At 72.0% G+C, this 56,598-nt stretch carries 55 protein-coding genes (1 of these 55 only partly in view); 43 read left to right on the forward strand and 12 right to left on the reverse strand.

All coding sequences use genetic code 11. The features are described from left to right. Nucleotides 1-183: 183 nt before the first annotated feature. Both ACWDD7_RS11930 and ACWDD7_RS11935 read right to left on the reverse strand, forming a co-directional pair. Entirely contained in the window at nt 184-855 is a 672-nt protein-coding gene (locus tag ACWDD7_RS11930; protein ID WP_285560525.1) for a response regulator, read from the reverse strand. Between the two features lie 14 nt (nt 856-869). Continuing rightward, nucleotides 870-1,928 (reverse strand): RecB family exonuclease, encoded by a 1,059-nt coding sequence (locus ACWDD7_RS11935; RefSeq protein ID WP_450457263.1) that lies wholly within the window; start codon nt 1,926-1,928, stop codon nt 870-872. 177 nt (nt 1,929-2,105) lie between these two features. On the opposite strand from ACWDD7_RS11935, the gene ACWDD7_RS11940 reads away from it, so the two are divergent. The 3 genes from ACWDD7_RS11940 to ACWDD7_RS11950 all read left to right on the forward strand — a co-directional run bounded on the left by ACWDD7_RS11940 (nt 2,106) and on the right by ACWDD7_RS11950 (nt 5,443). Next, the gene (locus tag ACWDD7_RS11940) at nt 2,106-3,656 is read left to right on the forward strand and encodes a site-2 protease family protein (protein ID WP_450457264.1); all 1,551 of its coding nucleotides are present in this window, start codon (nt 2,106-2,108) and stop codon (nt 3,654-3,656) included. Nucleotides 3,657-3,724: 68 nt separating this feature from the next. Continuing rightward, a complete protein-coding gene (locus tag ACWDD7_RS11945; RefSeq protein ID WP_351881253.1) occupies nt 3,725-4,627 on the forward strand; it encodes a tRNA (adenine-N1)-methyltransferase in 903 nt (300 codons plus the stop codon). Nucleotides 4,628-4,861: 234 nt separating this feature from the next. Continuing rightward, nucleotides 4,862-5,443, forward strand: a complete 582-nt coding sequence (locus ACWDD7_RS11950) for a hypothetical protein (RefSeq protein WP_351873734.1) — start codon at nt 4,862-4,864, stop codon at nt 5,441-5,443. A 25-nt stretch (nt 5,444-5,468) separates the two neighbouring features. Here the strand turns inward: ACWDD7_RS11950 and ACWDD7_RS11955 are convergent, their stop codons facing one another. After that, nucleotides 5,469-5,771 carry a ferredoxin gene (locus ACWDD7_RS11955; RefSeq protein ID WP_285560535.1) on the reverse strand — a complete coding sequence of 101 codons (303 nt, stop codon included), beginning with the start codon at nt 5,769-5,771 and terminating at the stop codon, nt 5,469-5,471. A 518-nt stretch (nt 5,772-6,289) separates the two neighbouring features. On the opposite strand from ACWDD7_RS11955, the gene arc reads away from it, so the two are divergent. The 6 genes from arc (at nt 6,290) to prcA (ending at nt 12,453) form a co-directional block, all read left to right on the forward strand. Further along, a complete protein-coding gene (gene arc / locus ACWDD7_RS11960; protein WP_450457265.1) occupies nt 6,290-8,056 on the forward strand; it encodes a proteasome ATPase in 1,767 nt (588 codons plus the stop codon). A gap of 232 nt (nt 8,057-8,288) precedes the next feature. Then, nucleotides 8,289-9,800 carry a depupylase/deamidase Dop gene (gene dop, locus ACWDD7_RS11965; RefSeq protein ID WP_392218178.1) on the forward strand — a complete coding sequence of 504 codons (1,512 nt, stop codon included), beginning with the start codon at nt 8,289-8,291 and terminating at the stop codon, nt 9,798-9,800. Between the two features lie 169 nt (nt 9,801-9,969). After that, nucleotides 9,970-10,188 (forward strand): ubiquitin-like protein Pup, encoded by a 219-nt coding sequence (locus tag ACWDD7_RS11970; protein ID WP_011027899.1) that lies wholly within the window; start codon nt 9,970-9,972, stop codon nt 10,186-10,188. Between the two features lie 49 nt (nt 10,189-10,237). Beyond that, nucleotides 10,238-10,843 (forward strand): endonuclease VII domain-containing protein, encoded by a 606-nt coding sequence (locus ACWDD7_RS11975; protein WP_450457267.1) that lies wholly within the window; start codon nt 10,238-10,240, stop codon nt 10,841-10,843. Further along, nucleotides 10,795-11,640 carry a proteasome subunit beta gene (gene prcB, locus ACWDD7_RS11980; protein WP_450457268.1) on the forward strand — a complete coding sequence of 282 codons (846 nt, stop codon included), beginning with the start codon at nt 10,795-10,797 and terminating at the stop codon, nt 11,638-11,640. The genes ACWDD7_RS11975 and prcB overlap by 49 nt, the downstream gene beginning before the upstream one ends. A 63-nt stretch (nt 11,641-11,703) precedes the next feature. Further along, nucleotides 11,704-12,453 (forward strand): proteasome subunit alpha, encoded by a 750-nt coding sequence (prcA, locus tag ACWDD7_RS11985; RefSeq protein WP_351873719.1) that lies wholly within the window; start codon nt 11,704-11,706, stop codon nt 12,451-12,453. Between the two features lie 61 nt (nt 12,454-12,514). Here the strand turns inward: prcA and ACWDD7_RS11990 are convergent, their stop codons facing one another. After that, entirely contained in the window at nt 12,515-13,543 is a 1,029-nt protein-coding gene (locus tag ACWDD7_RS11990; RefSeq protein ID WP_450457269.1) for a LacI family DNA-binding transcriptional regulator, read from the reverse strand. 121 nt (nt 13,544-13,664) lie between these two features. On the opposite strand from ACWDD7_RS11990, the gene ACWDD7_RS11995 reads away from it, so the two are divergent. The 16 genes from ACWDD7_RS11995 to ACWDD7_RS12070 all read left to right on the forward strand — a co-directional run bounded on the left by ACWDD7_RS11995 (nt 13,665) and on the right by ACWDD7_RS12070 (nt 30,318). Continuing rightward, nucleotides 13,665-14,924, forward strand: coding sequence for an MFS transporter (locus ACWDD7_RS11995; protein ID WP_450457271.1), 1,260 nt, complete (start codon nt 13,665-13,667; stop codon nt 14,922-14,924). A 9-nt stretch (nt 14,925-14,933) separates the two neighbouring features. Further along, complete coding sequence (gene pafA / locus ACWDD7_RS12000) at nt 14,934-16,295, forward strand: Pup--protein ligase (protein WP_351873710.1); 1,362 nt, start codon at nt 14,934-14,936, stop codon at nt 16,293-16,295. Between the two features lie 149 nt (nt 16,296-16,444). Beyond that, nucleotides 16,445-17,446, forward strand: a complete 1,002-nt coding sequence (locus tag ACWDD7_RS12005; RefSeq protein WP_450457272.1) for an FKBP-type peptidyl-prolyl cis-trans isomerase — start codon at nt 16,445-16,447, stop codon at nt 17,444-17,446. Nucleotides 17,447-17,531: 85 nt separating this feature from the next. Continuing rightward, nucleotides 17,532-17,903, forward strand: coding sequence for an FKBP-type peptidyl-prolyl cis-trans isomerase (locus ACWDD7_RS12010; protein ID WP_450457273.1), 372 nt, complete (start codon nt 17,532-17,534; stop codon nt 17,901-17,903). A 148-nt stretch (nt 17,904-18,051) separates the two neighbouring features. Next, the gene (locus tag ACWDD7_RS12015; RefSeq protein WP_450457274.1) at nt 18,052-19,122 is read left to right on the forward strand and encodes a helix-turn-helix transcriptional regulator; all 1,071 of its coding nucleotides are present in this window, start codon (nt 18,052-18,054) and stop codon (nt 19,120-19,122) included. A 14-nt stretch (nt 19,123-19,136) separates the two neighbouring features. After that, nucleotides 19,137-20,156, forward strand: a complete 1,020-nt coding sequence (locus ACWDD7_RS12020) for a helix-turn-helix transcriptional regulator (protein ID WP_450457276.1) — start codon at nt 19,137-19,139, stop codon at nt 20,154-20,156. A 154-nt stretch (nt 20,157-20,310) separates the two neighbouring features. Continuing rightward, complete coding sequence (locus ACWDD7_RS12025) at nt 20,311-20,571, forward strand: hypothetical protein (RefSeq protein ID WP_392218188.1); 261 nt, start codon at nt 20,311-20,313, stop codon at nt 20,569-20,571. Nucleotides 20,572-20,646: 75 nt separating this feature from the next. Continuing rightward, the gene (locus tag ACWDD7_RS12030; protein ID WP_046424376.1) at nt 20,647-20,841 is read left to right on the forward strand and encodes a hypothetical protein; all 195 of its coding nucleotides are present in this window, start codon (nt 20,647-20,649) and stop codon (nt 20,839-20,841) included. Nucleotides 20,842-21,073: 232 nt separating this feature from the next. Further along, the gene (gene tatA / locus ACWDD7_RS12035; RefSeq protein ID WP_351873694.1) at nt 21,074-21,361 is read left to right on the forward strand and encodes a Sec-independent protein translocase subunit TatA; all 288 of its coding nucleotides are present in this window, start codon (nt 21,074-21,076) and stop codon (nt 21,359-21,361) included. Nucleotides 21,362-21,406: 45 nt separating this feature from the next. Then, a complete protein-coding gene (gene tatC, locus ACWDD7_RS12040; RefSeq protein WP_351873691.1) occupies nt 21,407-22,348 on the forward strand; it encodes a twin-arginine translocase subunit TatC in 942 nt (313 codons plus the stop codon). A 95-nt stretch (nt 22,349-22,443) separates the two neighbouring features. Then, nucleotides 22,444-25,296: a DEAD/DEAH box helicase gene (locus ACWDD7_RS12045; protein ID WP_351873688.1), complete on the forward strand. Its 2,853-nt coding sequence runs from the start codon at nt 22,444-22,446 to the stop codon at nt 25,294-25,296. A 315-nt stretch (nt 25,297-25,611) separates the two neighbouring features. Then, the gene (locus tag ACWDD7_RS12050) at nt 25,612-27,270 is read left to right on the forward strand and encodes an ATP-binding protein (RefSeq protein ID WP_450457277.1); all 1,659 of its coding nucleotides are present in this window, start codon (nt 25,612-25,614) and stop codon (nt 27,268-27,270) included. Continuing rightward, entirely contained in the window at nt 27,267-27,671 is a 405-nt protein-coding gene (locus tag ACWDD7_RS12055) for a roadblock/LC7 domain-containing protein (protein ID WP_037651243.1), read from the forward strand. The genes ACWDD7_RS12050 and ACWDD7_RS12055 overlap by 4 nt, the downstream gene beginning before the upstream one ends. Continuing rightward, on the forward strand, nt 27,668-28,168 hold the full coding sequence (locus tag ACWDD7_RS12060; RefSeq protein ID WP_450457278.1) for a DUF742 domain-containing protein: 501 nt from the start codon (nt 27,668-27,670) through the stop codon (nt 28,166-28,168). The genes ACWDD7_RS12055 and ACWDD7_RS12060 overlap by 4 nt, the downstream gene beginning before the upstream one ends. Further along, on the forward strand, nt 28,149-28,769 hold the full coding sequence (locus ACWDD7_RS12065; RefSeq protein ID WP_450457279.1) for a GTP-binding protein: 621 nt from the start codon (nt 28,149-28,151) through the stop codon (nt 28,767-28,769). Before ACWDD7_RS12060 ends, ACWDD7_RS12065 begins: the two co-directional genes overlap by 20 nt. Nucleotides 28,770-28,806: 37 nt before the next feature. Continuing rightward, complete coding sequence (locus tag ACWDD7_RS12070) at nt 28,807-30,318, forward strand: cytochrome P450 (protein ID WP_450457280.1); 1,512 nt, start codon at nt 28,807-28,809, stop codon at nt 30,316-30,318. Nucleotides 30,319-30,328: 10 nt separating this feature from the next. Here the strand turns inward: ACWDD7_RS12070 and ACWDD7_RS12075 are convergent, their stop codons facing one another. Then, nucleotides 30,329-31,276, reverse strand: coding sequence for a pseudouridine synthase (locus ACWDD7_RS12075; protein WP_450457281.1), 948 nt, complete (start codon nt 31,274-31,276; stop codon nt 30,329-30,331). A gap of 201 nt (nt 31,277-31,477) precedes the next feature. Between ACWDD7_RS12075 and ACWDD7_RS12080 the strand changes: the two genes are divergently transcribed. Together ACWDD7_RS12080 and ACWDD7_RS12085 are read left to right on the forward strand one after the other, a co-directional pair. Next, on the forward strand, nt 31,478-32,059 hold the full coding sequence (locus ACWDD7_RS12080; protein WP_450457282.1) for a GNAT family N-acetyltransferase: 582 nt from the start codon (nt 31,478-31,480) through the stop codon (nt 32,057-32,059). 56 nt (nt 32,060-32,115) lie between these two features. After that, a complete protein-coding gene (locus ACWDD7_RS12085; protein ID WP_351873669.1) occupies nt 32,116-33,048 on the forward strand; it encodes a 5'-nucleotidase in 933 nt (310 codons plus the stop codon). A 25-nt stretch (nt 33,049-33,073) separates the two neighbouring features. Here the strand turns inward: ACWDD7_RS12085 and ACWDD7_RS12090 are convergent, their stop codons facing one another. After that, nucleotides 33,074-33,919, reverse strand: coding sequence for a siderophore-interacting protein (locus ACWDD7_RS12090; protein ID WP_450457283.1), 846 nt, complete (start codon nt 33,917-33,919; stop codon nt 33,074-33,076). 105 nt (nt 33,920-34,024) lie between these two features. Then, a complete protein-coding gene (locus tag ACWDD7_RS12095; protein WP_450457390.1) occupies nt 34,025-34,969 on the reverse strand; it encodes a 5'-3' exonuclease in 945 nt (314 codons plus the stop codon). 247 nt (nt 34,970-35,216) lie between these two features. Between ACWDD7_RS12095 and ACWDD7_RS12100 the strand changes: the two genes are divergently transcribed. From ACWDD7_RS12100 to ACWDD7_RS12115, 4 genes are all read left to right on the forward strand, one after another. Further along, on the forward strand, nt 35,217-36,302 hold the full coding sequence (locus ACWDD7_RS12100; RefSeq protein ID WP_450457284.1) for a quaternary amine ABC transporter ATP-binding protein: 1,086 nt from the start codon (nt 35,217-35,219) through the stop codon (nt 36,300-36,302). Beyond that, nucleotides 36,295-38,109: an ABC transporter permease/substrate binding protein gene (locus ACWDD7_RS12105; RefSeq protein WP_450457285.1), complete on the forward strand. Its 1,815-nt coding sequence runs from the start codon at nt 36,295-36,297 to the stop codon at nt 38,107-38,109. Before ACWDD7_RS12100 ends, ACWDD7_RS12105 begins: the two co-directional genes overlap by 8 nt. Before the next feature lie 408 nt (nt 38,110-38,517). Then, nucleotides 38,518-39,090: a helix-turn-helix domain-containing protein gene (locus ACWDD7_RS12110; protein ID WP_351873657.1), complete on the forward strand. Its 573-nt coding sequence runs from the start codon at nt 38,518-38,520 to the stop codon at nt 39,088-39,090. A gap of 129 nt (nt 39,091-39,219) precedes the next feature. Then, nucleotides 39,220-39,939, forward strand: a complete 720-nt coding sequence (locus ACWDD7_RS12115) for a helical backbone metal receptor (RefSeq protein ID WP_351873655.1) — start codon at nt 39,220-39,222, stop codon at nt 39,937-39,939. On the opposite strand, the gene ACWDD7_RS12120 is transcribed toward ACWDD7_RS12115, so the two are convergent. Next, nucleotides 39,851-41,020, reverse strand: coding sequence for a TDT family transporter (locus ACWDD7_RS12120; protein ID WP_450457286.1), 1,170 nt, complete (start codon nt 41,018-41,020; stop codon nt 39,851-39,853). The two genes, ACWDD7_RS12115 and ACWDD7_RS12120, sit on opposite strands and share 89 nt — an antisense overlap. Nucleotides 41,021-41,091: 71 nt before the next feature. Between ACWDD7_RS12120 and ACWDD7_RS12125 the strand changes: the two genes are divergently transcribed. Further along, the gene (locus ACWDD7_RS12125; protein ID WP_351873649.1) at nt 41,092-42,024 is read left to right on the forward strand and encodes a LysR family transcriptional regulator; all 933 of its coding nucleotides are present in this window, start codon (nt 41,092-41,094) and stop codon (nt 42,022-42,024) included. A gap of 275 nt (nt 42,025-42,299) precedes the next feature. Here ACWDD7_RS12125 and ACWDD7_RS12130 read toward each other — a convergent pair whose 3' ends face one another. Then, on the reverse strand, nt 42,300-42,986 hold the full coding sequence (locus ACWDD7_RS12130; protein WP_351877461.1) for a gamma-glutamyl-gamma-aminobutyrate hydrolase family protein: 687 nt from the start codon (nt 42,984-42,986) through the stop codon (nt 42,300-42,302). Nucleotides 42,987-43,056: 70 nt separating this feature from the next. After that, entirely contained in the window at nt 43,057-43,794 is a 738-nt protein-coding gene (locus ACWDD7_RS12135; RefSeq protein ID WP_351877463.1) for a FadR/GntR family transcriptional regulator, read from the reverse strand. A gap of 94 nt (nt 43,795-43,888) precedes the next feature. Here ACWDD7_RS12135 and ACWDD7_RS12140 point away from each other — a divergent pair, with 94 nt between their 5' ends. From ACWDD7_RS12140 to ACWDD7_RS12150, 3 genes are read left to right on the forward strand one after another with little or no spacing between them, the layout of a single operon-like run. Then, the gene (locus ACWDD7_RS12140; RefSeq protein WP_450457287.1) at nt 43,889-45,247 is read left to right on the forward strand and encodes a glutamine synthetase family protein; all 1,359 of its coding nucleotides are present in this window, start codon (nt 43,889-43,891) and stop codon (nt 45,245-45,247) included. A gap of 46 nt (nt 45,248-45,293) precedes the next feature. Next, nucleotides 45,294-46,667, forward strand: coding sequence for an aldehyde dehydrogenase family protein (locus tag ACWDD7_RS12145; protein ID WP_351877467.1), 1,374 nt, complete (start codon nt 45,294-45,296; stop codon nt 46,665-46,667). After that, nucleotides 46,664-47,446 carry a 3-oxoacyl-ACP reductase gene (locus ACWDD7_RS12150; RefSeq protein WP_351877469.1) on the forward strand — a complete coding sequence of 261 codons (783 nt, stop codon included), beginning with the start codon at nt 46,664-46,666 and terminating at the stop codon, nt 47,444-47,446. Before ACWDD7_RS12145 ends, ACWDD7_RS12150 begins: the two co-directional genes overlap by 4 nt. 45 nt (nt 47,447-47,491) lie before the next feature. Here the strand turns inward: ACWDD7_RS12150 and ACWDD7_RS12155 are convergent, their stop codons facing one another. After that, entirely contained in the window at nt 47,492-48,694 is a 1,203-nt protein-coding gene (locus ACWDD7_RS12155) for an amino acid deaminase/aldolase (protein ID WP_450457288.1), read from the reverse strand. Nucleotides 48,695-50,206: 1,512 nt separating this feature from the next. On the opposite strand from ACWDD7_RS12155, the gene ACWDD7_RS12160 reads away from it, so the two are divergent. From ACWDD7_RS12160 to ACWDD7_RS12170, 3 genes are all read left to right on the forward strand, one after another. Further along, on the forward strand, nt 50,207-50,989 hold the full coding sequence (locus ACWDD7_RS12160) for a hypothetical protein (RefSeq protein ID WP_351877473.1): 783 nt from the start codon (nt 50,207-50,209) through the stop codon (nt 50,987-50,989). Beyond that, nucleotides 50,986-52,146, forward strand: coding sequence for a type VII secretion-associated serine protease mycosin (mycP, locus tag ACWDD7_RS12165; RefSeq protein ID WP_351877475.1), 1,161 nt, complete (start codon nt 50,986-50,988; stop codon nt 52,144-52,146). Before ACWDD7_RS12160 ends, mycP begins: the two co-directional genes overlap by 4 nt. 72 nt (nt 52,147-52,218) lie before the next feature. Beyond that, a complete protein-coding gene (locus ACWDD7_RS12170; protein ID WP_450457289.1) occupies nt 52,219-52,950 on the forward strand; it encodes an SseB family protein in 732 nt (243 codons plus the stop codon). A gap of 1 nt (nt 52,951) precedes the next feature. Here ACWDD7_RS12170 and ACWDD7_RS12175 read toward each other — a convergent pair whose 3' ends face one another. Further along, nucleotides 52,952-53,308, reverse strand: coding sequence for a DUF1844 domain-containing protein (locus tag ACWDD7_RS12175; RefSeq protein WP_046423594.1), 357 nt, complete (start codon nt 53,306-53,308; stop codon nt 52,952-52,954). A gap of 382 nt (nt 53,309-53,690) precedes the next feature. Here ACWDD7_RS12175 and infC point away from each other — a divergent pair, with 382 nt between their 5' ends. The 5 genes from infC to ACWDD7_RS12200 form a co-directional block, all read left to right on the forward strand. Then, nucleotides 53,691-54,329 carry a translation initiation factor IF-3 gene (infC, locus tag ACWDD7_RS12180; RefSeq protein WP_106981816.1) on the forward strand — a complete coding sequence of 213 codons (639 nt, stop codon included), beginning with the start codon at nt 53,691-53,693 and terminating at the stop codon, nt 54,327-54,329. 114 nt (nt 54,330-54,443) lie between these two features. Continuing rightward, nucleotides 54,444-54,638, forward strand: coding sequence for a 50S ribosomal protein L35 (gene rpmI, locus ACWDD7_RS12185; RefSeq protein ID WP_004933563.1), 195 nt, complete (start codon nt 54,444-54,446; stop codon nt 54,636-54,638). A gap of 98 nt (nt 54,639-54,736) precedes the next feature. Then, complete coding sequence (gene rplT, locus ACWDD7_RS12190; protein WP_030381833.1) at nt 54,737-55,120, forward strand: 50S ribosomal protein L20; 384 nt, start codon at nt 54,737-54,739, stop codon at nt 55,118-55,120. A gap of 192 nt (nt 55,121-55,312) precedes the next feature. Beyond that, complete coding sequence (locus tag ACWDD7_RS12195; RefSeq protein WP_351877480.1) at nt 55,313-56,173, forward strand: TrmH family RNA methyltransferase; 861 nt, start codon at nt 55,313-55,315, stop codon at nt 56,171-56,173. 50 nt (nt 56,174-56,223) lie between these two features. Next, nucleotides 56,224-56,598 carry the 5' portion of a sensor histidine kinase gene (locus ACWDD7_RS12200; RefSeq protein ID WP_450457290.1) on the forward strand. 765 nt of this gene lie beyond the right edge of the window, so 375 of the gene's 1,140 nt are visible here — the first part of the coding sequence; its start codon is at nt 56,224-56,226; the stop codon falls past the right edge of the window.

Here is a 56,598-nt window from a genome sequence, read left to right on the forward strand (position 1 = left end):
CCAGCCGGGCACGCTGCACCCAGAACCAGGCGGCGCGCAGCGGGTCCGGCGCGTCCTCCAGCAGGCGCAGAGCCCGCTCGGTGATCGTCAGGGCCTCTCCCCGCGGGGAGAGGGGCGCCCCTCTGTGCGTCACCGTCGTACCGAAGCGGCTTCCACCCGACGGCCGGCGGCGCCTTTCGCGGCCTACTGCGCGCCGGGCCGCACCAGGCCGCTCTCGTACGCGTACACCGCCGCCTGCACCCGGTCCCGCAGACCCAGCTTGGTCAGCACATGCCCGACATGCGTCTTGACGGTCGTCTCGCTCACGAACAGATCCGCCGCGATCTCCGCGTTCGACAACCCCCGTGCCACCAGCTTCAGCACCTCCACCTCACGGTCCGTGAGCGTGTGCAGGGTGTCCGGAACCGGCTCCTCACCCGAGGGCAGATGCGTGGCGTACTTGTCCAGCAGCCGGCGCGTGATGCTCGGCGCCAGCATCGCCTCGCCGCCCGCCACCACCCGGATCGCCTGCACCAGCTCGTCCGCGGGCGCGTCCTTCAGCAGGAAACCGCTGGCGCCGGCACGCAGCGCCTCCACCACGTACTCGTCCAGATCGAAGGTCGTCAGCACCAGCACCTTCGCCGGACCGTCCCGGCCCGGACCGCTGATCTGCCGGGTCGCCTCGACGCCGTCCATCCGCGGCATACGGATGTCCATCAGCACGACGTCCGGCTGCAGGGCCCGCACCTGATCGAGGGCCTGGAGGCCGTCACCGGCCTCGCCCACGACCGCGAGATCCTGCTCGGCCTCCAGGATCATCCGGAAACCCGTACGCAGCAGGGGCTGGTCGTCGACCAGTAGGACGCGGATGGCCACGTGACACTCCTTCGCTAGTCCGCGCCCATTCTGCCCTGCGGCACACCACCCGACTCCCGCGCCCTGACCGGCAGCGGATACGGCGGGGGAGTGCCCCCGAACTCCGGGCAGTGCGCCTGGTGATCGCACCAGCCGCACAGCTTCGTCGGCCGCGGCCGCCACTCACCGCTCTCGGTGGCCTGCCGGATGGCGTCCCACAGCGCGCGCAGCCTGCGCTCCACCCGCTCCAGATCGGCGGGCGCCGGGTCGTACGTCAGCACGTCCCCGCTGCCCAGATACACCAGCTGGAGCCGGCGCGGCACGACGCCCTTGAGCCGCCACACCACCAGCGCGTAGAACTTCATCTGGAACAGCGCGCTCTCCGCGTACTCCGGCCGCGGCGCCTTGCCCGTCTTGTAGTCGACGATCCGCACCTCACCGGTCGGCGCCACGTCCACCCGGTCGATGATGCCGCGCAGCCGGAGCCCCGACTCCAGCTCGGCCTCCACGAACAGCTCCCGCTCGGCCGGCTCCAGCCGCGTCGGATCCTCCAGCGTGAACCAGCGCTCCACCAGCCGCTCGGCCTCACCCAGCCACCGCGCCAGCCGCTCCCCGTCCGCATCGTCCGCGAACAGCTCCGCCAGCTCCGGACGGTTCTCGCGCAGCCGGTCCCACTGACCCGGCACCAGCGACCTGGCCCGCGGCGCGGTCCGCTCCCCGGCGGGCGCGTCGAACAACCGCTCAAGCACCGCGTGCACCAGCGTGCCCCGCGTCGCCGCCTCGCTCGGCTTCTCGGGCAGCCGGTCGATCACCCGGAACCGGTACAGCAGCGGACACTGCATGAAGTCACCGGCGCGGGAGGGGGAGAGCGAGGTGGGCGCGACGGCCGGGCGCTCGGCGGCCTCGGCGGCTCCGGTGGCGGTGACGGCCCCGGCGGCGTCACCGGCTTCCCCGGCTTCGGTGACCGAGGGGTCCGGCGCGGGCGAGGGGCGCGGTACGGCGGCGGGGCTCGGCGCCTCCGCCGTCGCCGCGGGCGGGTCCGTCGGCTCGGGGCCGCCCGGCGCGGCTCCCGCCTCCTCGAAGCTGGTGTCCATGTCCACAGACCATACGGCCCACCACCGACAGTGACCCGTCACCGGCCCGTGCGGACGCCCGACCAAGGGGAAATACAAGGGGTGCCGGGGCGAAACGTGCCACCACGGCCGCATACCATCGATCAGAGACCCTTCCGCCCCAAGAGGCGCGGAAGACGCTTCGAACGAGGGGACACCGTGGACGTGAGCGGCGCGAGCGGGCAGCCGCGGTCCGGCGACGACCAGCCGACCGACCACCCCGCAGTCCCAACGCCCCCCAGCCCCCCGGCACCGCGGGAGGGCGGCCCCGACACGACCGCCCCGGCCGCCGGGTCCCCCGGGGCCGAGGCCGACGGCACCGACCGGCCGGACGTTCCGGAAGGCGCGGCCGCTCAGGATGACGACCGGGCCGACCGGGACGGCCGGGACGGCCGGGACGGCCGGGACGGCCGGGACGGCCAGGACGGCCAGGACGGCCAGGACGGCCGAAACGGCCTCGCACCCGCCGACGGCGCGGCCCCCCACCGCACCCTCGCCCACTCCGAACCCCCCGGCGGCCCCGGAATGGCCAAGGGCGAACCCCCGCGGCCCCCCAAGGAGCCCGGCGGCGGCATTCTCATGGGGCGGCCCTTCGGCGTGCCCGTGTACGTGGCCCCCAGCTGGTTCCTCGTCGCCGCGCTGATCACCTGGGTCTTCGGCGGACAGCTCGACCGCGTGCTCCCCGAGCTGGGGTACGCCCGCTACCTCGTGTCGCTGTTCTTCGCGGTCGCCTTCTACGCCTCCGTACTGGTCCACGAACTCGCCCACACCGTGGCCGCGATCCGCTTCAAACTCCCCGTCCGCCGCATCCAGCTCCAGTTCTTCGGCGGCGTCTCCGAGATCGAGAAAGAGGCCGAGACACCGGGCAGGGAGTTCGTGCTGGCCTTCGTCGGCCCCCTGCTCTCCCTCGTCCTCGCCGGCCTCTTCTACCTCGCCATGAAGCCCGTGCAAGCGGGCACCGTCCCCGGCGTCCTCCTCGCCGGCCTCATGGTCTCCAACCTCATCGTGGCCGCCTTCAACCTGCTGCCCGGCCTCCCCCTCGACGGCGGCCGCATGCTCCGCGCCGTCGTCTGGAAGATCACCGGCAAACCCATGAGCGGCACCGTGGCCGCCGCCTGGGTCGGCCGCGCCCTCGCCGTCGCCGTCCTCGTCGGACTGCCCCTGCTCAACTCCTCCGGCAGCTTCGGCGGCGGCACCGAGGACACCGGCGGCATGGACACCGTCACCGACGCCCTGCTCGCCGCCATCCTCGCCGCGATCATCTGGACCGGCGCCGGCAACAGCCTGCGCATGGCCAGGCTGCGCGAACACCTCCCCGACCTGCGCGCCCGCACCCTCACCCGCCGCGCCGTACCCGTCGAGACCGACACCCCCCTCTCCGAAGCCCTGCGCCGCGCCAACGCCGCCGGCGCCCGCGCCCTCGTCGTCGTCGACGCCGACGGCCGCCCCCTCTCCCTTGTCCGCGAGTCCGCCATCGTCGGCGTGCCCGAACACCGCCGCCCCTGGGTCTCCGTCAGCAGCCTCGCCCAGGACCTCACCGACGACATGCGCGTCTCCGCCGAACTCGCCGGCGAAGAACTCCTCGACGCCCTGCGCGCCGCTCCCGCCACCGAGTACCTCGTCGTCGAGACCACCGGCGAGATCTACGGCGTCCTGTCCGCCGCCGACGTGGAACGCGCCTTCGTCAGGGCCATGGCCCGACCCGTCTGACGGCCGGTGGCCCGCCCCCGCCCGTCACGCCGGTCAAGCCCCCGGCAGGGAACCGGTAGGCTGGTCACATGTCCGAACCGACCGGTGCCGCCCGCAGGCGCGGGCCCTTCAAGGTCGGGGACCAGGTACAGCTGACCGACCCCAAGGGCCGCCACTACACGTTCACGCTCGAAGCCGGAAAGAACTTCCACACCCACAAGGGTTCCTTCCCGCACGACGAACTGATCGGTGCTCCCGAGGGCAGCGTTGTCCGCACCACCGGCAACGTGGCCTACCTCGCGCTGCGCCCCCTGCTCCCCGACTACGTCCTGTCCATGCCCCGCGGGGCAGCCGTCGTCTACCCGAAGGACGCGGGGCAGATCCTCGCCTTCGCCGACATCTTCCCCGGCGCCCGCGTCGTCGAGGCAGGCGTCGGCTCCGGCTCCCTCAGCAGCTTCCTGCTGCGGGCCATCGGCGACCAGGGCATGCTGCACTCCTACGAGCGCCGCGACGACTTCGCCGAGATCGCCCGGCAGAACGTGGAACGCTACTTCGGCGGCCCCCACCCGGCCTGGCAGCTCACCGTCGGCGACCTCCAGGACAACCTGTCCGACACGGACGTCGACCGCGTCATCCTCGACATGCTCGCCCCCTGGGAATGCCTCGAAGCCGTCTCCAAGGCACTCGTCCCCGGCGGCATCGTGTGCTGCTACGTGGCCACCACCACCCAACTCGCGCGCACCGTGGAATCCATCCGCGAGATCGGCTGCTTCAACGAGCCGACCGCCTGGGAGACCATGATCCGCAACTGGCACATCGAGGGCCTCGCCGTCCGCCCCGACCACCGCATGATCGGCCACACCGGCTTCCTGCTCACCGCCCGCCGCCTCGCCGACGGCGTCGAGCCCCCCATGCGCCGCCGCCGCCCCGCCAAGGGCGCCTACGGCGAGGACTACGCCGGACCCAACGCCGACGGCGGCACCGGCCGCTGAGCCGTCCGCACCCGGCACAACACCAGGGCGCCGTGCCCCAGTTCCCCGCCACGCGCGGGAACTCGGGCACGGCGCCCACCCGTTGACAGGGCACCAGAACCCCGGACAACCGGCAAACCGCCCCCCTCGGCCCCGCCACCACCGGAAATCCCGACCCCGCCGTTCCCCCGCACCCTGACGTGTGGCACCATGCTGGCCACCCCCCCGGCACAGCCCTCACAGGAGACACTCCTAGTGCAGCAATCCGCCGTTCCGGAGCTCGCCCACACCCACACCCGTCCCATCCACTGGCTCGCCACAGCCACCGCCGTCGCGGGCGTCGTGGCCCTCTCCTCCCTCGTCCAACCCGGATCGGCCACCGCCGCCCAGCCCGCCAAGGGCACCAGAGCGGCCCCCGCCCCCACGGCCGCCGCGCCACCCGCCACCACCGGCGTCACCTTCCCCCTGTCCTGCGGACCCGAGAAGGCCGTCGTCGCCAAGAAGGCCACCGGCGACCTCGACGGCGACGGCCGTCCGGAGACCGCCGCCGTCGTCCACTGCGACACCGCCATGGGCACCCCACCCGACGGCGTCTACGTCCTCACCCGCGCCGCCGACGGCCACACCCCCCGCGTCGTCGCCACGCTCGTCGACCCCGAGGACCGGCTCACCGTCACCGACTTCGCGATACACACCGGCACCGTCACGGCCACCCTGCTCGGCTACTCCTCCGACGCCGTGCCCCGCTGCTGCCCCGACACGAAGACCCCGGCAGCGTGGCACTGGAACGGCAAAACCTTCCTGCGCACCACACCGGCCGGGGCCCACAGCGTCTGACGACACGGCGTCCGAAAAACGCGGCTCACTCCGCGTCGGGACCGTACACCTCCACCCTGTCCGAAACCCTGCGCACATGGATGCACTCGCCAGGACACTCCCTGGCCGAGTCCACCACGTCCGTGAGCAACGGCAGCGGCACCGGCGTCGTCGCCCCCGGGGCCTGGAGCAGCTCGTCGTCCGCGCCCTTCACATAGGCCAGACCGTCGATGTCCAGCTCGAACACCTCCGGGGCGTACTGGGCACAGATCCCGTCGCCGGTACACAGGTCCTGGTCGATCCAGACCTCCAGCGCCTCCCCGGCCGGGGCCTCCTGCTGCACGGTCACCTCTCCTGACATCGGTACGCCGCACCCCCGGCACAGCCCGTACCGGCCGGGACCACTCCAGCGGCAGTCGAACATGCCCGACCCTACCCCCGGCCCCCGAAACAGGCCGCCTCCGGTCACCCAGGGTTTCCACCCCCACCGGCTCGGGTACGAGCGCTCGACCAGGAACAGGACGTCCCGCCCGCCCGACGCACACTTCCAGCCAGGCCCATGACGACACCGTCAGGCCCGACCGTCGCTCTACGTGATGACCGTACGAGCGCCCTCCGGCCTGCCCGCACAACCGCCCACCCGGCCGGAGCCGACAACTCCGGCCACCCCTGAAGGGTTTCGACCGCGCCAACCATGGAACAAGCCGCTTCCCCATCACGTTGAGTGGGTATCCCCTCCGTGCGAGGGAGTGCGCACCGGGTGACCGACGACACACCTTGACAGTCATTGTGATCTAGGGGTTTCAATCGACACCCACCCAGGTAGGGTCTGGAAGCGTCCAGCTCCCCTTGGAGGAGGTGAGGACCGTGGCAGCCCACGACGACGACATGAACCGCGGCATCCGCCCGGGACGCGGGTCCGACGACCCGGCCGGGCAGATCGCCTACCTTGAGCAGGAGATCGCCGTCCTGCGACGCAAGCTCGCCGACTCTCCGCGACACACGAGGATTCTCGAAGAGCGGATCGTCGAGCTGCAGACCAACCTGGCCGGCGTGTCCGCCCAGAACGAGCGACTGGCCAACACCCTCCGCGAGGCCCGCGACCAGATCGTGGCCCTCAAGGAGGAAGTCGACCGGCTCGCCCAGCCGCCGGCCGGCTTCGGAGTCTTCCTGCAAGCCAACGAGGACGGCACCGCCGACATCTTCACCGGCGGCCGCAAGCTCCGCGTGAACGTCAGCCCGAGCGTCGACCTCGACGACCTGCGCCGCGGTCAGGAGGTCATGCTCAACGAGGCGCTCAACGTGGTCGAGGCCATGGAATTCGAGCGCGTCGGCGACATCGTCACCCTCAAGGAGATCCTTGAGGACGGCGAACGCGCCCTCGTCCTCGGACACACCGACGAGGAACGAGTGGTCCGTCTCGCCGAACCGCTCCTCGACGTCACCATCCGACCCGGCGACGCCCTCCTGCTCGAACCGCGCTCCGGATACGTCTACGAAGTCGTCCCCAAGAGCGAGGTCGAGGAACTCGTCCTCGAAGAGGTCCCCGACATCGGCTACGAGGCCATCGGCGGCCTCGGCAACCAGATCGAGGCCATCCGCGACGCCGTCGAACTGCCCTACCTCTACCCCGACCTCTTCAAGGAGCACGAGCTGCGCCCGCCCAAGGGCGTCCTGCTCTACGGCCCCCCCGGCTGCGGCAAGACCCTCATCGCCAAGGCCGTCGCCAACTCCCTCGCCAAGAAGGTCGCCGAAGTCACCGGCCAGGCCGCCGGCAAGAGCTTCTTCCTCAACATCAAGGGCCCCGAGCTCCTCAACAAGTACGTCGGCGAGACCGAACGCCAGATCCGCCTCGTCTTCCAGCGCGCCCGCGAGAAGGCCAGCGAGGGTACTCCCGTCATCGTCTTCTTCGACGAGATGGAGTCGCTCTTCCGTACCCGCGGCTCCGGCGTCAGCTCCGACGTCGAGAACACCATCGTCCCCCAGCTCCTCGCCGAGATCGACGGCGTCGAGGGCCTCCAGAACGTGGTCGTCATCGGCGCCTCCAACCGCGAGGACATGATTGACCCCGCCATCCTGCGCCCCGGCCGACTCGACGTGAAGATCAAGATCGAGCGTCCCGACGCCGAGGCCGCCAAGGACATCTTCGGCAAGTACCTCACCGAGCGCCTCCCGCTCCACACGGAGGACCTCACCGAACACAGCGGCAACAAGAACGCCACGGTCCAGGCCATGATCCAGACCGCGGTCGAGCAGATGTACGCCGAATCCGAGGAGAACCGCTTCCTGGAAGTCACCTACGCCAACGGCGACAAGGAAGTCCTCTATTTCAAGGACTTCAACTCCGGCGCCATGATCGAGAACATCGTCGGCCGCGCCAAGAAAATGGCGATCAAGGACTTCCTCGAAAAGAGCCAGAAGGGCCTCCGCGTCTCCCACCTCCTCCAGGCCTGCGTGGACGAGTTCAAGGAGAACGAAGACCTGCCGAACACCACCAATCCCGACGACTGGGCCCGTATCTCCGGAAAGAAGGGCGAGCGGATCGTCTACATCCGCACCCTCATCACCGGAAAGCAGGGCGCGGACACCGGACGCTCCATCGACACGGTGGCGAACACCGGTCAGTACCTGTAAAAGCGGGGCGGCTGCGGGTGCCCACGGCGGGTACCCGCAGCCGACTGTTTTTCTGGCCACGACCGGAGCAGGCAATGACGCGAATGATCTCCCCACCAGCGCAAAGGCGTTCTAGGCTCTTTCCTACCGCCGAGTCGCGCAGTGCGGGCACGGGCACCGCACACGCACCGGAGCGCCAGCGGTACGTGAGCGGCGCCCACCACCGAGGGTGCCGCCGGGCAAGGAGGGCCGCATGACCGTACGGCGAGTAATGGGCATCGAGACGGAGTACGGGATCTCCGTCCCCGGCCACCCCAACGCCAATGCCATGCTCACCTCGTCCCAGATCGTCAACGCCTACGCGGCGGCGATGCACCGGGCCCGCCGGGCTCGCTGGGACTTCGAGGAGGAGAACCCGCTACGCGACGCGCGAGGCTTCGACCTCGCCCGGGAGACGGCCGACGCCAGCCAGCTCACCGACGAGGACATCGGCCTCGCCAACGTGATCCTCACCAACGGCGCGCGGCTCTACGTCGACCACGCCCACCCCGAATACAGCGCCCCCGAGGTCACCAACCCCCGCGACGCCGTCCTGTGGGACAAGGCCGGCGAACGCATCATGGCCGAGGCCGCCGAGCGGGCCGCACAGCTTCCCGGCGCCCAGCCCATCCACCTCTACAAGAACAACACCGACAACAAGGGCGCCTCCTACGGCACGCACGAGAACTACCTCATGCGGCGCGAGACCCCGTTCTCGGACATCGTGCGCCACCTGACGCCCTTCTTCGTCTCCCGCCAGGTCTTCGCCGGCGCCGGCCGCGTCGGCATCGGCCAGGACGGCCACGAGCACGGCTTCCAGCTCAGCCAGCGCGCCGACTACTTCGAGGTCGAGGTCGGTCTTGAGACCACCCTCAAGCGCCCCATCATCAACACCCGCGACGAACCGCACGCGGACGCGGAGAAGTACCGCCGCCTCCACGTGATCATCGGCGACGCCAACCTCTCGGAGATCTCCACCTACCTCAAACTCGGCACCACCTCGCTGGTCCTCGCCATGATCGAGGACGGCTTCATCGCGGTCGACCTGGCCGTGGACCAGCCGGTCCGCACCCTCCACCAGGTCTCCCACGACCCGAGCCTCAAGCGCCTGGTCACCCTCCGCAGCGGCCGCACGCTCACCGCCGTACAGCTCCAGATGGAGTACTACGAGCTGGCCCGCAAATACGTCGAGGAACGCCACGGAGCCGATGCCGACGAGCAGACCAAGGACGTCCTCAGCCGCTGGGAGGACACCCTCACCCGGCTGGAGAACGACCCCATGAGCCTCGCCGGCGAACTGGACTGGGTGGCCAAGCGCGAGCTCATGGAGGGCTACCGCCGGCGCGACGGCCTCGACTGGGACGCCGCCCGGCTGCACCTGGTCGACCTCCAGTACGCCGACGTACGGGCCGAGAAGGGCCTGTACAACCGTCTCGCGGCCCGTGGCAGGATGAAGCGCCTGCTGGACGAGACCGAGGTGGACAGGGCGCGTACGAAGCCGCCGGAGGACACCCGGGCGTACTTCCGCGGCCGTTGCCTGGAGCAGTACGCCGACGACGTCGCCGCGGCCAGCTGGGACTCGGTCATCTTCGACCTTCCCGGCCGGGACTCGCTCCAGCGCGTCCCAACCCTGGAACCGCTACGCGGAACGCGAAATCACGTCAAGGAGCTGCTGGACCGCTGCCGCACCGCGGAAGACCTGGTCAGGGTCCTGTCGGGCGGATGAGCGGGGCCAGCGGGTACTCGGTGCGGTCCGCGGCGGCGGGTGGAAATCCCGCCGCCCGGGAATCATCGAGATGGTCCCCGTACGTTGGAGAACTGCGGGGCCGATGTCGGACCCGGCTTGTAGGGTCTGATCATCACCGATCGGCAGGCTAACTGAGCGGGGTGAGGTTATGGCAACCAAGGACACCGGCGGCGGCCAGCAGAAGGCCACACGGTCCACCGAGGAGGTCGAGGAGCAGGCGCAGGACGCGCAGGCCTCGGAGGACCTCAAGGAACGACAGGAGAAGCTGTCGGACGACGTGGACTCCGTCCTGGACGAGATCGATGACGTACTTGAGGAGAACGCAGAGGATTTCGTTCGGTCCTTCGTGCAAAAGGGTGGAGAGTAAAGGCGAATTGGTCGCCTAACCTTCGAAGCGAAGGTCGTGGGGGGATCGGATGGCTGAGGAGCCGAAAGCCAAGGAATGCGGGAAGTGCGGGCGGAATCTGCCTCCCGCGGCCTTCGCGAGGGACAGGAACCGGCGCGACGGTCTTCAGGTGTACTGCCGGGAGTGCGTGGCCGAGTACGGCGCCGCGCACTACCGGCGGCGCCGGGAGGCCGAGGGCAAGGCCGTCCGGCAGAAGGTGGCGGTCCCGGTCGGGCACAAGCGCTGCCCGCAGTGCCGAGAGGTGAAGCCTCACTCCGAGTGGGAGCGGAACACGTCCTCGTCCGACGGTTGGGCGAGCTACTGCCGCCCCTGCCGTGCCGGGCGGAACAGGGCCGGCTATCTCAAGCGCGCATACGGCCTCACCGAGACCGAACGCGACCTGCTCATCGCCTCCCAAGGCGGCGTCTGCTGCATCTGTCTCGCGGCGCCGCCCGCACATGTGGATCACAGTCACGAGACGGGTAGGGTCCGTGGCGTACTGTGCTTCAGCTGCAACGCTGCGCTGGGGCAGTTCAAGGATCAGCCCGAGGTGATAAGGCGGGCTGCTGCATACGTGGAAGGAAACGTGTGGAAGCCAACACTCGTAGCACCGGGCGTCTACCAGCTGCCTTCCTGACGCCGGGATCCTCCTCCTTCATGGACTTCCTCGCCGGGCACCAGCCGGAGATGCTGCCGGGCAACCGGCAGCTGCCGCCGACGCAGGGGGTGATCGAGGCACCGCACGGCACCACCATCGTGGCGGTGACCTTCCCCGGCGGCGTGGTGCTCGCCGGTGACCGCAGGGCCACCATGGGCAATGTGATCGCGCAGCGGGACATCGAGAAGGTGTTCCCGGCCGACGAGTACTCCGCGGTGGGCATCGCGGGCACCGCCGGTCTCGCCGTGGAGATGGTCAAGCTCTTCCAGCTGGAGCTGGAGCACTTCGAGAAGGTCGAGGGCGCCCAGCTGTCCCTGGAGGGCAAGGCGAACCGGCTGTCGACGATGATCCGTTCCAACCTCGGCATGGCCATGCAGGGCCTGGCCGTGGTGCCCCTGTTCGCGGGGTACGACGTGGACCGGGACAAGGGCCGCATCTTCTCGTACGACGTGACCGGCGGCCGTTCCGAGGAGCACAACTTCGCGGCGACGGGCTCGGGCTCGATCTTCGCCCGGGGCGCGATGAAGAAGCTGTTCCGTGACGACCTGACGGAGGAGCAGGCCATCACGCTGGTGGTGCAGGCCCTCTACGACGCGGCCGACGACGACTCGGCGACCGGTGGTCCCGATGTCGCCCGCCGGATCTACCCGATCATCACCGTGATCACCGAGGACGGTTTCCGCCGGCTCACCGGGGAAGAGGCCGCCGAGATCTCCCGTTCGGTGCTCCAGCGGCGCCTGGAGGAGCCGGACGGCCCCAAGGCCGCCCTGCTCTGAGGCGGCGGCCCGGTTCTTGACAAGGTGATCACAGTGACCATGACAGAAAGGGACGGATAACCGGTGTCGACGCCGTTCTATGTCTCACCCCAGCAGGCGATGGCCGACCGGGCGGAGTACGCCCGCAAGGGCATCGCCCGTGGCCGCAGCCTGGTGGTCATGCAGTATGCCGACGGCATCGTGTTCGTCGGCGAGAACCCGTCCCGTGCGCTCCACAAGTTCAGCGAGATCTACGACCGGATCGGCTTCGCCGCGGCCGGCAAGTACAACGAGTACGAGAACCTGCGCATCGGCGGCGTCCGGTACGCCGACCTGCGCGGCTACACCTATGACCGGGACGATGTGACGGCCCGCGGTCTGGCCAACGTGTACGCCCAGACGCTGGGCACCATCTTCTCCTCGGCGGCCGAGAAGCCGTACGAGGTGGAGCTGGTGGTGGCGGAGGTGGGGGAGACCCCGGAGGGCGACCAGATCTACCGGCTGCCGCATGACGGTTCCATCGTGGACGAGCACGGTTCGGTCGCGGTGGGCGGCAATGCCGAGCAGATCAGCGGCTTCCTGGACCAGCGTCACCGGGACGGGATGAGCCTGGCGGAGGCGCTGAAGCTGGCGGTGCAGGCCCTGTCGCGGGACACGAGCGGCAGCGAGCGGGAGATTCCGGCGGAGCGGCTGGAGGTCGCGGTGCTGGACCGTACGCGTCCGCAGAAGCGCAAGTTCAAGCGGATCGTGGGCCGTCAGCTGGCGCGTCTGCTGGAGGCCGAGGGCGCGGGGTCGGCTTCGGAGGGCTCGGAGGAGTCCGACGAGGCGGAGTGATCCGCCGTCTTCTTCGTCCTGGTGTGCCCCGGCCGTCCTTCCGGCCGGGGCACACTGCCGTTCACGCGTGCGGCCGGGGCGTCCGTGGGGGCGCCGTGGAGCCTCGTACGACGAGTTCGACCGGGATGTCGCCCCCCGTCGGCTCGTGGCCCTCCAGGACGGCCAGCAGGGCGCGCATGCCGCGTTCGCCGAAGAGTTCGGCGTCGAGGCGGACGGTGGTGAGTTCGGGGTCGAGGGCGGTGGCGAGGGCGAGGTCGTCGAGGCCGGTGACGGAGACGTCGTCGGGGATGCGCAGGCCGAGGCGGCGCAGGGCCTTGTAGGCGCCGGCGGCGAGTTTGTCGTCGTCGCAGACGATCGCGGTGGGGCGTGGCCCGGGGGTGGTGAGGGCGGTCTCGGTGGCGGCGAGGGCACCTTCGATGGAGATGGGCGCGCGGGCGGTGCTCAGTTCGGTGCCGGGTACGGCGGCGAGGCGGGCGCCGAGTGCGCGGGCACGGGCTTCGAAGGTCCAGGAGGGTACGTCGGCGGCCAGGTGGAGGATGCGGCGGTGGCCGAGGCCGAGGAGGTGGTCGGCGACCTGGCGGATGCCGTCGGCGATGTCGAGGTTGACGGTGGCGGCGCCGGGACTGCCGGTGGGGTCGCTGTCGAGCATGACGAGGGGGAGGCGGTCGCCGCGGATGGCGGTGAGGGCGTCGGCGGCCATGGAGGAGGCGAGGACGCCGTCGAGGGCGGCCTGGGCGGAGGCGAAGGGGTCGCGGGCCGGGCCGATGCCTTCGGGGGAGGGGTAGAGGACGACGCCGAAGCCGTGCTGGGCGGCGACGCGGGCGGCGCCGGTGTAGACGCCGGCGAAGAACTCGGTGGTGAGGGCCGGGACGACGAGCAGGACGGTGCGGGTGCGGCCGAGGCGGAGGTTGCGGGCGGCGAGGTTGGGCCGGTAGTCGAGGGCGCGGGCGGCCTGGCGGACGCGTTCGGCGGTGGCTTCGGAGACACGGCCGCGCCATTTGTCGCCGAGGACGAGGGAGACGGCGGCCTGGGAGACGCCGGCCGCGTGGGCGACGTCGCGGCTGGTTGGGCGCGTGCTGCTGCGTGCCACTGTGGGCCTGCTCCTTCACCTGGACGCCTGAACAGCGCACATGGTACGTATGAGAGCGGAAGTTATACGTAACACTTGGGGCGTCGAGGCGCCCCGTGCGAGCCACGGGAGGCGCCGCGACATGGCCACGGGTTATCTGGAGATACTCCGGGCGCGGCATGCGCTGCGCCTGCTGACGGGCACGTTGGTGGGCCGGCTGCCGAACGCGACGGCCGCGATCGCCCTGGTGCTGTTCGTGCGCGCCTCGGGCGGCACGTACAGCCTGGCGGGCGCCCTGGCGGCGGTCTACGGCGTGGCGAACGCGGTGGGGCAGCCGGTGCTGGGCCGGCTGGTGGATCTGTACGGGCAGCCGCGGGTGCAGTTGCCCGCGGCCGTCCTCGCGGCCCTGTCGATGACGGTGTTCGCGTTCTCGGGCACCGATCCGCTGCCGCTCGCGTATGCGGCCGTGGCGGCGTCCGGGCTGTGCGCGCCGCCGCTGGAGGGCGGGCTGCGGGCCCTGTGGCCGTCGGTGCTGCGCGGTGAGGAGCAGGTGCACTCGGCGTACGCGATGGACGCGGTGGCCCAGGAGGTCATGTTCACGGTGGGGCCGCTGCTGGTGACGCTGTGCGCGTCCGTGTGGGACGCGCGTGCGGCGCTGCTGGTACTGAACGTGCTGGGTGTGCTGGGCGCGCTGTCGGTGGTGGTGTCGGCGCCGTCCCGGGCGTGGCGGTCGGCGCCGCGGGAGGCGCACTGGCTGGGTGCGCTGCGTTCGCCGGGTCTGCTGGCGTTGCTGGGCGCGTTCCTGTTCGTGGGGATCGCGCTGGGTTCGATCACGGTGGCGTCGGTGTCGTACGCGGACGGTCACGGCGGTGACGCGGTGTACGGCTGGCTGATGGCGGGGCTGGGGCTCGGTGCGCTGGTGGGCGGCTCGGTGTACGGGGCGCGGCAGTGGGCGGGGGTGCCGGAGCGGCGACTGCGGGTGCTGGTGGCGCTTCTGGCGGTGTGTTATCTGCCGTTGATGCTGATGCCGGGCGCGGTGGCGATGGTGCTGCTGTCGGTGGTGTCGGGGGTGTTCCTCGCGCCGTGTATCGCGTGTGCGTTCATCCTGGTGGACCGGCACGCGCCGAGGGGCACGGTCACGGAGGCCTTCTCGTGGCTGGTGACGACGTTCACGGTGGGTGCGTCGGTGGGGACGGGGCTGGCGGGGCCGGTGGTCCAGGCCGGTGGCACGGTGTGGGGTTTCGCGGTGCCGGGTGCGGCGGGGGCGGTGTCGTTGCTGGTGCTGCTGGCGACGGGGCGGGTCCTCGCAGCTCCCGCGCGGGGGGCGTTGGTTGCGGCTTCATCGGAAAATGATCCAAATCGTGCTGTCGAACCCCGTTTCAGCTCAACGGATCGGGCGTAATGTTCCCTCATGGACCGCCGCATTTTCGGGCTGGAGAACGAGTACGGCGTCACGTGCACGTTCAGGGGACAGCGCCGCCTGTCGCCTGACGAGGTGGCGCGGTACCTCTTCCGCCGTGTCGTGTCATGGGGCCGCAGCAGCAATGTCTTTCTGCGGAACGGCGCCCGGCTGTATCTCGACGTGGGCTCACATCCGGAATACGCGACACCCGAGTGTGACAATGTGATCGAACTGGTCACCCACGACAAGGCTGGCGAGCGCATTCTGGAAGGACTCCTGGTGGACGCGGAACGACGCCTGCACGAGGAGGGAATCGCGGGCGACGTCTACCTGTTCAAGAACAACACCGATTCGGCGGGCAACTCGTACGGCTGCCATGAGAACTATCTGGTGGCGCGGCACGGCGAGTTCTCCCGTCTGGCGGATATTCTGATCCCCTTCCTGGTCACGCGGCAGTTGTTGTGTGGCGCGGGCAAGGTGCTGCAGACTCCGCGGGGTGCCGTGTACTGCGTGAGTCAGCGGGCCGAGCACATCTGGGAGGGCGTGTCGTCGGCGACGACGCGCTCCAGGCCGATCATCAACACCCGTGACGAGCCGCACGCGGACGCGGAGCGTTACCGCAGGCTGCATGTCATCGTGGGCGACTCGAACATGTCGGAGACGACGATGCTGCTGAAGGTCGGCGCGACCGACCTGGTGCTGCGGATGATCGAGGCGGGCACGGTGATGCGGGATCTGACCCTGGAGAACCCGATCCGGGCGATCCGCGAGGTCAGTCATGACATCACGGGGCGGCGCAAGGTGCGCCTGGCCAGTGGCCGGGAGGCGTCGGCGTTGGAGGTGCAGCGCGAGTACTTCGACAAGGCCGTGGACTTCTGCGACCGCCGCGGGATCCGTACGGGTACGGTCGCGCGGGTCCTGGAGCTGTGGGGCCGCACCCTGGACGCGATCGAGACGGAGGAGCTGGACCGGATCGAGACCGAGATCGACTGGGTGATGAAGTACAAGCTCATCGAGCGGTACCGGGCCAAGCACAACATGACGATGTCGCATCCGCGGGTCGCCCAGATAGACCTCGCGTATCACGACATCCACCGTCGGCGCGGGCTGTACTACCTGCTGGAGAAGAAGGGTCAGGCGGCGCGGATCTGCAATGACGTGCGGATCTTCGAGGGCAAGTCGGTTCCGCCGCAGACGACTCGGGCGCGGCTGCGCGGTGACTTCATCCGGCGGGCACAGGAGCAGCGCCGGGACTTCACGGTCGACTGGGTGCATCTGAAGCTCAACGACCAGGCGCAGCGCACCGTGTTGTGCAAGGACCCGTTCCGTTCGGTGGACGACCGGGTGGAGAAGCTGATCGCCGGGATGTAGTGATCGGGCGGGTTCCGGGTGTGCGGGCGTCGCGGTGGTGGAGTGCCGCAACGCCACACGGGCGTCGTGCGTTTCGCGTGCGGCGCCCGTGTCGGTCGTAGAGTTGCGCGCACGTCATCCGCAAGACCGACCGATTACGAGGCTCTTCCGTGCGCCGACGTTCGCTTCTTCTCGCCACCGTTCCCGCTGGACTGGTCACGCTCACCGGGTGTGGCGGCAAGTCCGGTTCGAGTGAGGCCGGTGCGTCTCCGTCGCCCTCGGCGCCCAGCGCGCCGCCGCCCAAGATCGTGGACGGTCCGCTGCCGGCGATCACGGCGGGTACGCGCTTCGGCGAGAAGCCGACGGTGGCCAAGGGTGAGGGGACGCCGTCGAAGAACCTGGCCGTGCGGACGGTGATCCCGGGCAGTGGTCGTACGGTCGCGGAGAACGACTTCATCAAGGCGGACTACCTGGGTCAGATCTGGGACACCGGCAAGGTCTTCGACAATTCGTACGACCGGCACGCGCCGCTGGTGATGCAGTTGGCCCAGGGCAGTCTGATCGATGGTTGGCGGTACGCGCTGATCGGGAAGAAGACGGGCAGCCGGGTGGAGATCGCGGTGCCGCCGGCCTGGGGTTACGGCAAGGCGGGTAATCCGCAGGCGGGGATCAAGGGCACGGACACGCTGGTGTTCGTCATCGATGTGATCGATTCGTTCAACTCGAAGAGTTCGGCGCACGGCCGGGCCGTTCCGCAGAACGACGCGGCGCTGCCGAAGGTCGGGACGGTCACCAACGGCACGGTGCCGGTGGTGACCGTGCCGCACACGGACCCGCCGGGCAAGCTGGTCTCCACATATGTGCTGGAGGGCGACGGTCCGGAGCTGAAGGCGGACCAGGCGGTGCTGTGCCAGTTCCAGGGGCTGGTGTGGGAGGGCGGCAAGACGTTCCAGCGGACCTATGGTTCGGGGCGGCTGAGCCAGTTCTCGCTGACGCAGATGCAGGAGACGGTCAAGGGCCTGGCACAGGGGCTGGTCGGCAAGAAGGTGGGCAGCCGGGTGCTGGTCGTGGTGCCGCCGGAGCTGGGGTACGGCGACAATCCGCCGAGCGGCAGCCCGGTCGGCAAGGGGGCGACGCTGGTGTTCACGGTGGACATCCTGGCCGCGATGTAGCGAGGAGTGTCCGTGTCGGGCGATGGGGGTGCGGAGATGAAAGACTGTCGCTGTTTCGTGTCGTACACAAGCAGGAGCTTTTGACGTGAGCATCGAGAAGCCCGAGATCGACTTCCCTGAGGGCGCGCCGCCGGCGGACCTTGAGATCAAGGACATCTGGGAGGGCGACGGGCCGGTCGCGCAGGCGGGTCAGACCGTCACCGTGCACTACGTCGGTGTCGCCTTCAGCACCGGTGAGGAGTTCGACGCCAGCTGGAACCGGAACACCCCGTTCCGCTTCCCGCTGGGTGGCGGCCGGGTCATCGCGGGCTGGGACCGTGGTGTGCAGGGCATGAAGGTCGGCGGCCGCCGCCAGCTGACCATTCCGGCCCACCTCGCCTACGGCGACCAGAGCCCGACCCCGGCGATCAAGCCGGGCGAGACGCTGATCTTCGTGGTGGACCTGCTCGGGGTCTGAGCCGTACCCGAGCCATCGGCCGTTTCCGACCGGATCCGACCGTCTGGGGCCCATGCCTGTCCGGGCATGGGCCCTCGGCTTTTGTCACCGCGCCCGGGAGCGGTACGGTCGACGGTCGGAAGCACAAAACAGAAGGCGAAGGGCGTCGATGGCCATTGCCAAGGCCGAGCGGCTGATGAACCTCGCGCTGTGTCTGCTCGGCGCGCGACGGCCGCTGAGCAAGCGCGAGCTGCGCGACTCCATCGAGGCATACGTCGAGGCCGCGAGGCCGGGCAGGGGTGAGGCCGCGAGGCCGGGCAGGGGTGAGGCCGCGAGGCCGGGCAGGGGTGAGGCCGCGAGGCCGGGCAGGGGTGAGGCCGCGAGGTCCGAGAGGGCGGCCGGCAGCGACGACTCCTTCAACCGGATGTTCGAGCGTGACAAGGACGATCTGCGCGAGCTGGGTCTGGTCATCGAGACCGTCGAGAACATCGACGGCGAGATCGGCTATCTCGCCCGCCGGGACAGCAACCGGCTGCCGCCCATCACCCTGGACGCCGAGGAGGCCGCGGCCCTGGGCCTGGCCGCCAAGGTCTGGCAGCAGGCGCGGCTCGCCGGTGCCGCCAGTGGCGCCCTGCAGAAGCTGCGCGCCGCCGGGCTGCCCGAGGAGGTCGACCCGTACGAGGGGCATGCCGCGCTGGAGCCGCGCATCCCGGTGCACGAGGCCGCCTTCGAGCCGCTGATGCTGGCCTGCCGCGACCGCCGTCCGGTCCTGTTCGACTACCGCAAGGCCGCCGCGGCCCACCCCGAGCCCCGGCACGTCGAGCCGTGGGCGCTGGAGTGCTGGCGCGGCCACTGGTACCTGGCCGGCTTCGACCGGGGCCGGGGTGCCGAGCGTGTCTTCCGGCTGTCCCGGATCACCGGCAAGGTCCGCTCCCGCGGTACGGGGTTCACGGCGCCGGTGCCCGACGTGGTCACCGTGCGGGAGACCGTCGCGGGCTGGGCGGGCGAGACCGCGGACCGCTCGGCGCTGATCCGGCTGCGCTCAGGCGCCGGTTACCCGCTGCGGGCGAAGGCCGCCAAGGTGCGCGAACTCGGGGACGGCTGGGACGAGCTGGAGATTCCGTACGGGCACGGCCTGGATGCCTGGCTGGTGGAGTTCGGGCCCGATGTGGTGGTCGTGGAGCCGGCCGAGCTGCGGGCCGACGTGGTGGACCGGCTGCGCGCCGTGGCCAAGGGCTGAGGGGGAGCAGGACTGTGGCAGGCAAACCGGCCAGGGCCGTCAACGCCATCGACCAGACCCGGCGGATGCTGTCCCTGGTGACGTATCTGCGTGAGCGGCCGGGTGCCCGGATCGCGGACGTGGCCCGCGCCTTCGGGATCACCGAGGACGAGCTGGTCGCCGACCTCGATCTGCTGCCCATGTGCGGCACCAGCTTCCGCGGCGGCGATCTGCTGGACATCGACACCGACGGCGAGCGCATCTGGTGGCACAACCCGGCCGCGCTGGGCGAGGAGGCCGCCGAGCCGCTGCGCCTGGCCGCCGACGAGGCCACCGCCCTGCTGGTGGCCGCCCGCGCCGTCGCCACCCTGCCGGGTCTGCGGGAGGGCGACCGGCAGGCCCTGCTGCGCGCCACCGCCAAGGTGGAGACCGCGGCGGGCGAGGCCGCGGGCGCCAGCTCCCGGCTGTCGGTGACCTTCGAGTCCGAGGGCGGCGTCTTCGCCGACGTGGACCGTGCGATCTCCGAGCGCCGCCGGCTGTGGATCCGCTACTACTCCCCGGCCCGCGACGAGGTCACCGAGCGCGAGATCGACCCCATCCGCCTGGTCAGCGTCGGCCACACCTACGTCGAGGCCTGGTGCCGCCGCTCCGAGGCCCGGCGCACCTTCCGGCTCGACCGGGTCGCGGAGATCCGCATCCTGGACGAGCCGTCCGCGCCGCCCGAGGTGGAGCTGCGCGACCTGTCCGAGGCGCTGGTCCAGCCGGCCGCCGAGGACCCCGAGGTGGTCATCGAGGTCGGGCCGGGCGGCCGCTGGGTCGCCGAGTACTACCCGCACGACAGCGCCGAGGAGCTGTCCGACGGCGGGCTGCGCATCACCCTGCGCACCCCCGAGCCGTCCTCCCTGCGCCGCCTCGCGCTGCGCCTCGGCCGTGACGGCCGGATCGTCTCCCCGCCCGAGCTGGCCGACAGCGCCCGCCGTGCGGCCCGTGAGGCCCTGGCGGCGTACGACACTCCGCCGGGCCCGGTGCCGGACGCCGCCGGAGTGCGCGGGTGAGCCGCCGGCCGGCGGGGCCCGCCCGCTCCTTACGGCGGGAACGCTCCGGGCCGCGGGGCCGGTGGGGGCGGCGGGATGGCGAGCGACCGGTGGATCGACCGGCGGAAGAGGAGTGACGGCTGTGAGCGAGACCACGGTGTCCGGTGCGAGCGGGATGACGGTGGCGACCGCCTTCGCCGGGATGCGGGGCGTGGCCCCCGTGGTGTTCAGAGCCGGCTGCCCGGACTGCCGGGGCCGCTTCGAGCTGGCCGCGAGCGCGCTGCGCCTGGCCATCGGCGCGAGCCACCGGACCACGTTCTACTCCTTCACCTGCCCCGACTGCGGCGCCTCGGTCCGCAAACCGGCGGGGGAGCGCATCGTCGAACTGCTCACCGACGGCGGGGTGCGGACCCTGCGGCTCCACTCGACGGTGTAGCCGGCCGCCGCCCCTCGCGGGTCCCCGGTGCGGCCGGGTGCGGCGCGGGCCGACGGACGGTCTAGGCTCGGCGTCATGTTCTGGCCGATGTTCGCCGTAGCCATGGGGTTCCTGGGACTCGCCGTCCTGGGAGTGCTCGCCGTCCGGGTGTTCGTGGAGGCGCGGCGCCTCGGGCGGCAGGTCGCGGACTCCGCGCAGCGCATCAACCGGGCCGCCGAGGACCTGGAACGGTCGGCGGTGAGCGCGGCGCGAGCGGTGGACGCCCTGTGATGTCGTCCTGTGTTGCGCTTTGGGTCGCTTCGACCTGTCACCTCGCCGCTTCGGCCAGGTACGCTGCTGGTCGCGGCCCGTAGATCGAGGCGCGGTCCGCAGAGCGGGAGTACGCACGGGTGTGTCCGACGTTCACCCCCGGGCGATACGATCGCTGCCGGCACGATGGTCGGACAATTGTCCGGCCCGTCGGACAAGCCGTCGCCCCGCCTCAGTGAGAAGGTGAAGACTTATGTTCCGCAACGCACTTGAGCCGTGGCACCTGGTGCTCCTGGTTCTGGTCATCGTCCTCGTGTTCGGTTCCAAGAAGCTTCCGGACATGGCTCGTTCCCTCGGCAAGTCCGCTCGCATCCTGAAGAGCGAGGCCAAGGCGATGAAGGACGACGGCGGCAAGCAGAACGCCACCTCCGCCCAGTCCGCCGAGGAGCCGGCTCCCGCGCAGCGCACGATCCAGGCCGCGCCCGGTGACGTGACCAGCTCCCGCCCGGTCAACGAGCCGACCGACTCCGCCCAGCGCTGACGCGAGGACCAAGCACCGGTCCGCTGTACGAGATGAGGATGTGGGTTGCCCAAGTCCGCCCGCAAGGAGAGGGACCCCGAGGGGCGTATGCCGCTCGGGGATCACTTGCGTGAGCTGCGCAACCGGCTCACCAAGGGTGTCCTCGCGATCGTCGTCGTCACGATCGTGTCCGCCTTCTTCTACAAGGACATCATCGACTTCATCACCGCGCCGCTGCTGCGTTCGGTGGGCTGCCACCAGTCCTTCGGCGAGTTGTCACAGGCGAAGAGCGACACCCACTGCGCGCACATCACGATCGGTGACCTGCTGGGTCCGTTCACGCTGGCGCTGAAGGCGTCGCTGACCGCCGGTGTGGTGCTGGCGTCGCCGGTCTGGCTCTACCAGCTGTGGGCGTTCGTCGCGCCCGGCCTGCACCGCCACGAGAAGAAGTACGCGTACGCGTTCGTCGGCTTCGGGGTGCCGCTGTTCCTCGGCGGCGGCTTCCTCGCGTACCACGTGCTGCCGGTGACGGCGAAGGTGATGATCGACCTCACCCCGAACGGGGTGGAGAACCTGCTGTCGCTGGACAAGCTGCTCGACCTGGTCACACGCATGGTGGTGGTCTTCGGTCTCGCCTTCGAGATGCCGCTGCTGCTGGTCATGCTGAACCTGACGGGCATCCTGTCCGGGCGGCGCATGCTCGGCTGGTGGCGGGCCATGGTCGTCGGCATCGCCGCCTTCGCGGCGGTGGCCACCCCCGGCGCCGACCCGATGTCGATGCTGGCGCTGGCGGCGCCGATCTGGGCCCTGTTCTTCGTCGCGGTGGCCTTCTCGCTGCTCAACGACCGGCGCCGGGCCCGTCGCGCGGACGACGGACTGTCCGACGACGAGGCCTCGGAGCTGGACCTCACGCCCGAGGCGGTCGGCGAGGTGGAGTCCGTGAGCGCGAGCGCCGCCCCCGAGCTGCCGGGCAAGGACCACGTCAACGGCTACGACGATGTGACCTGACCCACACCGACGGGCGAGGCGTGAAGCCCCCGGACCGGGTGACTCCCGGGCCGGGGGTATTTCTCTGCAAAGCCGGTCAGCGCACGTTCGGGATAATGATCGTCCTGTTGTCGGCGGGGCCCGGTACGCTCGAAAGCACGATGACAGAGGACCTCTCACCGGCCGAGCGGTACGCGGCGGCCCGCAGGCGGGCAGCCGAGCAGGCCACCGCGCTCGCGTCCTTCCGCGAGATGTACGACTTCGGCCTCGACCCCTTCCAGATCGAGGCCTGCCAGGCACTCGAAGCCGGAAACGGCGTGCTGGTGGCCGCCCCCACCGGCTCGGGCAAGACGATCGTGGGCGAGTTCGCCGTCCACCTCGCCCTGCTCCAGGGCAAGAAGTGCTTCTACACGACACCCATCAAGGCGCTGTCGAACCAGAAGTACGCCGACCTGTGCCGCCGCTACGGCGCGGACAAGGTCGGCCTGCTCACCGGCGACAACAGCGTGAACTCCGAGGCGCCGGTGGTCGTGATGACCACCGAGGTGCTCCGGAACATGCTGTACGCGGGCTCGCAGACGCTCCTGGGCCTCGGTTACGTGGTCATGGACGAGGTGCACTACCTCTCCGACCGCCTCCGCGGCGCCGTCTGGGAGGAGGTGATCATCCATCTGCCCGCCTCGGTGACCCTGGTCTCGCTGTCGGCGACCGTGTCGAACGCGGAGGAGTTCGGCGACTGGCTGGACACCGTCCGCGGTGACACCGAGGTGATCGTCTCCGAGCACCGTCCCGTGCCGCTGTTCCAGCATGTGCTGGCCGGGCGGCGGATGTACGACCTGTTCGAGGAGGGCGAGGGCCACAAGAAGGCCGTCAACCCCGACCTGGTGCGCCTCGCGCGCATGGAGGCGACCCGGCCGTCGTACCAGGACCGCCGGCGCGGCCGGGCGATGCGGGAGGCCGACCGGGAGCGGGAGCGCCGGCAGCGTTCGCGGGTGTGGACGCCGGGCCGGCCCGAGGTCATCGAGCGCCTGGACGCCGAGGGCCTGCTGCCCGCCATCACCTTCATCTTCAGCCGCGCCGGCTGCGAGGCGGCCGTGCAGCAGTGCCTGTACGCGGGGCTGAGGCTGAACGACGAGGAGGCGCGGGAACGGGTGCGGTCCCTGGTCGAGGAGCGCACCGCGCACATCGCCTCCGAGGATCTGCACGTCCTCGGGTACTACGAGTGGCTGGAGGGCCTGGAGCGGGGCATCGCCGCCCACCACGCGGGCATGCTGCCGACCTTCAAGGAGGTCGTCGAGGAGCTGTTCGTGCACGGCTTGGTCAAGGCCGTGTTCGCGACCGAGACCCTCGCGCTCGGCATCAACATGCCCGCCCGCTCGGTGGTGCTGGAGAAGCTCGTCAAGTGGAACGGCGAGCAGCATGCCGACATCACGCCGGGCGAGTACACCCAGCTGACGGGCCGTGCGGGCCGCCGGGGCATCGACGTCGAGGGCCACGCGGTCGTGCTGTGGCAGCGCGGCATGAGCCCCGAGCACCTGGCGGGGCTCGCGGGCACCCGTACGTATCCGCTGCGCTCCAGCTTCCGGCCGTCGTACAACATGGCGGTCAATCTGGTCGAGCAGTTCGGCCGACAGCGCTCGCGGGAGCTGCTGGAGACGTCGTTCGCGCAGTTCCAGGCCGACCGTTCGGTGGTCGGCATCACCCGGCAGGTGCAGCGCAACGAGGAGGGGCTCGCCGGCTACCAGGCCTCGATGACCTGTCACCTCGGCGACTTCGAGGAGTACGCGCGGCTGCGGCGCGAGCTGAAGGACCGGGAGACGGAGCTGGCACGGCAGGGCGCCCACGAGCGGCGGGCCGAGGCCGCCGTCGCCCTGGAGAAGCTCAGGCCGGGCGACGTGATCCATGTGCCGACGGGCAAGTACGCGGGTCTCGCGCTGGTGCTGGACCCGGGCCTGCCCGCGGGCCGTTCCAACGGCCATCGCGGGTACGACCACCAGGACGGGCCGCGCCCGCTGGTGCTGACGGCCGAACGGCAGGTCAAGAGGCTGGCGTCGATGGACTTCCCGGTGCCGGTGGAGCCGTTGGACCGGATGCGGATCCCGAAGTCGTTCAACCCGCGCTCGCCGCAGTCGCGTCGGGACCTGGCGTCCGCGCTGCGCTCCAAGGCCGGGCACATCCCGCCGGAGCGGGCCCGCAAGAAGCGCTCGCAGGCGGCCGACGACCGGGAGATCGCCCGGCTGCGCACCGCGCTCCGCGCGCATCCCTGCCATGGGTGCAACGACCGGGAGGACCACGCCCGCTGGGCCGAGCGCTACCACCGGCTGCTGCGCGACACCTCGCAGCTGGAGCGCCGTATCGAGGGCCGTACGAACACCATCGCGCGGACCTTCGACCGGATCGTCGCCCTGCTCACCGAGCTGGACTATCTGCGCGGCAACGAGGTCACCGAGCACGGCCGGCGCCTCGCGCGGCTGTACGGCGAGCTGGACCTGCTGGCCAGCGAGTGCCTGCGCGAGGGCGTATGGGAGGGCCTCGCGCCCGCCGAACTGGCCGCGTGCGTCTCGGCGCTGGTGTACGAGGCGCGGCTCAGCGACGACGCACTGGCGCCCAAGCTGCCGTCCGGGAAGGCGAAGGCCGCGCTGGGCGAGATGGTGCGGATCTGGGGCCGGCTCGACGGCCTGGAGGAGGACTTCCGCATCAGCCAGACCGAGGGCGTGGGCCAGCGTGAGCCCGATCTCGGCTTCGCCTGGGCCGCCTACATGTGGGCCTCGGGCAAGGGCCTGGACGAGGTGCTGCGCGAGGCGGACATGACCGCGGGCGACTTCGTGCGCTGGTGCAAGCAGGTGATCGACGTGCTGGGGCAGATCGCCGCGGCGGCGCCCGGAGCGGGCTCGACCGTGCCCAAGGCCGCGCGCAAGGCCGTCGACCAGCTGCTGCGGGGCGTGGTGGCCTACTCGTCGGTGGGCTGACCGACACCTTCACGACGACCGGCTCACCCTTCGGGGTGAGCCGGTTTTCGTATGCCCGCCTCCCCTGACCGAACGTGTTCGAACGGCAGCTCAGCGTGCAAATGGGGCCGAGCGTACTCCTGGTGCGGGGGTGATTTCAGGCGGTCGCCGAATATGACACGGCGATGATCCGGTCGGACTAAGCTCGCCCGCAGCGCACCAAGTTGAGCTAATTCACGCGCTTGTTCCCAAACATGCCGAAGATCCGGTCTGTGCCATGAATCTTCCCCCCGAAAACCCTCCCGACACCCAGCCGATCCGTCCCAGAAGGCATCCATGGTGAGTGTTCCGAAGCCGCCCGGTCGCCGGGAACGTCCCTACGCCCGCGTCCTGTTGCCGCCCGCCCTGGTGATGGCCGTGGCGAGCGGTGCCGCCGTCGCCCTGGTGCCCGCGTCGGCACGGGTCGCCGTCGGCCTGTGCGGGGCCCTCGCCGTGCTGCTGGTCCTCGCCACCGGTGCCGAGGCCGCCCGGCGCGGTCGCAGGCTCCGCGAGGAGCAGGCCGCGCACGCCCGCGACACCACCTACCTGGAGGAGCGGCTCGCCGACCACGAGGCCCTGGTCCACCGTTTCGCCACCGACATCCTGCCGTGGGGCTTCGCCCGGCTCTCGCGCGGCGAGATGCTCCGCGACGTCATGACGAACGTCTACGACGCCGACCCCGACCTGCGCGTCCTGCCCGACGCGTACCGCGAGATGACCCGGGTCGCGCTGCGCGGCGCCGACCACGAGATCACCATGAGGATCGCCACCGAGCGCTCCTTCGTCAGCATCGCCCGCCGCGTCCAGGCCATCGTCCACCAACAGGCCGTGGAACTGCGGGAGATGGAGGAGGACCACGGCCGCAACCCCGAGGTCTTCGACGACCTGCTGCGCCTGGACCACGGCAGCTCGCTGATCGGCCGGCTCGCCGACACCATCGGCGTCCTCGGCGGTGGCCGCCCCGGTCGCCAGTGGCCCCTGCCGGTCTCCCTCTACAGCACCCTGCGCGGCGCCATGTCCCGGATCCTGGACTACCACCGCATCAACCTGGCGTCGATCTGCAACATCAACATCAAGGGCACCGCCGTCGAGCCGGTCATCCACGCCGCGGCCGAACTCTTCGACAACGCCACCCGCTACTCGCCGCCCACCACGAAGGTGCACGTCACCGCCGTCGAGGTGCAGACGGGCATCGTCATCGAGATCGAGGACGCCGGGGTCAGCCTCAACGAGGAGTCCCGGATCCGCATCGAGAAGATGATCGAGGACGCCAAGAACGGCGACGACGCGCACAACCTCGGTGACAACCCGCGCCTCGGCCTCGCCGTCGTCGGGCGGCTGTGCAAGCAGTTCGACATGGAGGTCTCGCTGCGCACCTCCGCGTACGGCGGTCTGCGCGCGATCCTCATCGTGCCGCGCGTGATGACCACCACCGAGCCCGGCGTCGGCGTCGCCCACGGCATCGGCGCGACCGGCATCCCGATGCCCGAACTCGGCGCAGTCGAGGGCCCCAAGCGCCGCCCGAAGAAGCGCCGTCCCACCAGCCCCAAGATCCCCGCCGGGATCTCCATGGAGGACGACGTTCCCGAGGTCACCGAGTGGACGGCGGGCGGGCTGCCGCAGCGCCGCAGCCGGGTGAAGACCCCGCTGAGCCAGCGCTGGGCCGAGGAGGCCGCCATCGAGCGGGCCGAACGCGAGGGCCGCCCCACCGTCTGGTCGCAGACCCGTCAGGAACCCGAGCCCGAGCGGGAGATGGACCCCGAGCGCAAGAAGCTCGTCGAACGCCCTCCGGGCATGTGGATCGACGACTTCTTCGACGGACTGCGCAAGGGCATGCCCGAGGACGCCACCGCCCCCGAGCTGACCGACTTCACCCTCCACCCCACCAAGTACCTCCACCTGATCGATGACTCGGCCGCCCCCATCGAGGCCGACGACGAGGGGACCATCCAGTGATCCAGCAGCGAGGCAACTTCGACTGGATGCTCAAGCAGCTCAACGACGGAGTGCCGGGCATCGAGATGATCGTGGTGCTCTCCTCCGACGGCCTGCGCATCGCCCGCTACGGCGGCGATCCCGACGCCGCGGACCGGGTGGCCGCCGCCTGCGCGGGTGTCCAGAGCCTGGCCGGCGCCATCATCCAGGAGATCCCCGGCGCGGGCGAGATGAAGGTCGTCGTCGTGGAGATCGAGGGCGGCTACTTCTACCTGATGAACGCGGGCGCCAACGCCTACCTCGCCGTGCTCGCCGACGTCACCTGCGAGCCGGGCCGGATGAGCGGCATGATGCGCGACCTCGTCGTGCGGATCGGCGCCCATCTCACCAGTCCGCCCCGGCGGGACGGGCAGACCGTATGACCCCTCCACGACGCACACGGCGCCGGCCGGACCCGCCGTTCCCGCCGCCGGCGTCCGCGCCGCAGCCGCGGTTACGACCGCCCTCGCCCGCCGAGCGGTCCGACGGCCGGAACCCGCACGGCCCGGCGGACGGGCCGCACGCGCACGGCACGGCGGACGGGCAGCCCCCGCCCCGCAACCCCGAGCGGCTCTACGCCGTCACCGGGACCGCCGACGGCGGCCGCGCCGAACTCGACCTCGTGACCCTGATCGTGGCCCGGCGCACGCCCCCGCCCGGCGCCTCCCCGGAGCACACGGCGGTGCTCGGCCTGTGCGCCGCCCCACTGTCCCTGGCCGAGCTGTCGGCCTACCTCTCCCTGCCGTTCAGCGCGATGACGGTACTGATCACGGAGATGATCACGGCCGAACTGGTGCAGGCGCGCGCCCCGGTCACCCGCCGAGCGGCCCCCGATCGTTCCCTCCTCGAAGCGGTGATGCATGGACTTCAACGGCTCTGACACGATCCCCGGGCCGAGCGCCGCGGACCAGCTGCCGCATACGGCCCAGGCCGCGGTGAAGATCGTGATCGTGGGCGGCTTCGGCGTCGGCAAGACCACCATGGTCGGCTCCGTCAGCGAGATCAAACCGCTGACCACCGAGGAGACCATGACGCAGGCGGGCATCGGGATCGACGACGACTACGGCTCCGAGTCCAAGACGGCCACCACCGTCGCCATGGACTTCGGCCGGATCAGCATCACCGACAAGCTGGTGCTCTACCTGTTCGGCACCCCCGGACAGGAACGCTTCTGGTTCCTCTGGAACGGCCTGTTCGAGGGCGCGCTCGGCGCGGTCGTCCTGGTCGACACCCGGCGCCTGGAGGTCAGCTTCGACGTCATGGGCCGCCTGGAGGAACGCGGCGTGCCCTTCGTCGTGGCCGTCAACTCCTTCCCGGACGCTCCCCGTTACCCGGTCGAGGAACTGCGCGCCGCGCTCGACCTGACCCCGGAGATCCCGATCACCGAGTGCGATGTGCGCCGCCGGGCCTCCAGCAAGGACGTGCTGCTCACCCTGATGCGGTTCCTGCACTCGCTCGCCCTCTCCGGCGCCCTCACCTGACTCACCCTCACTCCTTTCCCGTTCCGGAGCGATCACTGTGACGCCTGAACCCCAGCCTCCGACCGGCACGTCCACCACCGGCACGACCCCGGTCGGCACCCCCGACCCCCTGTTCGGCCCGCCGCCAGGCTGCCCCGCGCACGGCCTCGGCCCCGGAGGACGGCACCGGCTCTACGGCCCCGACGCGGAGGACCTGGACGACCTCTACGAACGGCTGCGCGAACAGTACGGTCCGGTCGCCCCCGTACTGCTGCACGACGATGTACCGATGTGGGTGGTGCTCGGGCACGCCGAGAACCTCCAGGTGGTGCGCAGCCCCTCGCAGTACACCCGCGACAGCCGGATCTGGGCCCCGCTGCTGGACGGCCGGGTCAAGCCGGACCATCCGCTGATGCCGCACATCGCCTGGCAGCCCATCTGCTCCCACGTCGAGGGCGACGAACACCTGCGGCTGCGCAACGCGGTCACCTCGGCCATGGCCACCATCGACCACCGCAGCGTCCGCCGGCACATCGGCGGCCACACCCAGCACCTGGTCAACGGCTTCTGCGAGCGCGGCCGCGCCGACCTGGTCGCCCAGTTCGCCGAGCATCTGCCGATGGCGGTGCTGTGCGAGATCCTCGGCATGCCCGAGGAGTACAACGACCGGATGGTGCAGGCCGCCCGGGACGCCCTCAAGGGCACCGAGACCGCCATCCAGAGCCATGCGTACGTCATGGACGCGCTGAGCCGGCTCACCCTGCGCCGCCGCGCCCGGCCCGAGGACGACTTCACCAGCCACCTCGTCACCCACGAGGCCGGGCTCAGCGACGACGAGGTCCGCGAACACCTGCGGCTCGTGCTGTTCGCCGCCTACGAGGCCACCGCCAACCTGCTCGCCAACGCGCTGCGCATGGTCCTGACCGAACCCGGGTTCCGCGCCAGGCTCAACGGCGGGCAGATGACCGTGCCGGAGGCGATCGAGCAGTCGCTGTGGGACGAGCCGCCGTTCAGCACCGTCTTCGGCTACTACGCCAAGCAGGACACCGAGCTGGGCGGGCAGCGCATCGCCAGGGGCGACGGGATCCTGTTCGCGCCCGCGCCGGGCAACATCGATCCCAGGGTGCGGCCCGACCTGTCCGCGAGCATGCAGGGCAACCGCTCCCACCTCGCCTTCGGCGGCGGCCCGCACGAATGCCCCGGGCAGGACATCGGGCGCGCCATCGCCGACGTCGGGGTCGACGCCCTGCTGACCCGGCTGCCGGACGTCCAGCTGGAGTGCGCCGAGGACGACCTGCGCTGGCGGTCCTCCATCGCCTCCCGGCATCTGGTCTCGCTGCCGGTGCGGTTCGAACCCAAGCCGCAGCAGGACACCGACATGCCGCCCCGCGCCTACGCGGGCCCCGGCCTTCCCGCCGACCTGCGGCTGCCCGCCCAGCGCCGGGAATCGCAGGGCGCGGCGCTGCCCGCCGCCGTCCCGGCGGCCCGGACCGCGCCGCCGCCGGCTGTGGTGCCCGATCCGCCGCGGGGGCCCTGGCAACGGCTGCTGCGCTGGTGGCGCGGCGAGTGAGGGGGGCTGGTCAGCCCGCGGCCCACTGTGCGAAGGAGGACCAGGCCGACAGGGTGCGCCCGCTGGTGAAGGCGTGCGCGGCGCCGGTGACCGGATCGGTGAACTCCAGCCTCCGCGCGAGCAGTTGCAGGGGACGGCGGAAGTCGCCGGCCGGCACCGGCGGGGTCACCTCCGGGTAGAGCGGGTCGCCGAGGATGGGCACGCCGAGCGCGTTCATGTGGACGCGCAGCTGGTGGGTCTGCCCGGTGCGGGGGAGCAGGCGGTACCGGCCGAGCCCGTCCCGGCGCTCCGCCAGCTCCACCCGGGTCTCGGCGTTGGGCTCGCCCTCGACCTCCCGGGCGGCCTGCACCCCGGGCTCCTTCACGATCCGGCTGCGCACCGTGCGGGGCAGGGCGAGCGTGGCGTCGTACGGTGCGACCGCCTCGTACTCCTTGCGCACCCGCCGGTCGCTGAACAGCGTCTGGTACGCGCCGCGTTCCTCGGGCCGCACCGTGAACAGCACCAGGCCGGCGGTGAGCCGGTCCAGGCGGTGCGCGGCGGTCAGCGTCGGGACGCCCAGCTCGTGCCGCAGCCGGGCGAGCGCGGTCTGGGCGATGTGCGTACCGCGCGGGGTGGTGGCCAGGAAGTGCGGCTTGTCGGCCACGACGATGTGCTCGTCCCGGTACACCACCGGTACCGGGAACGGCACGGGCACCTCGGCGGGCAGCTCGCGGTGGAACCACACGAACATTCCCGGCCGGTACGGCGTGTCCGCGGGCACCGCCCGTCCGTCGGCCCCCACGATCCGCCCGGCCTCGAACATCGCCTCGATCACCCCGGGCCCGGCACCGGTGAGCCGCGCCACGAGGTGTTCGCGCACGGTGTGCCAGGCGCCGCCCGCGGGCAGCCGCACCCGCACGGGATCGACCCCGTCGCGCTGGGGGAGCGGGGCGGGTGGGGGCGGTGTACGGCGTCTCACCTGGTCAAGGGTACGAGGGGGAGGACGGCTGGGGTGTGGTGGCCGGCGGCGGTGCGAAGGGAGCAGGCCAGGGGTGCGGGGCGCGGGCGCGTGACCGGCACGGGTGGGGCGGCGTCGACGGGGTGTCCGGTCACGGGTGCGAGGGGTGGGTGTCGTAAAACGACTGGGGAGCGGGGCCCTCCGGGCGGCAGTATGTGGATCATGCCAATGCTCACCAGTCCGGTGCTGACCGCCGGCGCCCTCGCCCGTACCGACCAGCCCGTCGTCCCGACCGGTGACGGCCTCGTGCTGCGTCCCTGGCAGGCGGGGGACGCGCCCGCCGTGTACGCGGCGTTCCAGGATCCCCTGATGCACCGGTTCCACGGCAAGTCCTGCGACTCCGAGGACGAGGCCGCCGGGTGGATCACCCAGTGGCGCGAGGCGTGGCCCAGGGAGCGGGAGGCGCAGTGGGCGGTGGTGGAGGAGGACACCGGGCGGCTGATGGGCCGGGTCGCGCTGCGGCAGATCGAGCTGGCCGACGGCATGGCCGAACTCGCGTACTGGACCGTGGTGCAGGCCCGCGGCCGTGATGTCGCGACCCGGTCGGCGGGCGCCCTGACGCACTGGGCGTTCGAGGAGATCGGCTTCCACCGGCTGGAGTTGATGCACTCCACCGCCAACGAGGCGTCCTGCCGGGTCGCCGTCAAGGCCGGTTTCGCCCCGGAGGGCACCCGGCGCCAGGCCTATCTGCACCCCGACGGCTGGCACGACATGCACCTGCACGCCCGGGTGCGCGGGGACTGAGCCCGAGGGGGCGGCCGGGCGGTGCCGTCGGGGCGGCCGGTGTGAAGATGGGACGCATGCCTGCCTATGACCTCGCGAGCCGGCTCGTCGTCGGTGTCGCCTCCAGTGCCCTGTTCGATCTGCGCGAGTCCGACGGGGTGTTCAGGGAGCAGGGCGAGGAGGCCTACCGGGCCTACCAGGAGGAGAACCGGGACAACACGCTGCGGCCCGGGGTGGCGTTCGCGTTCATCCGCAGGCTGCTGTCGCTCAACGACCTCGGGGAGCCGGGCGATCCGCTGGTCGAGGTGATCATCCTCTCCCGCAACGACCCCGACACGGGGCTGCGGGTGATGCGCTCGATACAGGCCCATGAACTGCCCATCAGCCGCGCCGTGTTCATGCAGGGCCGGTCCCCGTACAAGTTCATGCCGGCGCTGAACATGTCGCTGTTCCTGTCGGCGAACGGCGACGACGTGCGGGAGGCCGTCGCGGCGGGGCTGCCCGCGGGGCACGTGCTCGGGGCGGCGTACCCGGACGACGCGGCGGACCGGGAGCTGCGGATCGCGTTCGACTTCGACGGGGTGCTCGCCACCGACGCCGCCGAACAGGTCTACCAGTCCGAGGGGTTGGAGGGGTTCCGGGCGCACGAGACGCGCAACGCGGCGACCCCGCACGACGCGGGACCGCTGCGTGACTTCCTCGCGGGGGTGAACCGGATCCAGAACCGGGAGGAGGAACGGCGCCGGACGGACCCGGAGTACGCGGTGCGGGTGCACGTCTCCATCGTGACCGCGCGCAACGCCCCGGCGCACGAGCGGGCCGTGAACAGCCTCAAGCAGTGGGGCGTGCGGGTCAACGACGCGTTCTTCCTCGGCGGGATAGACAAGGGCGCCGTGATGAAGGTCCTGGACCCGCACATCTTCTTCGACGACCAGGTGACGCATCTGGAGAGCACGGCGCGGACCACACCGAGCGTGCATGTGCCGTTCGGCGAGATCAACGCACGCTGAGGCCGGGGGCTCCGCGCCGCACGGTTCAGGCGGCCGCCGCGTCGCTCTCCTGTTCCGCCTCGATACGGGCGTTCCACTCGCGCTTGGAGGCCTGCCAGCCGTCCTCGTTGTGGCCGAGACGCCAGTAGCCGGAGATCGAGAGGTCCTCGCGCGGGATCTGGAGCTCCACGCGCAGCATCCGGCGCAGCTCCTTCACGAAGCCGGCCTCGCCGTGCACGAAGGCGTGCAGGCGGCCCTCGGGGAACTCCAGGGCGCGCACGGCCTCCAGCAGGGCGGCGCCGACCGGCCGGTCCCCGCGGTGCAGCCAGACGACCTCCGCGGCGGAGTCGATCTTCTGCTCCTCCTCGGGCCCGGACACCTCCACGAAGGCGTGGGCGAGGGCGCCCGCGGGCAGCGTCTCCAGGGCGCGGGCGATGGCGGGCAGCGCGCTCTCGTCACCGGCGAGCAGGTGCCAGTCGGCGTCCGGGTCGGGGGCGTAGGCGCCGCCGGGGCCCATGAAGCGCAGCGTCTCGCCGGGCCGCACCCGCCGGGCCCAGGGGCCGGCCAGGCCCTCGTCCCCGTGGATCACGAAGTCCAGGGTCAGCTCGCGGTGTTCGGCGTCCCAGCCGCGCACGGTGTAGGTCCGGGTCACCGGCCACTGCTCGCGCGGGAACTCGGCGCGGACACGCTCCAGGTCGAAGGGCTCCGGGTAGGTCACGCCCGCCGGGCCGAACAGGAGCTTCACATAGTGGTCGGTGCAGGTGTCCGCCGCGAAGCCGGCGAGTCCGTCGCCGCCGAGCACCACGCGCTGCATGTGCGGGGTCAGCCGCTCGGTGCGTACCACCCGGGCGGTGTGGATCTTGCGCGGCTTTCGTTCCGGACGCTCTGCCATCACGGCCTCCTGCGGAATGGTTAGGTATACCTAAGTTAACATCCCTCCTGTTGGTCCGATCTTCCCTCGCTCCTCAACGGCCGCCCTTTGCTGGAATATTGCCGATCAGGCGGCCCCGTCCCGCGCGCCGAGCGTGGTCAGCAGCCGTTGCAGCGAGCCGCCCAGGCCCCACCGGGCCGCCAGCTCCTCCAGGGCCGCCGGGTCGCGCGGGGCTCCCGGCAGCGCGGTGTCCACGTCCGGCAGCGGCACGTCGGCGGCCACCCGCACCACCTTCGGCGCCACCGCGACGTACGGCCGGGCCTCGGTCAGCCGCCGCCGCTGCGAGGGCGTGAGCCTGGCCTTCGGGTCGTCCACGGCCGCCATGATCCCGGCCAGGTCGCCGAACTCGGCGAGCAGTCTGGCGGCCGTCTTCTCGCCGATCCCGGCCACGCCCGGCAGTCCGTCGCTCGGGTCGCCGCGCAGCAGCGCCAGGTCCGCGTACCCCCGTCCGTCGACGCCGTACTTCTCACGCAGCACCGCCTCGTCGGTCACCTGGAGGGTGCCCACGCCCTTGAGCGGGTACAGCACCCGGATGCCGCGCCCGTCGTCCACCAGCTGGTACAGGTCGCGGTCGCCGGTGACGATGTCGACCGGGCCGGCGGCGCGCGCGGTGAAGGTGCCGATCACGTCGTCCGCCTCGTAGGGGGCGACTCCGACGCGGGCGATGCCGATCGCGTCCAGCACGGACTCGATGACCGGAACCTGCGGGGCGAGGGTGTCCGGCACCTCCTCCGCGTCCGGCGTGCAGGTGTGCTCCTCGGCGACCCGGTGTGCCTTGTAGGTGGGGATCAGCTCGACCCGCCACTTCGGCCGCCAGTCGGCGTCCATGCAGGCCACGAGGTGGGTGGGCCGGTGGTCCCTGACCAGCCGGTCGATGAAGTCCAGCAGTCCGCGCACGGCGTTCACCGGGGTGCCGTCCGGCGCCTTCACGGAGTCGGGGACGCCGAAGTAGGCGCGGAAGTACAGCGAGGCGGTGTCGAGGAGCATCAGTCGTCCGGTCACGTCCCGCATCATGCCGTACGCCACCGACAGTCACCCTCGCCTCACGCCCGCGCACCTTTCGCCCGGGAACGCGTTGCGTGATGCGCACCGCGGTGAGCCCGGCCACTTGTGAGTTTGCCTCGGTTTGACCTGGGCAGGCGCGCCGCCAGGAGCGGAGTAGTGCGCTTTTCAACTGTCGGCGCCCCCGGGCGCCGGCTCTGTGACGGTCGAAACGGCCCTTCGTCTCCTGCCCCTGTTCCCGAGACAAGAGGTACGCGTGCGAGCCAGGCTTGAGGCGGAGCACCTGTTCAAGGTGTTCGGCAGACGACCGGACGAATCAGTGGAGCGCCTGCGGAAGGGCGCCGACCGGGAGGAGCTGCGCGCCGACGGCACCACGGCCGCCGTGATCGACGCTTCCTTCCGCGTCGAGGCCGGCGAGATCTTCGTCGTGATGGGCCTGTCGGGTTCCGGCAAGTCCACCCTGCTGCGGATGCTCAACGGCCTGCTGGAGCCGACCGCGGGCAGTGTGCGCTTCGACGGCGAGGAGCTGACCGCGCTCGGCGAGCACGGGCTGCGCGAGCTGCGCTCCAGGAAGATCAGCATGGTCTTCCAGCACTTCGCGCTGTTCCCGCACCGCAGCGTCCGTGACAACGCCGCCTACGGCCTGGAAGTGCAGGGCGTGCCCCGCACCGAGCGCGAGCGCCGCGCCGACGAGGCGCTCGCCCTGTGCGGCCTGGCCGGCTGGGAGAAGTCCTGGCCCGACGAGCTGTCCGGCGGCATGCAGCAGCGCGTCGGCCTCGCCCGCGCCCTCGCCACCGACGCCGACCTGCTGCTCATGGACGAGTCCTTCAGCGCCCTGGACCCGCTGATCCGCCGCGACATGCAGGACCGGCTCCTGGAGCTTCAGAAGACGCTCAAGAAGACCATCGTCTTCATCACCCACGACCTCAACGAGGCCATGCGCCTGGGTGACCGCGTCGCCGTCATGCGTGACGGCCGCATCGTGCAGACCGGCACCGCCGAGGACATCCTGCTGCGCCCGGAGAACGACTACGTGGCCTCCTTCATCCAGGACGTCGACCGCTCCCGGGTGCTCACCGCCGCCGCCGTCATGGACACCGGGCTGCGCGGCGACGAGGCCGACTGCGCCTGCGAGACCGCGACGCCCGAGACGCCGTTCGGCGAGCTGTGCGCGATCAGCGCCCGGCTGCCCCACCCGGTCGCCGTCCTGGACGCCGACGGCACCCTCGTCGGGGTCGTGCCCCGGCAGCGCCTGCTGGGCCTCCTCGGCGACGAACAGGGCGAGCCGACCGCCTGCGACGGCTCCGGCAAGGACGGGGAGAAGGTGACCGCCCGTGCCTAGGATCCCCCTCGGCAGCTGGGTCGACTCCGGTGTGAACTGGCTGGTCGGCCACCTCTCCTGGCTCTTCGACGCCGTCAAGGCCGTCATGGAGGGCATGTACGACGGCATCGACGCCGTCCTCGGCTCACCGGCGCCCCTGCTGATGGCGGGCATCCTCGCCGTCGTCGCCTGGTGGCTGCGCGGCCTGACGGCCGGTGTCCTCGCCTTCGCCGGGTTCGCCCTGGTCGACTCGCTGCACCTGTGGGACCAGGCGATGTCCACGCTCGCCCTGGTCCTCGTGGCCACCGTGATCGCCCTGGTGATCTCGATCCCGCTGGGCATCTGGGCGGCCCGCTCCAAGGCGGTCGGCGCCGCCGTGCGGCCCGTCCTGGACCTGCTCCAGACGATGCCCTCGATGGTCCTGCTGATCCCGGCCATGCTCTTCTTCGGGCTCGGCACCGCGGCCGGCGTGGTCGCCACCCTGATCTTCGCCCTCGCCCCCGGCGTCCGCATGACCGAGCTGGGCATCCGCCAGGTCGACGCCGAACTGGTCGAGGCCGCCGAGGCGTTCGGCACCACCCCGCGCGACATCCTGTGGCGCGTCCAGCTGCCGCTCGCCCTGCCGACCATCATGGCCGGCGTCAACCAGGTGATCATGCTGGGCCTGTCCATGGTCGTCATCGCCGGCATGGTCGGCACCGGCGGCCTCGGCGGCGCGGTGAACGAGGCCATCGGCCAGCTCGACATCGGCTACGGCTTCGAGGCCGGCGTCGGCATCGTCGTCCTCGCCATCTACCTGGACCGCATCACCGGCGCCCTCGGCACCCAGCTGTCCCCGCTCGGCCGCAGGGCCGCCGCCAAGGCGCCCAGGCGCGCGTGGGAGTACCGGCCGCGCCCGGCCGTCGCGGTCGTCGGGATCGTCGTCCTGGCGCTCGTCGCGGGCGGCGTCGGCGTCTTCGGCTCCGCCGGCACCGCCTCCGAGGCCTCCGGCACCGACATCGGCAAGGGCGAGGAGGTCAGGATCGGCTACATCCCCTGGGACGAGGGCATCGCCTCCACCTTCCTGTGGAAGGAGATCCTCCAGGAGCGCGGTTTCAAGGTCACCACGACCCAGTACGCGGCCGGCCCGCTCTACACCGGCCTCGCCACCGGGCAGATCGACTTCGAGACCGACTCGTGGCTGCCGACCACGCACGCCGAGTACTGGAAGAAGTACGGCAAGCGGCTCGACGACCTCGGCAAGTGGTACGGCCCGACCTCCCTGGAGCTGTCCGTCCCCTCGTACGTCAAGGACGTCGACTCCCTGGCCGATCTCAAGGCGCACGCCTCCGAGTTCGGCGGGAGGATCGTCGGCATCGAGCCCAGCGCCGGCGAGATGAGCCTGCTCAAGACCAAGGTCCTCAAGGAGTACGGCCTCGACGGCACCTACCGGGTGGTCGACGGCTCCACCCCGGCCATGCTCGCCGAGCTCAAGCGCGCCTACGCCAAGAAGGAGCCGGTCCTCGTCACCCTGTGGTCCCCGCACTGGGCCTACAGCAGCTACGACCTGAAGAAGCTCCGGGACCCCAGGCTCGCCTGGGGCAAGGGCGACGGCGTGCACACCCTGGCCCGCAAGGGCTTCGCCGGGGACAACCCGCAGGTCGGCCGCTGGCTGAAGGACTTCTCCATGACCGAGAAGCAGCTCACCGGCCTGGAGGCGCGGATCCAGCAGGCCGGCAAGGGCAAGGAGCAGGACGCGGTCCGCGCCTGGCTGCGCGAGAACCCCGGCCTGGTCGACAAGTGGGCGCCGGTCTCCGGCGACCACGCGCAGGGCCAGGCGGCCGGGTGACCTGACCGGCCCGGACCCGCCACCCGAGGGGCGGACGGCACCGTACGGCGACGGGGTACGGGGCAGTCCGCCCCTCGCGGCGTCCTCCCGCGATCCCCGACGCTCCCCTACGGGAGGAATCCGGCCAATCACCCAGCGTGATGACGCCTGCTGCTGGGCATGTTCATCCCCAGGGAGGAAGCGTCGGGGGACCGCCGGAAAGGCCCTGACACTGGCGCGAACCGTGAGGGTAAGGGCTCATCGGCGGGTGGGGGATGTGACACGCGCATGAAACCGTTTGCCGAACATGCGTAGGGTGCAGTGAAGCCACGGGGAGATCCGGGAGAGCGACGCTCTCAGCGGGCACTCGGAGAGTGGCGGGAAAAGCGACAGAGGAACGCACGACGATCGAGGGAGGGAGCCGGAGCGATGGGTGACCACAAAGAGCAGCAGCCCGTACGGGTGGGCGCGGCGGTCCGGCGGCGCCGGCGCGCCCTGGAGCTGACCCTCGCGGCCGTGGCCGAGCGCACCGGCCTGTCCGTGCCCTTCCTCAGCCAGGTGGAGAACGACCGGGCCCGGCCCAGCCGCACCTCCCTGGAGAAGCTGGCCGACGCGCTGCGCACCACGGCCGTCGAACTCCTCGCCGCGGCGGACCCGGCGGCCACCGTCGACCTGGTGCGTGCCGAGCCCCTCACGGACGGCGACTTCGCCCCGCGGACCCGCAACCTGGTCCGCGGCCACCACCAGCTGCACGCCTCCGAGTTCACCGGAGACCACGACGCGGGACGCGAGTTCCAGCACCGCAACGACGAGTTGATGTACGTAGCCGACGGCGCGGTCGAGATCGAGGCCGAGGGACGCGCGTACCGTCTCGGCCGCGGCGACACGCTGTACCTCACGGGCGGGGTGCGGCACCGGTGGCGGGCGACGGTGCCGGACACGCGGATCATCGTGGTGGCGGTGGCGGAGCACATCGAGGCCGTGCAGGACCGGTATCGCTGAGCGTCGTGGTCGTACGGGAGGGCATGTGAGGGAGCGTATGAGGGGCCGTCGCGCGGGCGCGGGGCCGTGGTGGCCGGTCGGGCGGTTCCCCGCGCCGCTTCGGGCCGCCGTGCGGGGCGGGGGCGAGTGATGCGCGTCGTCTCCCTCGTCCCCTCGCTCACCGAGGCCGTCGCAAAGACGCTGCCCGGGGCGCTCGTCGGGGCCACGGACTGGTGCGGTCGGCCGGAGGATCTGGACGTCGTCCGGATCGGCGGGACCAAGAATCCCGCGGTGGAGCGCATCGTCGGGCTGGCGCCCGACCTGGTGATCGCCAATGAGGAGGAGAACCGCGTCCCGGACCTCGACGCGCTGCGTGCGGCCGGTCTCGAGGTCCTGGTCACCGAGGTGCGGACCGTGCCCCAGGCGTTCACGGAGCTGGCGCGGGTGCTGGACGCGTGCGGGGCGCCGGGGCGGCCGGGCTGGCTGCGGGAGGCGGAGGCCGCCTGGGGCGCGCTGCCGGAGCCGGCGGAGCGCAGGACGGCGGTCGTACCCATCTGGCGCAGGCCCTGGATGGTCGTGGGCCGGGACACGTTCGCCGGTGATGTGCTGGCCCGCCTGGGCGTCGACCATCTGTACGCCGGTCATCCCGAGCGTTACCCCCGCATCCCCCTGGACGAGCTGCGGGCCGCCGGCCCGGACCTGGTGGTGCTCCCGGACGAGCCGTACCGCTTCACCGCCGCCGACGGCCCGGAGGCCTTCCCCGGCCTGGCCTGCGCGCTGGTCAGCGGGCGGTACCTGACGTGGTACGGACCGTCTCTGGCGCGGGCGCCGCGGGTGCTGGCCGAGGCCCTGCGAGCAGCTCGCCGCTGAGCAGCCCGCGCGCGGTGCCGGTCGCCGCCGCGAGCCAGGCCGCGACGAGCAGGACGTACAGCGCGACGGCCAGGGTCTGGTAGGCGGTGAGGGACGTGTGCCGGGCGAGGGCGGCCGCGCCGGTGACGCAGGTGCCCACCGGGAAGGTGGCGCCCCACCAGGTCATCGCGAACCCCATGCCCTGCCGCCGGGCCCGCACCAGGTGTGCCACGGACAACGCCAGCCACATCAGCGCGAAGCCCATCACGGGCACGCCGTACAGCACCGAGAACACGGCGAGTCCGTGCACGTAGGAGCTGGGCACGACGCCGGGCGCGGCGTTCGCGATCGAGCCGACGGCGGTGGTGGACTGCCCGAGCGGGCCGAGGACCAGGAACAGGGTCGGGGTGAGGGCGAGCGGCAGCGGGCCCGAGGTGATCAGCCGGCCGAGGACCAGGGGCAGCATCAGCAGCGTGGCGAACAGGCTCAGACCGAACATCGCCAGACAGGCCAGCAGCAGGGTCTCGCGGGGCTGGCCGGGCGGCAGATGCGGCACGAGCAGGGGGCCGAGCGCGGCCGACACCATCGGGGCGACCAGAGGCAGCAGCCAGACGGGGGAGGCCTGGGAGGCGTCGATGCGGTGCCGTACGGACATCAGGTACGGCACGGCCACGGCCGCCCACAGCCCGATCGCCGTACCGGCCGTGTACAGGACGGTGTCCAGGGCGACGGCCGCTCCCGTGCCGAGCCAGTCGTGCCCCGCGGTCAGCGCGCCGCCGCCCACGGCCAGCAGGGCCATGGAGAGGCAGCCGTAGAACGGGGCCATCGCCGGGTCGAGGAGGTGGGCGCGGGCCTGGTCGCGGTGGTGGACCCAGTGCAGGGTGCGGGCCGCCAGCAGGGCCGCCAGCATCAGCAGCGAGAGCACCCAGACCGCCGCGAGGAGCGTGCGCGGCCCGGCCGGCATGTCCACCGGCAGCGTGATGCCGGCGGTGGCGACGGCGGCGGTGCCCATGACGGAGGCGTACCAGTTGGGTCCGAGGTGGCGGACCAGGGCGGCACGGGGCGCGCGTGTGGCGGGGAGGGGCGGGGCAGTGGTGACCATGGCATCCACCGTGCCCCCGGGCATCGGCCCTGACCAGGGAGTTCCCCTCTATGAGGGCATAAGCTGGTCTTATGAGCGAGGCGGAGGGATCCCGAGAGCAGGGCGAGGGCACGGGGTCGTTGGCGCACCGGGTGCCGGATCTGGCGGCGTTGGAGCTGTTGCTGGCGGTGGCGCGGCTCGGGAGTCTCGGGGCGGCGGCCCGGGAGGTCGGGATCACGCAGCCGGCGGCGAGCAGCCGTGTCCGGTCCATGGAGCGGCAGCTCGGGGTGGCCCTGGTGGACCGTTCGCCGCGCGGGTCCCGGCTCACCGACGCCGGTGTGCTGGTGACGGACTGGGCGCGGCGGGTGGTGGAGGCGGCGGCGGCGTTCGACGCGGGGGCGCGGGCGTTGCGGGACCGGCGGGATTCGCGGCTGCGGGTCGCCGCGAGCATGACCATAGCCGAGTACCTGCTGCCGGGCTGGCTGCTCGCGTTGCACGCCGAGCGCCCCGACACGGCGGTGTCGCTGCTGGCCGGGAACTCGGCGAAGGTGGCGGAGCTGCTGCTCGGCGGGGACGCGGACCTCGGGTTCGTGGAGGGGCTCGCGGTGCCGAAGGGGCTGGACGCGGCCGTGATCGGGCACGACCGGCTGATCGTCGTGACGGCGCCGGGGCATCCCTGGGCGCGGCGCCGGCGGCCCCTGTCACCGAAGGAACTGGCCGAGACGCCGCTGATCCTGCGGGAGCGGGGCTCGGGGACGCGGCAGGTCCTCGACGCGGCGCTCGGGGGGCTGGCCCGGCCGCTGATCGAGCTGTCCTCCACGACGGCGGTGAAGGCGTCGGCGGTCAGCGGGGCGGGGCCGTCGGTGCTCAGCGAACTGGCGGTGCGGGAGGAACTCGCCCTGCGGCGCCTGGTCGAGGTTCCGGTGGACGGTGTTTCGCTGCGGCGGGACCTGCGGGCGGTGTGGCCGACGGGACACCGCCCGACGGGCCCGGCACGGGACCTGTTGTCCCTGACGCGGGCCTGACCGGGACCGGCGTCCCTGGCGTGTGCCTGACCGGGGCTTGCCTCCCTGACGTGTACCTGAGCCGGGTCCTGTGTCTCTGGCGCGGGCCTGACCGGGTCCTGTGTGCCTGGCGCGGGCCTGAGCCGGGACCTGTGTCCCTGACGTGTGCCTGAATCAGGGCGGGCGGCGCCGTGCGGGCCGCGGCGCCGCGGTTCCCCGGGGGCGCGGGGAACCGCGTGACGCGTCACCTGCGGCCCGCGGCCGTCCACCGGGCCCGGCCCCGGCGGCGCTTCGGATCAACTCGCCGCCCCTACCAAACCCTCCATCACCCGTGCGTCCTTCCCCATCTCCGGGTGCCACTGCACCCCCACGACCCACCCCCGGTCCGCCGGCAACTCCACCGCCTCCACCGTGCCGTCCTCGGCGTGGGCGGACGGTACGAGGTCGCGGCCGAGGCGGGACACGCACTGGTGGTGGTAGGCGGGGACGGACGTGGCCTCGGGGACGAGCGAGGCGTACCGGGTGCCCGGGACCGGCTTCACCGGGTGCGTGCCGAAGACGCCGACCACCTCCGCGTGGCCCTCCATGTGCTGGACCAGCGTCCCGCCGAGGGCCACGTTCAGGAGCTGCATGCCCCGGCAGATCCCCAGCAGCGGCGTGCCGGAGGCCAGCGCGGCCTCGATCAGGGCGAGTTCCCAGGCGTCGCGGGCCAGGGCCGGCGGGCCCGTGCGGGGGTCGCGGTCGGCGCCGTAGTGCACCGGGTCCACGTCCGGGCCGCCCGCGACGACCAGGCCGTCGAGCCGGGCGACCGCCGCCGCGGCCAGCTCGGGCTCGTCCGGCGGCAGCATGCACGCGAGCCCTCCGGCCCGCTGCACCAGCCGCGGATACGCGGCCGGCAGCAGCGCGGCGTCCAGCTCCCAGACCCCCCACCGGGTCCCGGCCTCCAGATACGTGCTCACACCGATCAACGGCCGCTCGCTCACGCCACCCTCCCAGAACTCGCGAAACTCCCGGAAACCAAAAGGTATAGGACAGTACCTTTGCAGAGTCCGCTCATGTCAGGAAGCCCCGCAGCAGTGCCGCCGTGCCCGCGCAGTGCTCCCGCATCATCTCCCGCGCGCCGTCCGCGTCCCCGTCGAGCACCGCCTCCACCAGCGCGGTGTGCTGCCGCTGGGAGTGTTCGAGGTTGCGCACCAGCAGCGGGATGCAGTCCAGCAGCTCGTTGACGGTGGCCCGCACCGCCGCGTACTGCGCGGTCAGGGTGGGCGAGCCGCACAGCTCGGCCAGGGTCAGATGCAGGAGCGTGTCCAGGCGCCGGTAGTCGGCGAGCGGCGCGTCGTGCGTGTCGGCCAGCGCCTCCCGCAGCCGTTTCGCCTGCTCGTCGGTGAGCCCGTGCGCCGCGCACAGCCCGGCCGCCCCCACCTCCAGCACCTCGCGGAAGCGCAGCACGTCCTCGACGTCGACCTCGGCGATCCGCCGCCGCAGCTCGTCCTCGCCGCCGGCGTCCGCGCGGGGCAGCACGAACGTTCCGCCGTACCGCCCGCGCCGCGCCTCCACCAGGCCCTGGTCCTGGAGGACCTTCAGCACCTCGCGCAGCGTCACCCGGCTGATCCCCAGCCGCTCCGCCAGCTCCCGCTCCGCGGGCAGCCGTTCGCCGCCCGGCACCAGGCCGAGCCGGACCACCTGGAGGATCTGCTCCAAGGCCTCCTCGAAGCCGTTGCCCGCGCGCACCGGCCGCAGCACCGGAGCGAGCCGGTCGCCCACCCCGTGCCACTCCGTGTGAGGCGACATCCGCCGCACCCCCTTCCCAAGCAATGGTTCTTCGCAATACCTTATGGCTCCCGGCCCGGCCGAAGAAGCGCGAAGGCGCCCAAGGAGGCTTTCCGTGGCAGACCGCACAGCCCCGCTTCCCGTCGAGGAACTTCACGCCCTCGTGGCGAGCGGTGAGATCGACACTGTCGTCCTGGCGTTCCCCGATATGCAAGGGCGCCTGCAGGGCAAGCGGTTCGCCGCCCGCTTCTTCCTCGACGAGGTCCTGGAACACGGCACCGAGGGCTGCAACTACCTGCTCGCCGTCGACACCGAGATGAACACCGTCGACGGCTACGCGATGTCCTCCTGGGAGCGCGGTTACGGCGACTTCGCCATGCGTCCCGACCTCACCACCCTGCGCCGCATCCCCTGGCACCCCGGCACCGCCCTGCTCGTCGCCGACCTCGCGTGGGACGACGGCACCCCGGTCGTCGCCGCCCCGCGGCAGATCCTGCGCCGCCAGCTCGACCGGCTCGCCGAACTCGGCTACACCGCCCAGGTCGGCACCGAGCTGGAGTTCATCGTCTTCAAGGACAGCTACGAGCAGGCGTGGGACGCGGGGTACCGGGGGCTGACCCCGGCCAACCAGTACAACATCGACTACTCGATCCTCGGCACCGGCCGCATCGAGCCCCTGCTGCGCCGGCTGCGCAACGAGATGGCGGGCGCCGGCCTCACCGTCGAGTCCGCCAAGGGCGAGTGCAACCCCGGCCAGCACGAGATCGTCTTCCGCTACGACGAGGCCCTCACCACCTGCGACCAGCACGCCCTGTACAAGACGGGCGCCAAGGAGATCGCCGCCCAGGAGGGCGTCTCGATCACCTTCATGGCCAAGTACAACGAGCGCGAGGGCAACTCCTGCCACATCCACCTCTCGCTCACCGACGCCGACGGCACCAACGCCATGGCCGGGCCCGACGGGATGTCCGAGGTGATGCGGCACTTCCTCGCCGGACAGCTCGCCGCCCTGCGCGACTTCTCCCTGCTGTACGCCCCGAACATCAACTCGTACAAGCGGTTCCAGCAGGGCTCCTTCGCCCCCACCGCCGTCGCCTGGGGCCACGACAACCGCACCTGTGCCCTGCGCGTGGTCGGCCACGGCCGCTCCACGCGCTTCGAGAACCGGCTCCCGGGCGGCGACGTCAACCCCCACCTGGCGGTCGCCGGACTGGTCGCCGCGGGCCTGTACGGCATCGAGCACGAGCTCGAACTCCCCGAGCCCTGCCCCGGCAACGCCTACACCGCGGGCTTCGAGCACGTCCCCACCACCCTGCGCGAGGCCGCCGAGCTGTGGGAGAACAGCCCGATCGCCAAGGCCGCCTTCGGTGACGACGTCGTGGCCCACTACCGCAACATGGCCCGCGTCGAACTGGAGGCGTTCGACGCCGCGGTCACCGACTGGGAGCTGCGCCGCTCCTTCGAACGCCTGTGAGCACCCCCGCATCCCGCCGGTCCGCACGCCCCTGAAAGGTCGATCCGTGTCCGACTCAGACGAGTTGAAGGTCCTCAACCCCGCGACGGAAGAGGTCGTCGCCACCGTCCCCGCCGCCACCGCGGAGGACGTCGACGCCGCCGTCGTACGGGCCGCCCGCGCCCAGAGCCGATGGGCCGCGCTCGCGCCCGCCGACCGGGCCCGGCTGCTGCGCCGCTTCGCCGACACCGTCGACGCGCACATCGAGGAACTCGCCCGCCTGGAGGTCCGCGAGGCCGGGCACACCCTCGGCAACGCCCGCTGGGAGGCCGGCAACGCCCGCGACCTGCTCCAGTACGCGGCCGGCGGCGCCGAACGCCTGCTCGGCCGGCAGATCCCGGTACCCGGCGGCTGGAACGTCACCTTCCAGGAACCCCTGGGCGTCATCGGTGTGATCGCCCCCTGGAACTTCCCCATGCCGATCGCCGCCTGGGGCTCCTTCCCGGCGCTCGCCGCGGGCAACGCCGTCGTCCTCAAGCCCGCCGAGACCACCCCGCTCACCGCGCTGCGCCTGGCCGGACTCGCCCTGGAGGCGGGCCTGCCCGAGCACCTCTTCCAGGTGCTGCCGGGCCACGGCCACACGGCCGGACGCGCCCTGGTGGACCACCCGGACGTCGCCAAGATCGTGTTCACCGGGTCCACCCGCACCGGCCGCGAGATCATGGAGCGCTGCGCCCGGCTGGTCAAGCCGGTCACCCTGGAGCTCGGCGGCAAGAGCCCCAACGTCGTCTTCGCCGACGCCGACCTGAGGACCGCCCTCGACCCCTTCTCCTTCCTGGACAACTCGGGCCAGGACTGCTGCGCCCGCACCCGCATCCTCGTCCAGGAGGCCGTCCTCGACGAGGCGCGCGAGCTGCTCGCCGACGCGCTCGCCGCCGTGGTCGTGGGCGACCCGGCCGACGAGAAGACGCAGATGGGACCGCTGATCTCGGCGGCGCAGCGGGACCGCGTGCGGTCGTACGTCCCCGACGGTGCCCCCGCCCTGCGCGGCAGCGCCCCCGACGGGCCCGGCTTCTGGTTCCCGCCGACCGTCCTGACGGGGGAGCGGCACGACAGCCCGGCCGCCCGCGAGGAGGTCTTCGGACCCGTCGCCGTCCTGCTGCCCTTCAGCGACGAACAGGACGCGATCCGCCTCGCCAACGACACCCCCTACGGGCTGTCCGGCTCCGTCTGGACCCGCGACCTCGGCCGCGCGCTGCGCGTCAGCGGCGGCGTCCGCGCGGGCAACCTGTCCGTCAACTCCCATTCCAGCGTCCGCTATTGGACCCCGTTCGGCGGCTACAAGCAGTCCGGCCTCGGCCGGGAACTCGGCCCCGACGCCCTGACCGCCTTCACCGAAACCAAGAACGTCTTCATCAGCTCGGAGGGCCCCGCACAGTGACCGACAACAGTGTTTGCCGCCGCCTCGTCGGCCGTACCGCCGTCGTGACCGGAGCCGGCAGCGGCATCGGCCTCGCCACCGCCCGCCGCCTCGCCGCCGAGGGCGCCCACGTCGTCTGCGCGGACGTGGACGAGGTCCGCGGCAAGGCCGCCGCCGACGAGGTGGGCGGGCTCTTCGTCGAGGTCGACGTCACCGACCCGGAGCAGGTCGAGGCGCTGTTCAGGACGGCGTACGACACCTACGGCAGCGTCGACGTGGCCTTCAACAACGCGGGCATCTCCCCGCCCGACGACGACTCCATCCTGGAGACCGGCCTGGAGGCATGGAAGCGCGTCCAGGAGGTCAACCTCACCTCCGTGTACCTGTGCTGCAAGGCCGCGATCCCCTACATGCGGCGTCAGGGCAAGGGCTCCATCATCAACACCGCGTCCTTCGTGGCCCGGATGGGCGCGGCCACCTCGCAGATCTCGTACACCGCGTCCAAGGGCGGCGTCCTCGCGATGTCCCGCGAACTCGGCGTGCAGTTCGCCCGGGAGGGCATCCGGGTCAACGCGCTGTGCCCCGGGCCGGTCAACACCCCGCTGCTCCAGGAGCTGTTCGCCAAGGACCCGGAGCGGGCCGCGCGCCGGCTCGTGCACATCCCGGTGGGCCGGTTCGCCGAGGCCGAGGAGATCGCCGCCGCGGTCGCCTTCCTGGCCAGCGACGACTCCTCCTTCGTCAACGCCACCGACTTCCTGGTGGACGGGGGCATTTCGGGCGCGTACGTCACGCCCCAGTAGGCCCCGCGCGCGGAGTCCACGGGGCGCCCGGGTCCCCCGGAGTTCTCAGAGGAACGTGTGCCCCTCTCCCCGGTACGTGGGCACGGTCGCGGTCACCTCGTCGCCCTCGACGAGGTGCAGCGACGCGAACCGCTCGCACAGCTCGCCCGCCTTGGCGTGCCGGAACCACACCCGGTCGCCGACGAGCAGATCGTCGGCGGGCGAGCCGAGCAGCGGGGTCTGCACCTCGCCGGCCCCCTCCTGGGGGTCGTACGCCAGCCCGGTCGGCAGGTACGGCACCGGCAGCCGGTCGGGTCCCGCGGCACCGGAAGCCGGGTAGCCGCCGCCGAGCACGGTGACGACGCCCACGCCCGGCCGCCGTACCACCGGCAGCGCGAACAGCGCCGCCGGACGGCCGCTGAACGACGTGTAGTTGTCGAACAGCCGCGGCACGTACAGCCCGGAACCGGCCGCGATCTCGGTGACCGCGGCCTCGGCGGCGGTGTGCTGCACACTGCCGGTGCCGCCGCCGTTGACGAACTCCAGGTCCGGCGCCACGGCCCGTACCGCGCGCACGGCCGCGGCCCGCCGCTCGGCCAGCTCCCGCCGCGCGGCGGCCTGCATCAGCCGGATCGCCCGTGACCGCAGCGGCCGCCCGGCGACCGCGTCGCCGACTCCCGCTATGTGGCCCTCGTAGGCCATGAGACCCACGAGCCGGAAGCCGGGGCGCTCGGCCACCACCCGAGCGAGGTCCGCCAGTCGGCCCGGGGAGTGGAGCGGGGAGCGGCGGGCGCCGACCCGCACGCGTCCGCCGAACAGCTTCAGCGAGGTGTCCAACTCCAGGCATACGCGCACCACTTCACGTCCGCCGTCGCGGGCGGCGTCGATGAGGTCGAGCTGGGCGGGGTCGTCCGCCATCACGGTGACGGCGGCGGCGAGTGCGGGATCGGCGGTCAGCTCGGCGAAGCCCGACCGGTCGGCGGAGGGGTAGGCCAGCAGGATGTCGCCGAACCCCGAGCGCGCCAGCCACAGCGACTCGGCGAGCGTGAACGACATGATCCCCTGGAAGCCGTCCCTGGCCAGGACGCGCTCCAACAGGGCACGGCAGCGTACGGACTTGCTGGCGACCCGGATCGGTTTGCCGCCGGAGCGGCGGACCAGATCGGCCGCGTTGGCGTCGAAGGCATCCAGGTCCACGAGCGCCAGCGGCGCTTCGAGATGGGCGGTGGCCCGGTCGTACCGGGCCCGGTCGGCGGCACGAGCAGTCATGCCGGAAGCCTGCCAGAAGGGATTACCGCAGGGTAGAGGGATGTTCCGGGCAAGTGCCCCGGCCTCCCGTACTGGTTCCGCCCCGGCCCCCGACAACCCGTAGAGTGACGCGCACGTACGACGGACCCGCCCGGGATGCCGGTCCGGCCGTACGGGTACGAGGAGAGACGGCCCGGGTCGCGAGGAAACGGGGAACGCATGACCACGGAAGCACGCCACGCCTCCGTACCACCGGTTCCCTCCTCCTCGTCCGCCCCGCCCGCGGGCGCGAGTCGGGGCGCGGGCAAGGGCGTCCCGGGCACGGCGGGACCGACCGGTGCGGGGAGCGTGGACGACGCGCGGACCACCGGCGCCGGGCGCCGCACCGCGCGGAGCGCCGACGTGCCGCCGGGGGCGGACCCCGACGACGAGCCGTCCGTCTTCACCCCGCGCGTCCCGTCCGACGGCAACGGCTCCTCCGGCGCCCCCCGGGGCCGTACTCCCCGCCGCGTCCCCGTCCCCGAAGCGACCGGCCCGGTGAGCCCGCCACCGCCCCCGGCCTCGGCACGCTTCCCGGACGCGCCACCGCGCGGTGCCGGTGCGCGCGGGCGGCGTCCCGGCCGTACGGAAGGGGCGGGTGCGGGCGTTCCCGCTCGCACCGAGGGCACGGGGGCGGCGGCTCCCGCGCAGGCCGACGGCGGCGGCGCGGCCGGTTCGGCGCCGCCGGCCCAGGGGCCGGGCCGGCAGTCGCGGTGGCCGGAAGTGTCCGCGGAGGTCCCCGCCGAGACGACGACTCCTCTTCGTCCGGTCCCCGCGACCGCGAACGCGCGGGGTGCCGGTGCCGGTTCGGGTTCCGGTGGTGCTGGTTCGGGCGGGGCGGGTCGGGAGTCGTGGCGGGCGGACAGGCCCGCGGGGTTCGCTTCCGAGGCGACGGCCCCTGCGCGTCCGGTCCTTGGGGCCGCCGATGCGCAGGGCGCCGGTCCCACGGGGTCCGGTCCGCAGCGGTGGCCGGAAGTGTCCGCGGAGGTCCCCGTCGAGACGACGACTCCTCTTCGTCCGGTCCCCGCGACCGCGAACGCGCGGGGTGCCGGTGCCGGTTCGGGTTCCGGTGGTGCTGGTTCGGGCGGGGCGGGTCGGGAGTCGTGGCGGGCGGACAGGCCCGCGGGGTTCGCTTCCGAGGCGACGGCCCCTGCGCGTCCGGTCCTTGGGGCCGCCGATGCGCAGGGCGCCGGTCCCACGGGGTCCGGTCCGCGGTCGCGGCGGCCGGAAGCACCCGCGGAGACCCCCTCCGAGACCACGACCCGGCTCCGTCCCGTGCCGCCAGCCGCGGACGCGCGGGGCGCAGGTTCCGACCGCGGGCCCGTGCCCGGTCGCCCCGGGTCCGGTCCCGGCCGGACCGCCACACCGTCCGGCGGGCCGCATGACACGACCCCGTCCGTCCCCGGGCCCGCCCACCCCCCGCGCTCCAGCCGGCCCGCCACCCCGTGGAACACCCCCGCGCCCTCCGGGCACGGCGCCGCGCGGCCCTTCGTGATGTTCGGGGAGTCCGATCTGTTCCGGGAACGCAGGCGGGGGCGGGCTGTGGTCGCCGGGGTCTGTCTGGTGCTCGGACTCGGGCTCATCGGTGGGGCCGTGGCCGGGAGTTGGATCGCCGGGGAGCACGGGGACGGCGGCCCGCAGGGGTTCGCCGCGGCCGTGCCGGCATGGCACAGCGTGCCCGTCGACCAGCTGTTCCCGCCCGTGGTGCGGGGCGCCGGGGACGGGCCCGGCGGGGCGGACCGGACGTGGACGCGGGTGGCCGTCGCCCCGGACAGCGGGTGCGCCGACGCGTTCGACCCGCTGCTGGAGAAGGTGCTCGCCGGCGTCGGCTGCCGACGGCTCCTGCGCGCGACCTACACGGACGCCACCCAGAGCTATGTGACCACCGTCGGGCTGCTGTTCACCAGGGCCGACCCCGCCGCCATGTCCGCGCTCGCCACCCGCTTCCGCACCCAGCACCTCGCCGAACGCCCCGACCTGATGCCCCGTCCGTACGCCGCCGAGAACACCCTCGCGGCCGGGTTCGGCGACGACCAGCGCGCCACCTGGACCATCTCCGTGCGCACCGACACCCCCGTCGTCGTGTACGCCGTCTCCGGCTGGGCCGACGGCCGCGGTGTCGACACACCCCAGCCCGCCGCCGACGCCGTACGCTCCGGCGCCACCACCCCGCAGGCCCAGTCCGGCCTCGGCAACGAGGCCCGGGGACTGTCCGAACAGATCGAACGGCGGTTGCGTCAGACCGTCGGTGAGTCCGCCACGAAGAGACCCTCATGAAGCGTGCCTCCGGGGCCGCGGTGAGCGCCCTGCTCGCCGGCGCCCTCGCCCTGCTGCCGTCCGCCGCCGCGCACGCCGACGGCATCCGCGCCCAGCAGTGGGGCCTGTCCGCCCTCCGCCTCGACCGGGCCTGGCGCACCACCAAGGGGCAGGGCGTCACCGTCGCCGTCCTGGACACCGGCGTCCAGGAGGACCACCCCGACCTCGTCGGCAACGTGCTGCCCGCCAAGGACATGATCGGCTTCGGCGCCCGGCCCGGCGACCGCACCTGGGGACGGCACGGCACCGCGATGGCCGGCATCATCGCCGGACACGGTCACGGACCCGGCGGCTCCGACGGCGTCATGGGCGTCGCCCCCGAGGCGAGGATCCTGCCCGTGCGGGTGATCCTTGAGGACAGCGACCCCGCCCGCGCCAGGGCCCGCACCACGCGCGGCACCGCCCTCGCCGACGGCATCCGCTGGGCCGCCGACCACGGTGCCGACGTCATCAACCTCTCCCTCGGCGACGACTCCGCCTCCGCCCACCCCGAAGCCGGCGAGGACGAGGCCGTGCAGTACGCCCTGAAGAAGGGCGTGGTCGTCGTCGCCTCCGCGGGCAACGGCGGCGACAAAGGCGACCACGTTTCCTACCCGGCCGCCTACCCCGGCGTGCTCGTCGCCACCGCCGTCGACCGCTACGGCACCCGCGCCTCCTTCTCCACCCGCCGCTGGTACGCCGCGGTCAGCGCGCCCGGCGTCGACGTCGTCATCGCCGACCCCGACCACAAGTACTACGAGGGCTGGGGCACCTCGGCCGCCTCCGCGTTCGTCTCCGGCGTGGCCGCGCTGATCAAGTCCGCCCACCCCGGGCTGAGCCCGGCCCGGATCAAGACGCTCCTGGAGGACACGGCCGACGACCCGCCGGCCGGCGGACGCGACGACTCCCGCGGCTTCGGGACGGTCGACCCGGTGGCGGCCCTGAAGGCGGCCGACCGCCTCGAACCGGAGAAGCGGGCCCCGGCGTCGTACCCCCGGAAGTACTTCGGCCCCGGCCCGGACGCCCCCAGGGCCACCGGCTCCACCTCCGACTGGGCGGCCCCCCTCGCGGGCGGCGCCGGCGGAGTGCTGCTGGTCGCGGGCGTGATCCTGTGGCGCGGGCGCAGGCAGCCCTTCTGACAGGCAGCCCTTCCGAGGGGAGCGCCGGGCCGCCGCTCCACCCGGCCGTATCCCCCGATAGGGTCGGTGACCGTGGCGAACAAGAACATCCCCGACCCCGGCTACTCCGACGACGACGGCTCCGCAGACCCCCGGCTCGGCGCCGCGCTCGCCGCGTGGGCCGAGGACCGCACCGCCGTCGGCCCGGTGCTGGCGGCGCTGAAGGGCGCCCGGCTGCTGGTGCCGGTGGTCGCCGTCCTGGGCGAGGTGGAAGAGGACGAGAACGGACTGCGCCGCGAGAAGACCAGCGACATGGCCGTACCGACCCTGAAGGCCGGGAACCGCACCGCGCTGCCCGCCTTCACCTCCACCGACTCCCTCGCCCGCTGGGACCCCGCGGCCCGCCCGGTCGCCGTACCCCTGCACCAGGCGCTCCAGGCCGCGGCGCACGAGAAGGCCGACACGGTCGTGCTGGACCTCGCCGGACCGGTGCCGTTCGAGCTGACCGGGCCCGCGCTGCTCGCCCTCGCCGAGGGCCGCACCAGCACCGACCCGCTCGCCGACCCGGCCGTGACCGGGGCCGTGCGTGCGGCGGTGGCGGCCGAGCCCGCCGTGCGGCGCGCCCACCTGGTCCCCGGTCAGGCCGACGGCACCCTCGCCCTCGTCCTCGACCCGTCGGCCGCCACCGCCGAGACCGCCCGCGCGATCGCCGGCCGGCTCGCCGCCGACGAAACACTGAGGGCCCGCCTGGTGCGCGGCCTCGACCTGGCACTGCTGCCGGCCGGGACGACGCCTCCGGGCGAGCCCCTGTACGTGAGGGAATAGGTCAGCCGTAGACCGGGCCGGTGTACTTCTCGCCCGGACCCTGGCCCGGCTCGTCCGGCACGATCGAGGCCTCGCGGAAGGCAAGCTGGAGCGACTTCAGGCCGTCGCGCAGCGGGGCCGCGTGGAAGGAGCTGATCTCGGTCGCGCCGCCGTCCAGCAGGCCGGCGAGGGCGGTGATCAGCTTGCGGGCCTCGTCCAGGTCCTTGAACTTGTCGCCCTCCTCGCTGAGCCCGAGCTTCACGGCCGCGGCGCTCATCAGGTTGACGGCGACCGTCACGATCACCTCGACGGCGGGGACCTCGGCGATATCGCGGGTCATCGCGTCGAAGTCGGGGTTCTCGGCAGGGGTCTCACTCATGCCCCACACCCTAAGCGGCCCGTCGCGCTCCCGGTGACGCCCGCCCGATTAGCCCTTGTCAAGCCACCCTGCTAATCTGGTGGGCGACCGGCCGGACGTAGGTATGTACCTTTCGCTCGGCCCACAAGTGGAGGCTCCGATCTCCCACCCGATCCGTCCCCCGGGACGGCGGGTCTCCGGTCAGGCGGCCGCCATCGTTCCGTACGGACGATGGAGCCGCCCGATTCGCGCCCCGCGTTCACCGCGGCGGTGCTCCGGTAGTCAGGAGCCCCGCCTGTGATCGTCCGGGGCATTTTTTCTGCTTCGGCGCGGTTGGTCTGACGAAAACAGACGTTACGCGGCAGTCCGCCAGGCCGTCGCGTGGTGCTACCGAGGAGGATCCATCAGCGCCGAGCCCCGCATCAACGACCGGATTCGCGTTCCCGAGGTGCGACTTGTCGGTCCCAGTGGCGAGCAGGTCGGCATCGTGCCGCTTGCGAAGGCACTGGAGCTTGCGCAGGAGTACGACCTGGACCTGGTCGAGGTCGCGGCGAACGCCCGTCCGCCCGTGTGCAAGCTCATGGACTACGGGAAGTTCAAGTACGAGTCGGCCATGAAGGCCCGTGAGGCGCGCAAGAACCAGGCGCACACGGTCATCAAGGAGATGAAGCTCCGGCCGAAGATCGACCCGCACGACTATGACACCAAGAAGGGTCACGTCGTCCGGTTCCTCAAGCAGGGCGACAAGGTCAAGATCACGATCATGTTCCGTGGTCGCGAGCAGTCCCGGCCCGAGCTGGGCTATCGACTGCTGCAGCGCCTCGCGGAGGACGTCCAGGACCTCGGCTTCGTGGAGTCGAACCCGAAGCAGGACGGCCGCAACATGATCATGGTCCTCGGTCCGCACAAGAAGAAGACCGAGGCGATGGCCGAGGCCCGTCAGGCGCAGGAGGCCCGCAAGGCCGACGCGAAGGCGAACCCCGGCAAGTCGCAGAACCCCGCTGAGGCCGAGGCGCCTTCCGAGGAGCCTGCCGAGGCGTGATCCCGGGGAGCCCCAGGGCTCCCGAGGATGTAACCGAAACAAGAGCGACGCTCCACCGTGCCCGGTTTTCGTGACCGGGCACCGGAGCGCCACCGACGAGGAGAGAACGGCGCTATGCCGAAGAACAAGTCGCACAGCGGTGCCAGCAAGCGCTTCAAGGTCACCGGCTCCGGCAAGGTGCTCCGCGAGCGCGCCGGCAAGCGCCACCTGCTTGAGCACAAGTCGTCCCGCGTGACGCGTCGCCTCACCGGCAACGCCGAGATGGCCCCGGGCGACGCCGCGAAGATCAAGAAGCTTCTCGGCAAGTGACGCCGCGGCGCCCTGTGAGCGCCGTGCGTCTGGACCGGGACCCAATCGTTTCCGGGTCGTGTGAGGACACCCACGACCCCGCTACAAGGAGTTAACAAGTGGCACGCGTCAAGCGGGCAGTCAACGCCCACAAGAAGCGCCGGGCGATCCTGGAGCAGGCCTCCGGCTACCGCGGTCAGCGTTCGCGCCTGTACCGCAAGGCCAAGGAGCAGGTCACCCACTCGCTGGTCTACAACTACAACGACCGCAAGAAGCGCAAGGGCGACTTCCGTCAGCTGTGGATCCAGCGCATCAACGCCGCTGCCCGCGCCAACGGCATGACCTACAACCGCTTCATCCAGGGTCTGAAGGCCGCGAACGTCGAGGTCGACCGCAAGATCCTGGCCGAGCTGGCCGTCAACGACGCGAACGCGTTCGCCGCGCTCGTCGAGGTCGCGCAGAAGGCGCTGCCGTCGGACGTCAACGCGCCCAAGGCCGCGTGACGCTGCGCCGGCTTCAGCCGAAGTAACACCGGGACCCGCAGGCTGTATGGCTTGCGGGTCCTGTCGTTGGGCCGCCGGTCGGTGTGCGGCCGCGGGTCCGCCGTGGTCGCTCGCGCGGTTCCCCGCACCCCTGACGGGGCGCGGCACCGCGCCGGCGTCGTCAAGAAGACTCTCCCGAAAGCGAAGAAGAGCATGGCCCCCGTCAGCCCCGAGCTGATCTCTCCCCGTTCCGCCCGTGTCGCCGCCGCACGGCGGCTCGCCAAGCGGAATTTCCGGGGGAAGGACCGGCTGTTCCTCGCGGAGGGGCCGCAGGCCGTGCGGGAGGCGGCGGCGCACGAGGACGGCGGGCGGGCGACGCTCGTCGAGCTGTTCGCCACGGTCGAGGCCGCGGAGCGGTACGCCGACATCGTCGGTGAGGCCCGTGCCGTCGGCGCCCGGGTGCATCTCGCCTCCGAGGAGGTCGTCGCCGACATCTCGACCACGGTCACCCCGCAGGGCCTCGTCGGCGTCTGCCGGTTCGTGGACACCCCGTTCGAGGACATCCTCGCCGCCCGCCCCCGGCTGGTCGCCGTGCTCGCGCACGTGCGCGACCCCGGCAACGCGGGCACCGTGCTGCGCTGCGCCGACGCCGCGGGCGCCGAGGCCGTCGTCCTCACCGACGCCTCCGTGGACCTGTACAACCCCAAGGCCGTACGCGCCTCCGTCGGCTCCCTGTTCCACCTCCCGGTCGCCGTCGGCGTCCCCGTGGAGCAGGCCATCGAGCGGCTCAAGGCCGCCGGCGTGCGCATCCTCGCCGCCGACGGCGCGGGCGACCGCGACCTGGACGAGGAACTGGACAAGGGCACCATGGGCGGCCCCACCGCCTGGGTGTTCGGCAACGAGGCCTGGGGGCTGCCGGAGGAGACCCGCGCCCTCGCCGACGCCGTGGTGCGCGTGCCCATCCACGGCAAGGCCGAGAGCCTGAACCTCGCCACGGCCGCCGCCGTGTGCCTGTACGCCTCCGCCCGGGCGCAGCGCGCCCGCGGAGGGTGCCGTTCCGTCACCCAGAGCTAGTAGGGTGGCCAGCTCGGGGCCCTGCGCCGTATGAGAGGTGGGGTACGGGGATGAGTGTGGCCGGCACGAGCACCGGGCCGGAGGGACGGGACGCGCGCGGCGCCGCCGCGTCCGGGTGCACCGCGGACGACTGCCGCGGACTCCATCCCGACCAGCTCCCCGACGGACTGGTGGTCGCCGACGAGCGGGGACGCGTCGTCGGGTTCAACGCGGCAGCGGAGCGCATCACCGCCCTGCCCGCCGCCGAGGCCCTCGGTCAGCCGCTGGAGAAGGCGCTGCCGTTAGAGGACCTGGAGGGGCGCCGCTGGTGGCAGCTCACCGACCCCTACGGGGGCCTCTCCACAAGGACCCGGCAGCCGGAGCGCAACCTGCTGCTGCCCGGCGGCCGCGAGGTGCTCGTCACCGCCCGGTACGTCCGCGCCGCG

Source organism: Streptomyces sp. NPDC001056, from assembly GCF_053598955.1.

Excerpts from the sequence above, each read along its gene's own strand:
- ACWDD7_RS12135 (WP_351877463.1), bottom strand. The coding sequence starts at position 43,794 with ATGTCGCCTCACACGGAGTGGCACGGGGTGGGCGACCGGCTCGCTCCG.
- ACWDD7_RS12120 (WP_450457286.1), bottom strand. The coding sequence starts at position 41,020 with ATGGTCACCACTGCCCCGCCCCTCCCCGCCACACGCGCGCCCCGTGCC.
- dop (WP_392218178.1), top strand. The coding sequence starts at position 8,289 with ATGACCGTACGGCGAGTAATGGGCATCGAGACGGAGTACGGGATCTCC.
- ACWDD7_RS11970 (WP_011027899.1), top strand. The coding sequence starts at position 9,970 with ATGGCAACCAAGGACACCGGCGGCGGCCAGCAGAAGGCCACACGGTCC.
- ACWDD7_RS11945 (WP_351881253.1), top strand. The coding sequence starts at position 3,725 with ATGTCCGAACCGACCGGTGCCGCCCGCAGGCGCGGGCCCTTCAAGGTC.
- ACWDD7_RS12045 (WP_351873688.1), top strand. The coding sequence starts at position 22,444 with ATGATCGTCCTGTTGTCGGCGGGGCCCGGTACGCTCGAAAGCACGATG.
- ACWDD7_RS12080 (WP_450457282.1), top strand. The coding sequence starts at position 31,478 with ATGCCAATGCTCACCAGTCCGGTGCTGACCGCCGGCGCCCTCGCCCGT.
- ACWDD7_RS12085 (WP_351873669.1), top strand. The coding sequence starts at position 32,116 with ATGCCTGCCTATGACCTCGCGAGCCGGCTCGTCGTCGGTGTCGCCTCC.
- ACWDD7_RS12060 (WP_450457278.1), top strand. The coding sequence starts at position 27,668 with ATGACCCCTCCACGACGCACACGGCGCCGGCCGGACCCGCCGTTCCCG.
- ACWDD7_RS11995 (WP_450457271.1), top strand. The coding sequence starts at position 13,665 with ATGGCCACGGGTTATCTGGAGATACTCCGGGCGCGGCATGCGCTGCGC.
- ACWDD7_RS12160 (WP_351877473.1), top strand. The coding sequence starts at position 50,207 with ATGTTCGGGGAGTCCGATCTGTTCCGGGAACGCAGGCGGGGGCGGGCT.
- ACWDD7_RS11935 (WP_450457263.1), bottom strand. The coding sequence starts at position 1,928 with ATGGACACCAGCTTCGAGGAGGCGGGAGCCGCGCCGGGCGGCCCCGAG.
- ACWDD7_RS11975 (WP_450457267.1), top strand. The coding sequence starts at position 10,238 with ATGGCTGAGGAGCCGAAAGCCAAGGAATGCGGGAAGTGCGGGCGGAAT.
- ACWDD7_RS12110 (WP_351873657.1), top strand. The coding sequence starts at position 38,518 with ATGGGTGACCACAAAGAGCAGCAGCCCGTACGGGTGGGCGCGGCGGTC.
- ACWDD7_RS12050 (WP_450457277.1), top strand. The coding sequence starts at position 25,612 with ATGGTGAGTGTTCCGAAGCCGCCCGGTCGCCGGGAACGTCCCTACGCC.
- ACWDD7_RS12095 (WP_450457390.1), bottom strand. The coding sequence starts at position 34,969 with ATGCGGGACGTGACCGGACGACTGATGCTCCTCGACACCGCCTCGCTG.
- mycP (WP_351877475.1), top strand. The coding sequence starts at position 50,986 with ATGAAGCGTGCCTCCGGGGCCGCGGTGAGCGCCCTGCTCGCCGGCGCC.
- pafA (WP_351873710.1), top strand. The coding sequence starts at position 14,934 with ATGGACCGCCGCATTTTCGGGCTGGAGAACGAGTACGGCGTCACGTGC.
- ACWDD7_RS12175 (WP_046423594.1), bottom strand. The coding sequence starts at position 53,308 with ATGAGTGAGACCCCTGCCGAGAACCCCGACTTCGACGCGATGACCCGC.
- ACWDD7_RS12115 (WP_351873655.1), top strand. The coding sequence starts at position 39,220 with ATGCGCGTCGTCTCCCTCGTCCCCTCGCTCACCGAGGCCGTCGCAAAG.
- ACWDD7_RS12025 (WP_392218188.1), top strand. The coding sequence starts at position 20,311 with ATGACGGTGGCGACCGCCTTCGCCGGGATGCGGGGCGTGGCCCCCGTG.
- ACWDD7_RS12030 (WP_046424376.1), top strand. The coding sequence starts at position 20,647 with ATGTTCTGGCCGATGTTCGCCGTAGCCATGGGGTTCCTGGGACTCGCC.
- ACWDD7_RS12065 (WP_450457279.1), top strand. The coding sequence starts at position 28,149 with ATGGACTTCAACGGCTCTGACACGATCCCCGGGCCGAGCGCCGCGGAC.
- ACWDD7_RS12155 (WP_450457288.1), bottom strand. The coding sequence starts at position 48,694 with ATGACTGCTCGTGCCGCCGACCGGGCCCGGTACGACCGGGCCACCGCC.
- ACWDD7_RS12125 (WP_351873649.1), top strand. The coding sequence starts at position 41,092 with ATGAGCGAGGCGGAGGGATCCCGAGAGCAGGGCGAGGGCACGGGGTCG.
- ACWDD7_RS12195 (WP_351877480.1), top strand. The coding sequence starts at position 55,313 with ATGGCCCCCGTCAGCCCCGAGCTGATCTCTCCCCGTTCCGCCCGTGTC.
- tatA (WP_351873694.1), top strand. The coding sequence starts at position 21,074 with ATGTTCCGCAACGCACTTGAGCCGTGGCACCTGGTGCTCCTGGTTCTG.
- ACWDD7_RS12015 (WP_450457274.1), top strand. The coding sequence starts at position 18,052 with ATGGCCATTGCCAAGGCCGAGCGGCTGATGAACCTCGCGCTGTGTCTG.
- ACWDD7_RS12090 (WP_450457283.1), bottom strand. The coding sequence starts at position 33,919 with ATGGCAGAGCGTCCGGAACGAAAGCCGCGCAAGATCCACACCGCCCGG.
- rpmI (WP_004933563.1), top strand. The coding sequence starts at position 54,444 with ATGCCGAAGAACAAGTCGCACAGCGGTGCCAGCAAGCGCTTCAAGGTC.